This is a genomic window from Nostoc sp. (assembly GCF_036917135.1).
Taxonomy (GTDB): Bacteria; Cyanobacteriota; Cyanobacteriia; order Cyanobacteriales; family Nostocaceae; genus Nostoc.
The window spans coordinates 115,343-173,013 of the sequence record NZ_JBALEA010000071.1 but is presented as its reverse complement, the minus strand read 5'-3'; the positions used below and the strand labels follow the sequence as shown (position 1 = coordinate 173,013).

Sequence of the window (57,671 nt, the reverse complement as noted above, 5' to 3'; positions counted from 1 at the left end):
CAGCGTCCTCGAATTATCAAGTTGGTTGGCATAAATCTACATTGCTATGTGATATAAGCTGTTTGTAGTGGGGACTGAAGTCCCCAACGCTCCGAGCGTTGGGGGAGAATTCAAAGTCTCTCTCCTTTTAGGAGAGAGAAATAGAAGCGAGGTTTTCCAGATCAGAGTGAAAAGTCAGCCCCTTTTGAAGGGGGGTTAGGGCGGATCGAGGTTTCAGGTTTTGAGTGCGTAAGTCCTGTTAATTAAAATTCACAATCCGAGCGAAACTCTCAGGTTCCAAACTTGCCCCTCCCACTAAAACACCATCAATTTCCGGTTGAGCCATGATCTCATCAATATTATTCGGCTTAACTGAGCCGCCATATTGAATTGATACATTCGGATTACTCAACTGACTACGAATTAAGCCAATTATCCGATTCGCCTCCGTTACTTCACAACTATCACCAGTGCCAATTGCCCAAATTGGTTCGTAGGCAATTACCAAATTTTTCTGATCAATATCTACCAAGCCTTTGTCGAGTTGGAGAGCAATTACTGATTCAGTTTCTCCCGCATCTCGTTGTTGTTTAGTTTCGCCAACACAGAGAATTGGGGTCAAACCAAACCTTTGAGCAGTTCGGAGGCGTAGATTAACGGTGGCATCCGTTTCATTAAAGTATTGCCGTCGTTCGCTATGACCGACAATCACAAAGCGCACACCACTTTCTGTCAGCATTGGGGCAGAAATCTCACCCGTATAGGCTCCATATTCTTCCCAATGGACATTTTGTGCCCCCAGTTGGATGAGACTACCGTGCAAACTTTTGGACAAAAGGCTTAAATCAGTGAACGGAGGGCACAATATCACTTCTCGCCCTTGGGGGGTTTCCTCTAAGTGGGGCAGAAATCCTTGTAAAAACTCTTGGGTCTCTGCCTGAGTTTTGTACATTTTCCAGTTGCCGGCAATAACGATTTTCCGCACAGGTAATTTAGTCAAGATCCTAAGGCGTTATATATTAGATGCATTTTTCAGTTTATGACTTTTTGTTAGTCATTAGTCTATGAGTTGGGCATTGGTCATTGGGGACTTGTACTGAGCGTACCCCTTCGGGGAAGCAAGCTACGCGTAGCGTCTCGTAGAGAAGTCGAAGTATTGGGCATTGGTCATTGGGTAAAAATTATTCTTTCCCTGTTGTCTCTGCCCCCTCCGTCTTATCTCGCCAAACCCTTGCTAAAAATAACTAGGATAGTAGACGGGGCGTATTTAAAATTTCAAATCTAAAATCTAAAATCTAAAATCTAAAATTAATATGACTTCGACATTGCCTGTGCCTGAACCTCATCAAAGCGATTCCCCTAACACTGATGCAAATTCTACCAGTTGGGAGGAAGAACTAGATAGTGCGATTTTCAGTTTTGAAGACATTCAGACGGAACTGAATTATAAACAAGCACAAACGGCGCTGCGAAACTTGGTAGCCAATCTTGACCTCACCCCCCAAGAAAAAACCGGATTGGAGACAGAAATTGCTGAGTTGGAAACCATGCTGGGAAAGTTAGACCGGATGGTGGTACAGATTGCGGCTTTTGGTATGGTGGGACGTGGGAAGTCTTCTCTACTCAATTCTTTGGTTGGGCAAACAGTATTTGAAACTGGGCCGCTGCACGGTGTCACCCGTGCGGCACAAACAGTTAATTGGAGTATTAGTGAGGAGATGATTGGGGAAACTGAACTTGCTTTGCGAGTCACTCTCCCTGGTGTCGGTCAATCGCAGGTGGAATTAATTGATACTCCTGGGTTAGATGAAGTAGATGGTGCAACCCGTGCCGCATTAGCTGAACAGATTGCCAAACAAGCCGATCTGATTCTGTTTGTGATCTCTGGCGATATGACAAAGTTGGAATATATGGCGCTTTCTCAACTGCGGGAAGCTGGTAAACCGATGATTCTGGTATTTAACAAAGTAGACCAGTATCCAGAAGCAGACCGGATGGCAATTTATCACAAAATCCGGGATGAAAGGGTGCGGGAATTACTCACGCCTCTAGAAATTGTCATGACTGCGGCATCGCCATTGGTGAAGACGGCGATTCGTCGCCCTGATGGTACTAGGGGCATACAGTTGCGTGTAGGGAATGCCCAAGTGGAAGAACTAAAGCTGAAAATCTTGGAGATTCTACACCGTGAGGGTAAAGCTTTGGTTGCTCTTAATACCATGCTTTATGCTGACATTGTAAATGAGCAGTTGGTTGAGCGAAAACTGATGATTCGGGAACAGAATGCCAATCAGTTGATTTGGAAGGCTGTGATGACTAAGGCATTAGCGATCGCACTCAATCCCGTAACTGTGGTAGATATTCTCAGTAGTGTGGTTATTGATATTGCTCTGATTTTGGGTTTATCTAAACTCTATGGCTTCTCAATGACCGAAGCCGGGGCTGTACAATTGCTACAAAAAATCGCCCTGAGTATGGGCGGTATCGGTGCTAGTGAATTGTTAGCAAATTTGGGCTTGAGTGGATTAAAAACCTTACTTGGGATCTCTGCAACGGCTACGGGTGGCATTGCCCTAGGCCCTTATATATCGGTGGCACTTACCCAAGGGGGAGTCGCAGGGGTTTCTTCTTACGGTATTGGACAAGTGACCAAAGTTTATTTAGCTAATGGCGCGACTTGGGGGCCTGATGGACCCAAAGCAGTAATCAATCGGATTTTGGCAAACCTGGATGAGACTTCGATTCTCAACCGTATTAAAGATGAATTACTCCACAAAGTAAAATTCAGAAAGTGATGTTATGCGTGCGAAGAAAACATCAGGCTGACATCAATTGCTGGATGCGCTGTGGCTCCTCTCCCAGCCAATCTGGATTTTGGGCAGTGCTATCGAAAATTGATGAGGTTTTGAAAGGCTCAAACTCGCCGCGTGATGCCGCTTCTGTCGTTTTTGCTAAGAGCGATCGCACTTGCTCGTCGTTCATGGGCTGGAATGTCCGCACTGCTTCAAAAGCTTGCTCTAAAATCTCCATACTATCAATTCCGGTAATCACAACCGATGTGGGCAGATTCAAAGCATAGTGTAAACACTCAATTGGCGTTACAGTTTTTGACCGTAAAAGAATACCATTTGCCAAGCTTTTCATCCCCAGAACGCCGATGTTTTGTTTCACAAGTTCTGGCACAACCAGCTTTGCAAAACTCCGGTAGTGGGCATCCATCACATTGAGCGGCATTTGCACTGTATCAAATTTAAACCCGTGAGTGGCTGCAACTTCCAGCGTATGTAAATGAATATGGGGATCTTTGTGCCCAGTAAAACCAATGTATCGAATTTTGCCGGCTTCTTGCGCCTCAATTAAAGCAGCATTCGCCCCTTCTTGGTCAAAAATTCGATGGGGATCTTCGTAGCGAATGACTTCATGGTGCTGCACAAGATCGATGCAATCAACTTGTAGACGTTGAAGTGATTCGTCAAGCTGTTTTGCTGCTTCCTTCTTAGAGCGACCATCGATTTTCGTCATCAGGAACACTTGATCTCGGTAGCGATCGCGCAGTGCTTTTCCCATCCGAATCTCGCTGACTCCACCGTTGTAATCCCAACTGTTATCCATAAAGGTGATGCCACGATCAATGGCTGTTCTAACAATGCGGATAGCCATCTGCTCATCAACGTGTTTCAAGGCGATGTGCCAACCACCCAATCCAATGGCGGAAACTTTCTCTCCTGTACTACCAATAACTCGGTATTGCATTTCTGAATTTGACGTACTTCCTGACATCTGTTCTCCTTGTCTTTCAGCTACTACTTAAGTACATATAGCTGTGCGCCAATTCAAAAACAAGGGAAAATTGACAATATCTTGCTGAAGATACACTTTTCAAGCCGATTAGCCAAAGACTGAAGAAGCCAAAATACCGATGGCAATTTAGGATGTGTGAGGTAAAGAATTGAGTTGATGGGTTATAACTAATCGAATCAGTTTATGGTGAACATATTTAGTACATATCTATCCGGCGAAAGATTTAACATTAAAACCGTAGGAGTTGGGGGAGTTTTTAATTATAGGTAATTAAGCGAACTTGATATTACCCAATGAAATTTCGGCGGTTATTTAGTCTACTTTCTCTAGACAAATTCTGAACGTAAAAATCAGAAATTATGTTTTCGTTGTCAAACATTAGTTTTAAATACTTTTATCAAATATCCAAAAGTATCTAACTGCACAAATTAGCTATGATAAATAACTTCACTAACTAATAACTTGTGAGCGCGTAACTTATGACTATTAAAGATCCTAAGGATAATGTTCTATTGAGTAGATAAATAATTTTAGATTTGGTAAATAAATTAGTGAGATGTATGTTATGGTTTTTATAGGAATCAAAACAGTGAAAACACAGAAAGACTTCAAGACAAGTTTGAGGCAAGCTCAAGAAAGTTTTTTTGCTCTGGTAAGTCCACTTCAATTCGCTACATCTTTTTGTAACAAAAATCTAAAACTAGATTGAGTAGGATAGTAGCCTTTGTAACAACTTGAAGTCAATGGAAATTTATCTGGGTATAAGCCAATAAGAGTTGGCTAACCTAGCTAGAGCATTAACCACCAAAGGCAATTACTCTTGGAGTCTGGGAATAAAGACTCTTAGTACAGCCTGACAAATCCATAGAAATCGAGAATATTTACTAACTGAGTCTTGCGGAAGAATTCATTTTTAACCGCGAACTAAGTTGAAGCAGTTGTTGACTTTCGGAACGAAAACTTCAAGCAGAATGGTGTAATTCCCCAATTTTCAGGAATTTAACCATACTGTCGAAAGTTACAAAGATATTGTCTAAGCCAGAGGATTAGGGGTTGCCTTTGCAGGCATTATAGTACTGCATCTGTCGCTACCACTTTTAGGCTGGAATTTATCTTGCTGCATCAATCACGAAACGAGAAGCGCTATAGAAATTCTTGGCGACTTGACATCAGCAAAATCAAAGAAGTTGTAGCGACCATTTAAGAGTGGATTGCAATTTGGTTGGTTGTGTGGTTCAAGGAATAAATCTGCGTTCATTTGAATTCCTGCTGCAACCACTCTTGAGGCTTGAGCAACCATTTGGGATTCTGTTATAACAACTGACAATGCTGAAGTCATGGTTTCAAAAGCTTCGTTATTAGGAGATAGAGATTTTTTTATCCCTTAAGCGATGTCTGATGACAAGTGTCTCTGCGTCTACGCTTCGTGGGTAAATATATTCTGATAATAACCAGTTTTGTCAGGGTACGATGTCTAGCGATCGCTCGCTACCCATCTATGCCAACAGACTCTACTTCCCTACAGCCCCAAGGGTGAATATCTCACATCAAGCTTCCGACTCATCAATTAAATCATTGTAGGAAACACAACCATGACTGACCCAAAGATTAGACAAATAGCTTTCTATGGTAAAGGCGGTATTGGTAAATCTACCACCTCTCAAAACACCCTAGCAGCAATGGCTGAAATGGGTCAACGCATTCTGATTGTCGGTTGCGACCCGAAAGCTGACTCTACCCGTTTGATGCTACACAGTAAAGCTCAAACAAGTGTTTTGCAATTGGCTGCTGAACGCGGCGCTGTAGAAGATATTGAACTCGAAGAAGTAATGCTGACCGGTTTCCGCGATGTACGTTGTGTGGAGTCTGGCGGTCCTGAACCTGGTGTGGGTTGCGCTGGTCGTGGTATTATCACCGCTATCAACTTTTTAGAAGAAAACGGTGCTTACAAAGATGTTGATTTTGTAAGTTACGACGTTTTGGGTGACGTTGTATGCGGTGGTTTCGCTATGCCTATCCGTGAAGGTAAAGCCCAAGAAATCTACATCGTTACCTCTGGTGAAATGATGGCGATGTATGCTGCTAACAACATTGCTCGTGGTGTTCTCAAATATGCTCACACAGGCGGTGTGCGCTTGGGTGGTTTGATTTGTAACAGCCGTAACGTTGACCGGGAAATCGACTTAATCGAAACCCTGGCAAAACGTTTGAATACCCAAATGATTCACTACGTACCTCGTGACAACATTGTACAACACGCAGAATTGCGCCGGATGACTGTTAACGAGTACGCTCCTGACAGCAATCAAAGTAACGAATATCGGACATTGGCTCAAAAAATCATTGACAACAAGAATCTGACTATCCCCACCCCAATTGAGATGGAAGAGTTAGAAGATTTGTTGATTGAATTCGGTATCCTCGAAAGCGAGGAAAATGCTGCAATGCTGGTTGGTAAAACTGCTAGTGAAGCACCTGTCTAAAGTATTGCTAAGTAAATAATGGTCTAGGGTGGGCAACAGTCCACCCTTTCCCTTTTTAATAGGGCTTTTAGGGATTTCCAATAAATCAATTATCCATCTTGTGGGGTGGGCAACATGAGCGCTCTAAATATGGGACGGGTGGGGACACCCATCCCACAAGAAAATTTGGGATGTTTTTTATTTGTCAGTCCCTTAAACCAGTATTCAGCAACGCCAAACTTCTTTATTTTTAATTGGAGTGCAGCGACGATTACCTGTTGAAAGTCCCATTCGCACAAACCCCTCATTTTGGAAGACTTACCAAGATAGTTTGTAGTGGTGAAAGACGAATCTCGCAAGTCTCATTCCCAAATAACAGCAAGGACTTCGGAAACTTCTTTTCGTCTACCTCAACTTTCACAGACTCATTGATCCCCAAAGATGGACTTACCCCAGACTCCTGTAGGTTGGGGTAACGGCTTATTTTTGCCGCCTCATTCCCAGAGGAGAATCCCAGATCGCCGACATTTTCTTCTTTCTCTGGAACAGCTAATAGCGAGATATCAATCAAAGGTAAGGTAATTTTCAGTGTCGTACCTTGATGAAGTCCCGCACTCTCAAGAGTAATGCTGCCTCCCATGAGTTCGATTAAGTTTCGTGAAATCGCTAGTCCCAGTCCAGTACCTTCAAACTGGCGCGTGGTTGTGCCATTCACCATTACAAAGGGGCGAAATAGCTTGTGCTGCTGAGTGGGATCAATGCCAATACCTGTATCTTTGACAGCGACTACCACCTGAGATTTAGCACTACTAGATTGAATTTCTGTAGTAATGGTGATGCTTCCTGTGTCGGTGAACTTAGTGGCGTTGCCGATCACATTAATTAATACCTGCTTCAGTTTTCCCGCGTCTGCCTTAATTGGTATCAGTTCAGAATCTAACTCACATTTCAACTGCAAGCCCTTTTGTTGAACATTAACTGATTGCAAATTGATTACTTCTAACAATATTTGTCGGAGGTCAATAGGTGTGGAGACAACAGAAAGTTTACCTGCTTCGATTTTAGAAATGTCGAGTAAATCATTAATAATACCTAGCAAGTGAATCGTTGTTTCATCGGCACGTTTGAGAAACTCCATTTCTTCTTCCCGGTCATCACATAAGCCATCTTCGACCAGGCGAATACAGTTAATAATAATATTTAATGGGTTTCTCAATTCATGAGAAGTTGTAGCCAAAAATTGGCTTTTAATCTGGTTAGCGCTTTTTGATTCTTTCCAAGCGATTTCCAGTTCTTCTGCGCCAGCTTTCAGCCGTTCTACCATTTGGTCTAATGCTTGGGCTAGTTGATTGAATTCCCGGATTTGAAAATTGTGCGGAACTGGTTGTGCGGCGTGATGAGAGTGAATATTTAGAGCGTAGTCTCGCAATTCTTCAACAGGACGTGCCAAGTAAGGAGCTAGATATAGGGATACTACCAAACTTGCACCAATCAAACCAACTGTCAAAACGATGAGAATTAGTTTGATTTCCTCTAAACCAAAAAGCGCATTATCGACACTAGTAACAGCTAAGACTATCCATTTTTCCTGCTGCTGCTGGGTGAGTGGATTTGCAATATATGTATAGCCCGCTACTAGTTCTTTACCCTCAATAAAAGACAAATTTGTTGAATCATTTCGTCCCGCGATGGCATTTTTAATTATGCTCTTGAATTGGGAAGCATAAGGGTGCTGATTGATATTAGTTCCCACCCAGGCGGGGAATGGGTGCGCCAAAATTGTGCCATCTTCAGCAATCACTACCATAGCGCCCGTGAGCGATCCCGGCGGATTTCTGGTTTCTTGGTAAAATGCAGACTGAATACTTAAGCTGTAAACTAAATTTCTTCGCTTATTATAAACTGGTGCAGATAACACTAATTGCAGTTGATTTTGGCTGTTTCTTTTTCCAGTCATTCCTACCTTTGGCGGAAAGATTGCTTTAACATCAATTCCGTCACTAGGCAAAGGTGATCTCAATTCTCCAATTGCTTGATCCCCGCAACTACTAGCAATTATTTTTTGGTTCAGGAGATTTGTTAATTGGATACACTCAATAGTGGCTGGAAGTTGTTGCCTTAACTGCGTGAGAATTTCTTGCTCTTGTATCGGCGAACCCGACGGAATCACCGTTGTTTTACTTACAGTCAGCAAATTTGCTTTTAAGATGGCGATCGCATCTCCAATTCTCTCACCTTTACTGATGGCACTTTCTGTTAAATTTTGACGTGCAGTTCTCAATATGCTAGAACGTGCCTTATTCAAGGCAACAAGCTCGCATATCAGTAAAACTGGAACGAACAGCAACAATATTCTCGTTACTAAAATTCGACGAAAGGAAGATTGACGGGAATTAGTCATCGAGTGTCTCACTTTGCATCGGCAAACCACAACAGCAAAGATATGTAATTAGAACAGCTAGATGAGACATTTTATTAAATTATCAGAATTTTATTTTCAATGTTTAAAAATAACAAATTGCTATCATTTAAAAAGAAACTTCCTATACAAAAAGTGATGTATGCTGGATGTAAAAGCGATTTTTGTGGCATCTGAATACAGTGGTGAAATTGTAAAACAGTAGCTTGCAGGCACGGATTCTTTTGAGAATCTACAAAAATATTAAAACTATCAAATCAATTTAATGTTGCAAGATCGTCCTCATACTACAGTTGTTTTAGCAATGAGTGCAGATGGCAAGATTGCAGATTTTATGCGATCGCCCGCTCGGTTTGGCTCAAGGGTTGATAAAGCACACTTAGAAAAACAAATCGCTGCGTCTGATGCCGTTTTATTCGGTGCTGGTACTTTGAGTGCCTACGGAACAACACTTATCGTAACAGAGCCAACTCTAGTGACACATCGGGCAGAAGAATGTAAGCCTCTGCAACCACTTCATATAGTGATTACACGCTCTGCAAACCTCAATCCGGAAATTCACTTTTTTAAGCAACCAGTTAGACGCTGGCTACTCACGACAACAGAGGGGGCACTTTCATGGAAAAAACGCTTACAGACGCTTTCCTGTACTCTGGAAACCAGAGTACAGGAGCAACCTCCAGAATTTGAGCAGATTCTGGTTTTTGAAACACCAACACGAGAAATTGATATTTCCGCAGCTTTCAAACATCTAGCCACTCTACATATAACACGCTTGGTGGTCTTGGGTGGAGGTGAATTAGTCGCTTCCTTGCTGGAATTAGATTTAATTGATGAATTATGGCTAACTGTCTGCCCGCTTATTTTAGGTGGTAATACCGCACCCACACTGGTAGATGGGAAAGGATTTTTACCCGATTTGGCTCCCAAATTGCAACTCATAGAAGTTCATACAGTTGAACAAGAAGTGTTTTTACACTATCGCCTGCAACGACCAGCAGATTAGATTACGCTAAATAAGGGATTGGGGACTGGGTATTAGGTATTGGGCATGGGGCATGGGTTGTTCTCCTTATCCCCGTTGTCCCTCACTCTCTACTCCCCAGTCCCCAGTCCCCAGTCCCCAGTCCCCAATACTTCGGCTTCGCTCAGTACAAGTCCCCAGTCCCCAATACTTCGGCTTCGCTCAGTACAAGTCCCCAGTCCCCAATACTTCGGCTTCGCTCAGTACAAGTCCCCAGTCCCCAGTCCCCAATCCCCAGTCCCCCTAATAGTGGAACAACTAAAGCCTCGCTATTCTGTCGTTTGGACGAACAAAATCGCTGAAGTACCCCAAAATGCCTGGAATGCTTTGGCAATGCCACTCAAAACGCCATTTCTAGAATGGGAGTGGCTGAACAATATCGAAACCTCTCAGAGTGCTACGGCTAAAACCGGTTGGTTGCCAAATCACTTGACATTGTGGCGAGATCGAACGCTAATTGCGGCTGCGCCACTTTATCTGAAAGGACATAGTTCTGGTGAGTTTGTTTTCGATCACGAATGGGCAGAGTTAGCCGATCGCATCGGAGTTCAATATTACCCAAAATTGCTGGGAATGACACCATTTACTCCTGCCGAAGGTTATCGGTTCTTAATCGCCCCAGGGGAAGATGAGGACGAAATCACAGCGATGATGGTTCATGAAATTGACACTTTTTGCTCCAAAAATGGAATTTCTGGGTGTCATTTTCTTTATGTCGATCCCCAATGGCGGCCTACCCTGGAACGGCATGGTTTTACAACTTGGCTGCACCATAGCTATATCTGGGAAAATGCTGGCTTTAAAACTTTTGATGATTACTTGAAGGTGTTTAACGCCAATCAGCGCCGCAATATTAAGCGGGAACGCAAAGCTGTAGAAAAAGCAGGTTTGCGATTGCAACCTCTGACTGGGGATGAAATTCCTCAGTCTTTGTTTCCCTTGATGCACCAGTTCTATGCTGACACCTGTGATAAATTTGGTTGGTGGGGTAGCAAGTATCTCACACAAAGGTTTTTTGAGCAGCTACACACCGATTATCGCCATCGAGTCTTGTTTATTGCTGCATATAGCGAGGAAGATAACTCTTATCCTTTAGGAATGTCCTTTTGTTTGTTTAAAGATGACAAACTCTATGGACGCTATTGGGGGAGTTTTCAAGAAATAGATTGCTTACATTTTGATGCTTGTTATTATACGCCGATTGAGTGGGCGATCGCTAACGGCATCCAAAATTTTGACCCTGGCGCGGGCGGGCGTCACAAAAAACGCCGTGGTTTCCCTGCTATGCCCAATCACAGTTTGCACCGCTTTTACAATAATCGTTTAGGACAAATTATTCGTCCCTATATTAAGGAAGTAAATCAACTCGAACAGCAGGAGATTGAAGCGATTAATGCAGAGTTGCCATTTAGTGAGAAAAATGCTTGAGGAAAAGGAACTACTTTCGTAACAGAGTTTGCCGAATAAAGCTGAATTATTCGGCAAACAGATGCAAATTTTCCTTATTTTCAAAATTGTGAAATTAAACTGTTGGCGATCGAGACGGTATTTCTGCTATGATTCGTCAAAATTTACCGTCTTGAATGCCTCGCCGAATAATTTCTTCGTGTTGAAGTAAGTCTTTAGCAGGGCTTTTTAATTTCATTCCAAGGCGAGTATATAGTTTTTTTTATAACAATTGATGCAGCAAAAATACGCAATCTGAATATTACGTATATACTAACCTTTAAGTGTAATTTATTACAAGCTTTTAAATAAAAGTATTCACAAAAATACTAAAGATATGAATAATACTAAAGAATATAGGAATTACACTTGATATATAGTGTAAAAACCCTGATAAAAGAAATTTTCTTTTTATAATGCTTATGGATTTAATAGTTGAAAATTTAGCCGCAATTGATGATAAACTTTCCCAACGTCATATTGACCTTGATCCCGGTGGATATTTCATTATTTACTTAGATCGAGATGCTAGGTTAATTTATGCCAAGCATTTTACAAATGTGATTGACGATCGCGGTTTAGCTGTCGATCCAGAAACAGGAAAGGTAATTCCGGCGCGAGAAAAGGTAGAACGAACTCAAACGACGGCTTTTAGCGCGAGGACAGCGAAAGAACTTTGCGTCAAGATTTTTGAAGAAATTCAGCCCTCTCCTGTAACTCAATTAAATCATGCAGCTTATCTGGGTCGAGAATTTGTTCGGGCTGAGGTAGCTTTAGTCACAGAGCAAGAGTATATTCAAGATTAAAGTTAGGAGTGAGATTAAAGTTAGGAGTGAGGAGTTAAAAGTTAAGAGTTAAAAGCTAAGAGTTAGAAATTCCAAACTCCCAACTCCAAACTCCTTAACTCCTAACTCTTAACTCTGGCATTACCCATTAGATGATGGCTGATTTATCTGATAAATATAGTAAGTCGCCATTGGGATAACGGTGGCGGCAATTAACAATCCTACTACCCAAGCAGTAGCATTACCTTGGTTGGTTTCTTCTGCTTTCTTGAAGGTGCCTTCTACCTGTACATTGTCAGTTATTTTGGGTGGGCCTGGATCGGCTTGACCAGAGAGGACAGCGACAAGGCGATCGCTAGCATCTAAAAATGCCTGATTGTATTTGTTACCATTGCGTAAGGGCACACTTACTGTTTCAGTAGCGACACTCTCGGCAATAGAGTCCGTGAGCAAGGGCTTAACTTGATCCCCAGTAATAATGGCAGTACCATTGGTAACGGTATCAAGAACCAATAAAGTTTGATTAGCTTGGGCTTCTTTTGTGGGAAACCATTTTTTAAACAGTTTATTGGTGAAGCTTTCCGGTGTTTCCCCGTAGTCGAGGCGGCGAACAGTGACAATTCTGACTTCCTTATCAGTTTGCTTGGCCAAATCCTTGAAAGCGCTGCTAATTTTGCCTTCATTCAGACGGCTGATTACTTCACCTTGATCCAAAACCCAGGTGTCATTTGCTGCTGTGAGGTTGGGTATTTGATACACACCTGTAGCTAAAGCAGGTGCGGCAAACAGCGAGGCTGCTAAAATAACCGTCACCAAAGGTAGAATTAGCCGGATGAGGTGTTTTTGACTTCTAAATACTCGTTTGAGGAGCTGTTTCATCGTGTGATCCCTAAGACAGACTTGCACCAAAAATACTACATAACCACTGCAAAAATCACCTTGTTCCCGGTTTTCTACAGGATGAAATTTCTGATATTGCCAGCAGATATATATTTTACGGGATTTTTTGATTGCACAAACTTGTTTTGAGGGCGGTTACAAGGATTAACTTGTTGCTAACACTCTTACTACTTACAAGAAATACCGCCCATTTTGGGAATTAACCCAAATACTTAGGGCGGAATTTGCAAACCATCTCAAAATGATATCGTATGATCAATATTTTTGGCAGAATCTAGTAGACATAAGAATTGTTTTGACGTAGCACTGCTACCTCTGTACAAGGGTTCTGGGTAACGCATATTTAATTTCTGGAGATGTCTAGTATATTTTTTCATATCTGCAAGTAACTTTTTTTACTCTACCGATTCATGGCTGATATCTGCATTTTTCTGATATTTTGGCTAAAACTACATCAATAATATATACATGACTATAATTTTAACTAACGACGACGGCATTGATGCCCCCGGTATCCGAGCGCTGCTCAAAGCTGTAAACGGCAAAAATATTATTATCGCTGCCCCTGCTGATCATCAGTCTGGCTGTGGACATCAAGTTACTACTACTCGTGCTATCAAGCTTCAGCGACGTTCTGAAACTGAATATGCGATCGCAGGTACTCCCGCCGATTGTGTAAGAATTGCCATAACACAAATCACCACGGATGTCAAGTTTATACTTTCAGGTATCAACGCTGGAGGCAATTTAGGAGTAGATGCCTACATTTCTGGCACAGTGGCCGCCGTGCGGGAAGCCGCAATGCACGGTATTCCTGGAGTTGCCATTTCCCAGTATCGCAAAGCCAAGCAGAATTTTGATTGGGATTTAGCCGCTAAATTGACAGATGAAGTTTTAGCGGACTTACTCAAACGTCCCCTAGAACCGGGAAGCTTCTGGAATGTGAATTTGCCGCATCTGCAACCAGGAGAACCAGATCCGAATGTGGTGTTTTGCCAACCCTGTACCAAACCTTTGCCCGTGAACTATCGAATTGAAGGCGATGATTTTTATTATGTAGGCGAATATGGCAAACGCGATCGCACTCCTGGTAGCGATGTCGATGTATGTTTTTCCGGCAATATCGCGGTAACTCAGTTAAGGGTTTGACATTTAGTTAGCAGTTATCAGCAATTACGAATTACGAATTATTTGAGTCATCTAATTCTTGAATTAAGCAAATAAACCGATCTACAGTTTGTGTTAGTTGATTGAGTTTTTGTAGTGAATTATGGTGAGATTCTGTAAGAGTCTGTACCGCATCACACAACGCGACAATTTGATAGCCTTGCTGTTGCACCTGCTGTCCCTGTGCCTCAACTTGGATGCTGAGAGTCTCCAATCTTTCTGCAAGACGTTCAATTGTCTCAGTTGTAGAGAGTACTGCTTCCCCAATTTGCTCCACAATAGATTCTAGGCGATTTATTTTTACTTCGACTCCTGCTGAAATCATTTCTTTACACCCTAATTTTGAGATATTTAGTAAAATTCCTAATACCAATTGAAATAATTAATCTCAGTATAAACATTAGATAACACTGGCATGATCATAATATGTGTGATTTGTTTTTTTGATGCTTCTACCCAATGTTGTATTTAGCTACTTATAGTTGACATCCTCATCGGACTGAAGCCACGGTGATTCTGGAGTAATAAGTAATAAGTAATGAGTAATGAGTAATGAGTAAGAATATTCACTACTCATTACTTTAAAGCATTGCGTGAAGCACGTAGCTCTAAACCCATTTTTTCGGTAATTAATTGATTAAAAATTTTAATCAAAATTCTTGAATACATATCTAAAATAATTAGTCACCCCTCCTAAGATATAGTTAATAAAAATTAGCTTCAGTTTATCCAAAGTTGTGCTTCCCAAAAACTTAACCAATATTAAGTTAAATCTAGTTAAAATTGATACTTTTAATCGAGCTAAGTTTTTAGTCTAATTAAGTCCCAGTAATTATATCCTTGTTACTTGCATTTGGCTCGACAATTGACTAAACATTACTAACAAATATCTACCTAAGTGTAATTTTCGCAAACCTAGATTTAAAATTTACTTCCTTGGATTCAGTACCACCTAATTAAGACATTGGGGAGAGCTTGTAGGACTATTAATCTTATGGCTCTTGTTGGTGCGATCGCGATCAAAATTTTCAATGATTTGAAATCTGGTAAAGTTTCAGTGGTACTGAATACTAATTTCAAAAAAAAGGAGAAAAATATGCAGTTTCTCAAAATTGTTCTTGTCACTCTCGTATTGATGGTGAACCTGATAATTGCTCAACCCTCTTGGGCAGGTAAGGATTTTACCAAGGGGGCTGACTATGCTGAGGTAACTCAGGCGCTCAATCAACTTCTAACTGTTAAGGATACACCAGAGCAAGCTGGCTATACACCTGAACAGTTCCAGCAACGACTAGCACAATTGCAGTCTCAGAAAAATACCATAGAAACAGCTACAAAGCGGGCACAGTGCCGCAATGAAACTGGAAAGACGTTAGCTGTCTATGCCAATAAACCCAAAAAATCTCCAACCCAACTCTACTTCCTAGGCGCAGGAACAATCACAGATGATGATTGGGATTGCGATGGCATTTACTTACCCGCAGGTTCTCAAGTGGTTCTCAGCCCGAACGCTCAACCAGAAGAACTGACTGAAGCGATCGCCGTCAAGTTTGTTGATGGTACACAGTCTATTGCTACAACCAATCCAGCCACAGGCGCAATTGAATTGAATATTGAACCTGCCAAAGTATTCAAGGCAGGTGAGAGTAGCTGGTTGCTTCCCACTTATTCCCAAGCAGATATCGATACGCAAATTCCCACCCCACAACTCATTGACTAATCTCATCTAGATAATTCAACTTTTATGCATTTACCACATAAAAGTTGAATTAAAGTAATAGGATATGTAAAAGAAAATCTTCAACCATTGAACAATCAACTTTTAATTAAGGAAAAATTACAAGCCAAGCTTGAGAACATTCAAATCAAGAGCGATGGCTCTCCCGTTACTGATTTGGAGCTAGACAAAACATTAGCTGAAGAAATTGAACAATTGACAACGGAACTAGAGAGCGTTAATCCCAATCTCAATCCGCTTCTCTACACTACTTCTTTACTAGAGGGAGCTTGGCAGCTGCAATACTCCACAGCCAGAGAAATTCGCTCTTTAGCTTCCCTCCCATTGGGGTTAAAACTGGGTAAAGTTTATCAAGTGATTGATGTTGCAAATAAATTGTTTTTCAATTTAGCTAAAGTTAAACATTCTCTTGGAATAGTATCGGGATATGTCAAAGTTACAGCTAGCTTTGAGCCAGCTAAAGAAGATTTAGAACCTCTACAGAACAAACGCATTAACGTTTATTTTGACAAACGCTACCTATCGATTGAGAAGATTGTTGGCATTAATACCCCCCAATTAAACCCATTTAAGGTTATTCCAGCTAATAATCCTACCAGCAGAACTGCCACACTTGACATTACTTACTTAGATGAAACCTTAAGAATTGGACGTGGTGGAGATGGAAGTTTATTCATTCTTACTAAATCCCATGATTTACCTGATTTCACCGAATTTTAAATTTTGGATTTTGGCTTGAAAATAAAGATTATTTCTGGGAAGATACAAGTATATATCTAGAATATAGGAATAATATTTGATTTCTAAAAAAATCTAAGTAGTCTTGTAGGGTGTGTTAGCAGAGCGTAACGCACCATCCAAGCTTGTAGTGCTGTTAGAGGATGTTTGAAAAGTCCTCTTGTCGGTATCAAAAGTTTTAGATCCCCCTAAATCCATGCCACTTGATGCCAGTCCGCTCAAGTCGGGAAACCCGCCCACGCGGCTGGCTCCTCTACCTGGGGAGACACGCCAGATCCTCCACTTGGGGAAACCCCAAGACCGGACTGGCTCCCCTTAAAAAAGGGGGACTTTGATTCTGGTTCCCCCCTTTTTAAGGGGGGTTAGGGGGGATCTCAAGGTGCTTAAAGCCACAGGGAAACACTTTTCAAACAACCTCTTAGATGTATTTCAAAAATCAAATACTAGTCCTATAGATATTACTAATGTGAGTTTCAAATTTTCTGTTAAGCTAAAAATCTTTTAATTTGCATCCTCCAAAAAATAAATCTCTTGTGGGGTGGGCAACATGAGCGCCCTATTTGTGCAATCTTATTTGCGCGACAGCTTAATACTTCTTCCCTTTTGCCTTCTTTTATAATCACTGATTTTTTATTTGTTTAGATGTAGCTTCCATAAAGTCAGGAAAAACTTTTATTATCTGATGGATTCCCTGGCTGCCGCCTGCAATTAAACCTCCTGTCAGCAATGCATCTAAACAACGGAAAATAACTACTTGAATTCGATTATCTAAATCAATAACTACAAGCGGCTCGATTGAGCGAACACCTATTGCGCTAATTAAAAGACCGAATAAAAGGGATGTCCATAGAGCAATTATTCGCGTCTCAGATTTATAGGCTGTTCTTTGGCGCTCTTTTTCATTTATATCATCAATTTGGGGCTTGAACATTTTTAATGAGTCTTGTTGATTTTGTGTATAGTTTTGAATTATTTGCTGTTCTAAACTCATTCCTTCAGGTGGTAGTCCACTAACTTGATTGGATTCTAAAGAAGTAAATTGTTTCTGTTGGGTTTCCAGAAGTTTTATCTGTTCAGATATTCGAGCCTTTTGTTGCTGAATACTAATATCTAATTGCTCGATAAATGGGCCACGCCAAGTAGTTATAAAAACTTCTAAAGAACGCTCTAATAACAAAGAAATAAATAACTGTAATGTAAGTAACTGAATAATATCATTAACCCCAAATGGTTTTAAAACGAATGGTTTAGATGATAACCAAGTTGACAAAGTTACTACTAGAAAACTAATAATGATTAACACAATAAATAGAGGAGACTCTGGAGAAAGCTTTAGCAACGTATCTAGACTCCTGTTTAACGTCACAATATTTAACACAGCCTGGAGGTGAGAACTACACCTGCTGAGTAACTTAACAACGTTAATTTGATAGAACAGTAAGTAATACCAATTATTTGTGAAACTGCACAAAATCAAGCTTGGTGAGACAAGGGGCTTAAGCTCTTTGTTCTAAGTAGCTAGTCACAGTAATATAAATGTACTAATATAATTCCAAGCAGGGAGAGTCACACCCTGTCAAAAAAAAACAGGAGGACGGTTATTGCTTAGAGACTGATGCTACCTTAAAGCCACAATTTGATTCACCATCACCACCAATGCCAGCATACCCAAAATCGTCATCAATCCCGCAGGCATAAATTTACGTGTTTTTGCCAGCCTAAATGCAAAGAAGACGACTAAAACACCAGTAACTAACAGCGCTAAAATTGAACCCCAGCTTTGCCCTTGGAGTTGAAAATAAGCGGCAAGTATTAGTAATAGACCGCTAATGCTACCACTTAGGAGTGAAACTCTACTTGTAGCCTGAATGTAGCCAATAATGCCACCAACAATCGCTAAGATGCCGTAGGCAAAAGCAGCAATTATACTTAAATTCATTGTTAAAACCTATGTAGACTTTGACTTTACTGCCAGGGTCAGCAGACAATTTACCATAGCTATTTAGCTATATCACACACTTGATTGATGGATAATCAAACGATGTCAATGGCAAGTACTTCCTCATATACAAAGGTTCAACATCTCCAGCGCCAAGCAGCCTCACTTTTACTGTACCAATCTGTTCTGCAAGGCGAAGTGGGAATGGCATTTCTGGAACTGTTGCAAGCTATACGTTACATTAACGCCGATGCACGCGGTTGTCTCCAAGCCTACGGTATTTACTTCCACGCTTTGGCTGCTATAAATCAAAACTGGGAAGACTACTTAATTACTCAACTTCTCTTCTCTGAGAATCCTTTCACAAGACTGGCCCAACAGCGAGAATTTGAAGATTTACCCCCGGCTTTAGTAGCAGCAGTTCAGCACGATTTACAAATATTGCAAAGTCTCTATGAATGTAGCAGTGCTTCTTTAAGCGAGTGGGTACAAGGCGTTGCTAATATGCCGATTTCGCCAGTAGTGTGGTATAAAGGGCAAGAATTGGTAGGAGTAGAGACAAAGTTCGCTATATATCTACAAGAGTTAGACAATTGGGGTGATGCTGTAGAAGAGTTAGCAACTTATTATCGGCAATGTGGCTCTGGTTTATTTGCAGAATATCGCGCTTTACGCTGGCAAGGTGGCCAGTTTATCGGTATCCGGTATTCTGACCCAATTAAGCTGAGTGCGCTTGTAGGTTACGAGTCTCAAAGAGATGCTTTGCTAAAAAATACAGAGTTTTTGTTATCAGGAGAGATGGCACTGCACGTATTACTTTACGGTAGTCGCGGTTCTGGCAAATCTTCTTTGGTGAAATCTTTGTTGAATGAATATAGTAATCGCAGTCTCCGTTTGTTGGAAGTGGCAAAATCTGATTTAAAAGACTTACCAAAAATTGTGGAACATTTACGGGGTGCGTCACAAAAATTTATTATCTTTGTCGATGACCTTTCTTTTGAAGAAGATGATGATGCTTTTAAATCCCTGAAGGTAGTTTTAGAAGGTAATTTAACTGCGCGGCCTCAAAATGTAGTTGTGTACGCTACCTCTAATCGCCGTCACCTGATTCGGGAGTTTTTTGTGGATAGACCTACGCCCAAGGATAATGAGGAAGTCCATGCCTGGGATACGATGCAGGAGAAGCTTTCGTTTAGCGATCGCTTTGGTTTAACCTTAACCTTTGAACCAGCCAATCAGAAAACGTATTTAAAAATTGTACAACATCTCGCTGCCCAAGCTGAAATTAATATTACCGAAGAAGATTTGGAATTTCAAGCATTACAATGGGCAACTCGCCATAATGGTCGTTCTGGACGTACAGCACGGCAGTTTGTTGATTTTTTAAAAGCAGATTTAACACTTTTTCATGCAAATAACAATACAGACAACACTTAACATTAAAAAAATTAATCTATTTGTTATTTACAGAACAATGTTATGCACTAGTAACTCAAACTAGAGATTTCAGAACGACTATGAGAGGGGTAATGACCTTAAAAACTACTTATTCTGATAATTTAAATACCCTAAAAAGCAGCAATATGCAATCAGTAATGATCAGCAATCGATTTATACTAGTGATAGTTGCCTTTAGTGTGAGTTTTGGTCTTAGTCTTGTCCCAAGCTGGGATTTGAATAAAGCCTTTCTCACAGGTGTAATTACTGCCGCTACTATCTATACAGCAGCAGTATTCGTAGATAAGCGACGCCGAAATTATGAAATGTTTGTTTTAGGTTCTCTCCGCAAGCGAATTAAAGAGATGGAGGGATTAAAAGCTCGTGTTGTCAGAGAAATCAATCAAATCGAAGAACATCATAATTTATTATATGCTGAATCACAACAACTGCAAAATCAAGTCACAGAAAGCCGTAACCAAAGAGATAGTCTACATCGAGAATTAAGAACATTTGCCGGACAGAAGAAGCAGTTAGAAAGCGAAATCAATAGTCTGCAAACTGAAATTAATAACTTACATAAAAATCAAACAGAATTGAACAATGCTTTTTCTGTTCTCACAGCAGAAAAGCGCCGTATAGAATCGAATTGTAATGTATCTCGTGCTGAAATCACCCAGTTGCAAAGTCAAATTTCTGAACTGCAAGATGAGAAACAAGAAGTTGAAAGTAATTTAACTCTTCTAGGCAGACTCAAACCCCAATTAGAAGAAAAACTATACGAATTGCGAATTGCAATTCAAGAGCTAGAAGCTGAGACAACCCAAAAAAATCAATTGCTTGTAGAAACAAAAACTGAAAGAGAAAATATCCAAGCTATCCTGAATTATTCACAAAGCCAAATAGCAGAACAAAAAGCCGAATTACAGCAGTTACAAGGGCAAATTTCATTACTGCAAGAAGAACGAGACTCATTACAAAATCAAGTATGGGAATTACTCCAACAAGTAGAAACATTTAATCCAGAGCCTTTATCTGAAAATTCCCAAGAAGATGACATTGAATTGTTTCCTTTTTCGGAAATAATTGAAACTTCAGCCATTATTGACACTTCGGAAGTTGATACATCGGAGAATATACCCGAAGAATGGACTAATTTCCTAGAAAATCTCCCAGGATATGAGTTACAAGTATTAAAAGCGATAGTTGAACAAGATAATCCCAATGGTGCTATTAAAAAAATTGCCGAAGCAAATATCACTATGCCAAATCTATTAATCGATTCTATAAATGAACGGGCAAATGATACTATTGGAGAATTAATAATTAATACAGATTCGGAAATTCCAGAAGTTTATCAGGAGCATCTGGCGGATGTCAAAAAAATAATTGCAATATATAAACACCTCATGGCTAAAAATGCTTCGTCAAATTAAATTATTATTGCCGTCGTCACATTAGTAGTAAGGTGAATATGAACCTTATCTACGCGAACATCTCACCTTTGCAAATATACCTGGCGATTAGGAATCGCAGCTACACAAACGAAGTCCACTTGCGCGGACTTTTAGGGACTTCCAATCTATTTCTATTCTCTCTGTGTTCTCTGCGCGGCAGTCGCTCATGGGGGAAACCACGCCAGATGCTCCACTTGGGGAGACCCCAAGACCGCACTGGCTCCCCAAGACCGCGCTGCCTTGTCTCTGTGGTTCCTTTCCTTGAATAATTTATTTCTTGGAAGTCCCTAAGAATTTGAAACCCACGGAGGTGGGTTTTGTCTGTATAGCCGCTAATTATATTCGCCAAGGCTAAGGCGTATTTTACTGCGTGCTTCTGCGTTTAGAATAAAGTGAAGTGTAATACATGGCAAAGCTCAAAATCTCGAAAAAAATCTCCACTGCTTTAATCAATTCCCTTGGTGCGGGGGTAGTACCAAGAGTGGGAGTTGAATATATAGCAGTAGGGCGAGAAAAAGAACTAAAAAGCCTATTACAAAATCTCGATGATATTGCAGAGGGTGTAGCAGCATTTCGCTTCATCATTGGTAACTACGGTTCAGGTAAAAGTTTTTTATTGCAACTGCTTCGTAACCGCGCGATGGAGCAAGGTTTTGTAGTAGCTGATGCTGATTTATCCCCGGAACGCCGATTAGCAGGAAGCAACAATGAAGGTGTAGCTACCTATCGAGAATTAATGAGTCACCTAGCTACAAAAACTCGTCCTGATGGTGGTGCTTTAGTCTCAATTTTAGAAGGATGGATTAATAAAATTCAACAAGAAGTGGTTAAAGAAACTGAAATGCGTCCGAATGACGATGGTTTTGATGACCAAGTTGAATCGAAAATTAGGGAAGTAGTTCAGTATATTGAAAACTTAGTTCACGGTTTTGATTTTGGTAGCGTGATTATCGCTTATTGGCGTGGCTACCGAATGGATGATGATAATTTAAAAAATGCGGCGATGCGCTGGTTGCGGGGAGAATTTACTACTAAAGTTGAGGCAAAAGCAGCTTTAGGAGTGCGGGTAATTATTGATGATGATAGTTGGTATGATTATATAAAACTGTTTGCGAAATTTGTCGCTGAAATTGGTTATAAAGGACTGTTAATTTTAGTTGATGAAGCTGTACATTTATATCAAATATCTACCACAGTTACACGAGAAAAGAATTATAATCGACTCCTCGCAATGTTTAATGACACCATGCAGTGCAAAGCAGAACATCTTGGCATTGTTGTTGGTGGGACAACTAAATTTTTAGAAGACCCGAAACGGGGACTTTTTGCAGACCAAGCTTGGCAAAGACGCACAAAAGAAAGTCGTTTTGTTGCCCAAGCTAATGTTCAGGAACATTTAGGGCCAGTGATTCGGTTGAACCCGTTGAGTGAAGCAGAAATTTTGACGCTTTTGCAACGTTTAGCTGAGATTCATGCACTCAATTTTGGGTATGAACAGACTTTGACAAATCATGAGTTGAAGGAGTTTGTGCAAGAAATTATTAATCGCTTGGGTGCAGAAGCATTACTGACACCAGGGGAAATTGTGCGAGATTTTATGAGTGTGCTGAATATTCTTCACCAAAATCCAAGAATTGCGTTTGGTGAATTAATTCATGGTTCTAAATTTAAAGCTCCTGCTATGGATAAGGATGCAGATATGGATGAGGATGGCGCAGCAGAATTTAGTTTGTGATTAATAATGAAGACACTGAGCCAGAAGAACAAGCAGATTTAAAAATTCATCTGTTTTCAGGATTGGTTAAAATAGCTTTGGGTTGATTAGCATTAAATAAAGAAGCAGACAACAGAATAATCTGCTTGTTTGTTTGGTTTTCTCCATAATGAACCATTCCGGCAGATTCAACTAAAGAATCTCCAACTGTAAGCTGTATAGTTTTCCCTTTTTGAAGAATCAATTCTGTGCCGTTAGCTTTCGTTACTTTAGCTTCCCCTTCCACAACAGTATAAGTTAAAGTTCCCGCCTCTACTCGTTCAATCTGCATTCCCGGATGAGTATGAGTAGGGAGTTTTGTTCTTGGTGCGATGGTATAGCGTACAAGCTCAAGAATCTGCTTTTTATCTTGAGTAGGATAACCACTCGCTAAAACTTCACGGGTAACAGATTGAGTGTATGTATTGGGTGAGGAGATTTCTTGGCTCTTAACAACTACACTGCCAAAAGCTAGGATAGCTAAGGGGAGAATCAGAGACAGTTTTCTCATATTAAAAGCTTTTTGTTTGGGCAATACCTTTAATTATAGGACTAGCCTGTATATGATCCAGTGGATGAGGTGATAGTTAAACTGAAGGATTCATAAGTAACCTTAAAGCTGTTGTTACTAAAACTGAAGCTGTAGTTATCAATGTTGAAGCCGTTGTTACTACAACTGAAGGATTCATAAGTAACTTTAAGGCTGTTGTTACTAAAACTGAAGCTGTGGTAACGACAGCTTCAGTTGTGGTCATGAATATGAATTTTTGTAATCAATCTATTGCAAAGGAGTAGCGATCGCTTCAAATTGCTGCCAACAAAGGTACAATGCCCGTGGTACGTGAAAACATCCTTTCCATTTGCCACCTTTAAGGTTCAACAATACTTCTCCACGCCGATTCAGATAGCCAAACCACTCACCGTATTCTGAATCAGCAAAGTGTGACCAGGCATAATCGTGCATCTTTTGATACCATTCCCAACACACCTCACGCCCGGTTAGGCGATAACCCATTGCTAATGCAACCAAAGACTCTAGGTGAACCCACCACAGTTTTTGATCCCATTCCAATTGTTGTGGGGGATGTCCGTCTGCATCCATATAGTAATACAATCCGCCGTACTCGCTATCCCAAGCAAAATTCAGGATATTTAGCACCACATCAACGGCTTGGTTAATCGTTTTGGTGTCGTTTTTCCGACGCGCAATGTCCATTATAAACCACATAGCTTCGATACCGTGACCTGGATTAATCAGCCGTCCCTCAAAAGAATCTATGTGTGAACCTTCAGGGGTAACGTTTTCGTACATTAGTCCCCGTTCTGGGTCGAGAAAATCGGTCATCACTTCGCGGACGGTTTCAGCTAGGACATTTTCTAAGGTTTCCTTTGGCAGCAACCATTCCATTTCTAGAGTCAGGTTGGCTAAAATCATTGGTACAGCCAATGATTTCATCGGGCGTGTATGGGGATAGGTTTTATTATATTTGCCCTTGGGATTATCCTTGCGGCGTAATACGTTGTTGTAAGCCTGTATTGCCACATCCTTTGCCCATTCTTCGCCGCCAGCGAGTGCATATTGACTAAATGCCATCGCCGCAAAGCAATCAGAAAAGATGTTGTAAGGTTGAATTAGTGGTTTTCCTTCACTGGTGAGGGCAAAGTACCAATTACCATCGCTATCTCTACCATGTTGGGCGAGAAAATTAGCGCCATTGCTAGCAATTTTTAGCCAGTTTTCGCGCTTTTCTAGCTGGTTGTAAAGCATCGAAAAAGTCCACACTTGGCGGTTTTGCAGCCAGATGAATTTGTCTGTATCATAAATTTTGCCTTGGCGATCGAGGCAGGTAAAATAGCCGCCTTGCTGCCAATCGAGAGAATATTTTTCCCAAAAGGGGAGTACATCGTTGAGGAGGGCGTTTTTGTAAAGTTCCGCGTAGGCGTAGCCCGCCTTCGGCATCGCTTGAAAATTATACTCCATAAATTTCCTTCCCTTTTGTACCAAAAGCAACAGCTTAACAGTTATCATATTTTGGCTCGAACATGGAGCGTAGGCGTCAGTCTTTTACAAGATTTAGTCAGCAGCAGCTATACTTCTATCTTGTATCTTGCACCATTCTCAATAACCGTAGGGGAGCCAGTGAGGTTGTTATGAGTCAAATTAAACGAGTTGCGATCGTTGGAGGAAACCACGGTAATGAGTTAACAGGAGTACATCTAGTTAAAAGGTTTCAGCAATATCCTAATTTAATCAACAGAGCAAGTTTTGAAACTCTGGCATTACTTGGCAATCTCAAAGCTATTGAAGAAGGCAAACGATACATTGAAAAAGATTTAAATCGTTGCTTCACTAATCAAGGCTTACAAAATCCCCAACTCTCAAGTTATGAAGATACACGGGCAAAAGCAATTCACCAAATATTGCAACCGCAAAATCAGCCCTTTGTCGATGTAATTGTTGATTTGCACAGCACAACTGCCAACATGGGGTTAACTCTGATTTTTTGTGATATGCATCCTTTATTACTTCGCTTAGGTGCTTATTTAAGTTCTATTAATCCTTTGGTGAAAGTCTGTATTAATCAGGAATCTAAAGAAAATGGTTTTCTCCGTTCTTTGTGCGAATTGGGTTTTGTGATAGAAGTTGGTGCTGTGGCTCAGAATGTTTTAAACGCCGAATTATTTCAGGAAACAGAGCAGCTTATTTATGCAGTTTTAGATTATTTTGAAGGGTGCAACCAGGGGAAAATTCCGCAGACAAGCAGCCAGCTTACACTTTATAAATACATTGGAACTGTCGATTATCCTAGAAGCGATGCCGACGGCGGGCTGAGTCTAGGAGGGGAGATTCAAGCCATGATTCATCCCCAGCTTCAGTTTCGGGATTATGAACCTTTGAATCCCGGCGATCCAATGTTTGTGACTTTTGAAGGAAAAGATATTTTCTATGAGGGAGCTTCTACTGTTTATCCTATTTTTATTAATGAGGCAGCTTACTACGAGAAAGGAATTGCCATGTATTTAAGTCAAAAGCAGGAAGAAGTAGTTTAATTTATTCGCCCTTGTAACCAAGATTGCAAATCAGCTAAGGTAGTAAAATCAAGCAGTGCATCGCTCAAATCTGCGAGAACAGACAAAGATAAACCAGAAACAGAGGAGCGCATTTCCTCAGACAGTTCTCCAAGGCGCTTAGTCAATTGTCGGGAAATAGCATTAGCCATTACTTCTCGTCCTTCTTCTCGTCCTTCTGCCTTGATTTCTCGATAAACTCTAGTTTGCTGTAGTGTTATTCCTAGCATAGACTCTACCTCCGCTTGGCTCAATTGTTCAAACCTATACATCATTATCGTCGTCAGTATCTCTATTATGACGCGACTTTCTGCTGACGGTACTTCTTGGACAGTTCTTGTTAACAAATACCTTGCTTCTTCAGGTGCTTGTTCTTCCTCTAAGGTAGTTAGTACCATCAGTGCCACCCATAAAGGTAATTGGCGAATATTCCCCAATTCATCCAAATACACTCGATGGACTTGGTTACTATTGAGCAATCCCCGATGAGGGTAAATGTTACTTTGTTGGGTATTGCGAGATGGATAAATTACAACTGCTTGCCAATCGTTAAATCTGGCGCGGTTGCGGTAAAAGTATAGCGCAGATTCAGCAAATACTCTTTCATAAAGCTGTTCATCCTTTTGAAACTGTACCTCACAAAAATATACAACCCCAGGAGTCTCGCTTTCTGGTAAGAGAAATACCCCATCTATCTCAAATTTGGGTTCCTTGACAGCTACCGAATCAAATCGATAAGCATCTGCATTTGTTGGCGGATTTGTCAATAGTTCAAATAAAAGAGTGGGGGATTGTTGAAACAGTTTGTAAAAAATTGAGTCTCGACGCATGAAGCATTTTATTAAATCTGCAATACATTTAATCACATATTCTTTTACATAATCAAACGCGCAGAAACAAGATCCCCGACAACTTTTACGAAGTCGGGGATCTGCGGCTTAGTTAAGCTTAGAGTCAAGGCTGTGTTATATCGTAATTGCTGTAAAGACTCACCCCGCCAGCCGATACATAATCACTTTTCCTTTCCAATTTTCTTCTACAAATACCAAATACTCACCATTGGAACGCCGAAAAGCCCGGATACCATAGGGTATATCAATCCAGCCACTTTCGCTGCCAACTTCTGGGCCTGGTTTTAACTGTTGTACTTGTATTCCCGTCGTGGCATTGTAGACATATACCTCTGCGGTTTTAACTGTCACGGCAAATACATAATCTTTTGCCACACTGATTGCGGCTGTAGATACTTCACGTTTGCCGGTGCTGTCGTAAGGAATCACAACCCGCCATGCAGCAGTACGATTTCCTTGACTCCAATTGTCAAAACGGGCAATCTCAGATCCAGCAACTCCTGTATCGTCGCCGAAGGCGGGGTGATCTGCTGTGAAACCTGACAAATACATGGTATCTGTTTGCGGGAAATATTCCAGCCGCCGCAAGTCGTTAAATATTTTGGGAGTAGTTTGCTTTTCCATCGAACTATAGCTGTAAATGGGATTACCTTTGGCATCTATTCCCTGTAAAGGATAGCGTCGGATACTATTGCCATCTTGGGTTCGCAAAGCTTTCCAAACATCTCCTTTGCTGTCTACCCACCAACCGCCAAGATAAGGATAATCTTTGCTGCGATCGTATTCGTTCTTTTCAAAGGCACCGTTTCCATTACTATCCCGCCAAATCCATTCGCCTTGTTCTGGTTGATGGGGTGGCCAATTTCCCGCGATTGATTTTTTATCGCCATTGGTACCGACAAACATTCCGGCAGGGATGGCAATTTGGCCATCTGTGGCTGGATTGAAACGGTATATTTGCAGAAAGCTGCTATACATATCTGTGAGGAACAAAAACGGCTTCCCTTGGATGCGGCGAACAAAGGTTCCATCTGGAGATGTATGCAGTCGTGCATCTTGAGGATATTTGAAAGGATTTAAAGTGTAGCCTTTGTAAGTCCATTGCTTACCAGGAGACTTACTGTAATCCATGAGATAGTGTTCTTGTTTGGTGAATAAATCTACACCATCAGTTTTAGGATCGGCATCTGCATTATCCACGAATATCAATCCTAGCGATCGCCACAGCAGTTTACCCGATGGCGAAAATTTCCGCAAATCTGTTCCCGATTTGTTGAAACCATTGCTATTTATATAGATATTACCTGAAGCATCTGTACCAACTCCAGTAAGTCCGTAGAGTTTCAAATCTTGAACTTCACCAGAAACTCCTGCATAGATACCGCCTTTAGAACCAAAACTACCGACTTGCACCGGCTGATCTTTGATGTCATAAATCAAGATTTGCTGACGTGAACCATTTTCTGCCACTAACAGCTTACCTTGATAATTAATTGCGATCGCACTTGGTTCAACGATATCTGCAATCTGTTGGGGCAATTGCTTTCCACTTTGGGAATAATGTACAATTTTCGCAGGATTACTACCATTTTTAGTTTGAATAATCCACAGATTTTTTTGTTGATCAACTGCGATCGCTCCCGGATTAGCAAGGGTAAAGCTGCGGAGTTCTTTCATCGTATCAGTATCATAGACACGAATGCGGTTAGCAGCAAAATCACTCACATACAACTCGCTTTCCACAGTTGCTAATCCAGTGACTTCACTTTTAGTACTGGTAATCAACATACTTTTATCCCAGCCACGCCCATTCGGAAACGGCGCAGGTTTTCCCGACAAGTCATAGCGTCTAACGCTATGCCAAGTTGTTCCTTCTGGTGGGTAATCTTCATTTATCTTACCCCTCGAACCTTGAGTCATAGCAAGGTAAATATATTTACTATTTGCTGTTACAGCTATGCCACCTCCACGACTCCAGCCGTGAGTATCCCCAATAGCACCAATAACCTTACCATCTTTATATATGGCTGCTTCCATTCCCGCTTCATCCCAATGACTGTTGGTATAAACTGTGCCATCAGGGGCAACATACATTGCCTCAATATTGTTTTGTATTCGCAGATTCCCACTGCCAATAGTATTACCTATCCACGATGTTTTGTATGTAAGTTTGGGTGTTTTAGTATTGTTTTGTACTTGCAGATTTTCACTGCTAATAGTATTACTTATCGACGATGTTTTGTATGTAAGGGTGGATGCTTCAGTATTATTTTCTACTCGCAGATTTTCACTGCTAATAGTATTACTTATCGACGATGTTTTGTATGTAAGGGTGCGTGTTCCAGTTTTCGCCCAGTCTGTTGTAATTCCAAGGGTGGTAACAATGACTGCAACTGTGAGACTGAGTAAAAAGTTGAAAATTTTACTTCTTTGTAAATATCTAGTCTGAGATAATTTTTTGATGTGCTGATTGAGATTTTGACGGAGTTGTACCAACTGCGTCAGTAATTTATTTATCATATAATTTTTCAGCTTTTAATTATTTATATACAATTAGGATTTATGAAATCCGCACAAAATATAACTATTTTTAAAGTGAATAAGATACAAGCTATGTAGGGGCGCGACATCTGATGATATATGAACAAACCACAAAAGTTATTATTTACATAAACTTTATAAAAATCACATGATTATTTCAAACTCTAGCAAATATATTAAACAAGATTTTCAAGGTATTAATATTTACTTAAATCTAAATATAAATTGTAAACATTAATACAATATTCTTTATTTATCAGTGATTTTTTCCTTTCCCTGTCTACCACTTAGCTTCTTGACTGTCAGGTATAGTATATATCGTAGTCAGTGTTATTTAGTTAAGAAAAATACAGGTTTGAATTCATTATTGACGTTGACATATAAATAGTTTATAAATTGGTGTTCTATCATAAAAATCTTAGTAATGTGTATTGCAAAATTATAGTTAAAAGGGCGGTTAGAAACCGCGTCTACTCGGGCAAAACCCACCTAAGTGGGTTGACAAACCTTAATTTTCTCTTAGTTAGGACTTACGCAAAGGTAACGGAAAACGAACCACAGAGGACGCAAATATCACGGAGAAATGAGAGCTTGAGAGGGTTTTTGCGTAAGTCCTATTAGTGGCAGACTTTGTTTGTGTAGCCGCGTTCGCCCTACAGCCCTTTGGGCATCCTACGGCAGGCGTGCCGGAGGCATCATTCTATTCGTCAAGGCTTAAGTTAAGTAACTGTTTTCATACATTTATATAATATACATTGATGGAAAATAAACAAGAAAGTTTTGATTCAGAATCAGCATCTATCCTCACCCTTGGATTAGGCTGGTTTCCCAAAAGTCCTGGAGGATTAGAAAGATATATTTATGAATTAACTCATAAATTAGCAGCAAATAAAGACGAGGTTGAATTATGCGGAGTCGGTTTACCGGAGGCTGAAATCAATTCGCCGATTAAGCTGACTAATTTGGCTTCTCCCGATAGTGCTATTTGGCAAAGATTATGGTCGATTCGCACTAATTTTCAGAAAACAAGAACCAGCAAACCAGATGCTATTAATTTGCACTTTGCATTATATAGCTTTCCTATTTTAGATATTTTACCCAAGGGAGTACCAGTTACTTTTAACTTTCATGGCCCTTGGGCTTCTGAGAGTCAGCAGGAAGTTGTTAATAAAAACCTCAGTCTTTTAATTAAACACTGGCTAATAGAACAAAACACTTATAATCGGTGCGATCGCTTCATTGTTTTAAGCAAAGCATTTGGTAAAATTCTACATCAAAAATATCAAGTACCGTGGAGTAAAATTAATGTTATTCCTGGTGGAGTTGATATTAATTGGTTTCAACCAAATTTATCACCCCAAGAGGCTTGTGCAAAACTAGGCTGGCCTAGTAATCGCCGGATTATATTTACATCACGTCGTTTAGTACATCGAACGGGAGTTGACAAATTATTGCAAGCTCTGGCTATAATTAAGCCTAGAATACCAGATGTTTGGCTAGCGATCGCAGGTCGTGGTCACATCCAAGCTGCACTACAACAACAGGCTACAGAGTTAGGACTAGACGACAACGTTAAATTTTTAGGTTTTCTACCTGATGAGCAATTACCTATAGCTTACCAAGCTGCTGAATTAACTGTTATGCCTAGTCAATCTTTTGAAGGGTTTGGATTAGTAATAGTTGAATCTCTAGCCTGTGGCACTCCTGTTTTATGTACGCCAGTTGGGGGAATGCCAGAAATTTTATCAGAATTTTCACCCGATTTAATTACTACTTCCACAGAAGCCTCAGCGATTGCTGAAAAATTAGAGCAAGCGCTTTTAGGAAATATCCCCATACCTTCACGTTCAGCCTGTCGCCATTACGCCACCACACACTACGACTGGAATCAAATTGCCCAGCAAGTACGGAACGTTCTATTAAATTAAAAAAGGTAGAAACGCCAAAAATTGTGTATCTAATGAACCGTATTATAAGGATATTTGATGAAAATTCTTTTTTTAGACCAAAGCGGTAAACCAGGCGGTGCCGAATTATGTTTAATAGATATTGCTAAACCTTATGGCGATGGCGCTTTGGTAGGTTTATTTGCCGATGGCGCATTTAAAGATTTACTACAGCAAAATCAGATCCCAGTAGAAGTTTTGGCAACTCAAGCAATCGAAGTTCGCAAAGAAAGCAGCTTGGTACAAGGATTAAAGAGTTTGGGACAACTTGCACCTCTAATTATTAAGGTAGTTAAAATAGCGCGTGAATACGATTTAATCTATGCCAATACTCAAAAAGCATTAGTTGTCGGAGCCTTAGCAAGTTTTTTTAGTCGTCGCCCTCTAGTTTATCATTTACATGATATTCTTTCCAAAGAACATTTTAGCCAAACTAATCTTCGTATTGCTGTTAACTTAGCTAATGGTTTTGCATCATTAGTAATTGCTAATTCCCAAGCTAGTCAAACAGCCTTTATACAAGCGGGAGGACGCGCAGATATCATCGAAGTTGTGTATAACGGCTTTGATCCCAAAATTTATCAAACTGATGAGACTGACATTAAGCAATTACAGCAAAACTTAGAATTAGAAGGAAAATTTGTTGTCGGACACTTTAGCCGCCTTGCACCTTGGAAAGGACAGCATATTTTAATTGATGCCCTTGCCAAATGTCCGCCAGAGGTGACAGCGATTTTAGTGGGTGATGCACTGTTTGGCGAACAAGATTATGTCCAAAAGTTGCATCAACAAGTTGCCCAACTGGGACTAGAAAACCGCGTCAAATTTTTAGGATTTCGTTCAGATATTCCCCAGTTAATGGCAGCTTGTGACTTGGTAGCACATACCTCTACTTCCCCAGAACCTTTTGGTAGAGTGATTGTTGAGGCAATGCTATGTGGAAAGCCTGTAGTTGCAGCAAAAGCTGGGGGTGTAATGGAATTAGTAGAACATGGACTTAATGGTTTTCTAGTGACACCAGGAGAATCCCAGGAACTTACACAAGTGATTACCACCTGTCTTCAGGAGACAGAAATAACTGCAACTATAGCCAATAATGCCCGAACTATGGCTAGTCGGCGTTTTGATGTTGCAACTATTAATCAGCAAATTGCCCAACTGCTTTCCCAAAGATTCTAGTAGTCTCATTAATTTTGATGAGTTCGTAGTAAGCACTTCAGTGCTTAAAAATCTAGGACTAAAGTCCTTACTACGAACCATTTTTAGCTACAGTGAACTGATTATGCAGATATTTTAGGCGATCGCATCGCATCAAGCCGCTTCTCGCAGTTGTGGTTGTGACGGCACACTCACCTCTGGAAATGAAAGGGAGAGTTGTTCGGCTTGAGGTACTGCGGCTTGCTGCAAAACTTGAACTTCGATATTCACGCTCACTAAATAACTGCCTGTATCAGCACCAACCGCTTCAGCAATTAATTTGGCAATGTCTGGGCGTTTGGCAGTCAGAGGATCGCGTAAAATACACCGATCCCATTCATGCTTGGCAGTCGGATTGAGGTTGAGAATGTAATGCTTCATCATCGAACTAACCCTTGAATCCATCTTCCAGAAGGTTTTCACACAGCCGTTATCCATTTGGCTAGGCTTTGTGGACGCTATATCCATTATAGTATATTTGTACTAAAATACGCAATGGTCTGAGTAAGAAAGTAGGAAGTATAGACCATTACCAGAAAATCTGCCCATAGGTAATTCCTAATAAAAAGCTATTGCAACTAAGCTGACAAAGCAACACCTAAATTTTATACAAATAGCTATATGGTAGATATGTATATTATTGACCTATTAGTGATTGGTCTACTTTTGCTGATGGTCACATTAGGGTCAGGTTGGATTGCTCGCTTACCTCTTTCTTTTGCAATTATCTACCTACTGGTTGGCATTTTTCTAGGCCCTTATGCCTTAGGACTGATTCAATTACGTCGAGATCAAGTTTTCAACGCCGAACTACTAGAGAAAATAACAGAATTAGTAGTAATTATTTCTGTATTTGGCTGCGGCTTAAAAATTATTCGTCCTCTAAATTTGAGGGTTTGGGATATTACGGTACGATTGATTATCTTTCTGATGCCAATTTCAATTTTTGCTCTGGCTGCTGTGGGTAAATTGTTTTTAGGGATGAATTGGGGAGAAGCAATTTTATTAGGAGCAATTATCGCACCAACAGATCCAGTATTAGCATCAGAAGTACAACTTAACGATATAAACGACCAAGATGAGTTGAGATTTGGTTTAACTTCTGAAGGTGGGTTAAATGATGCTTTAGCTTTCCCCTTCGTTGTTTTTGGCCTTCATGCATTAGAAAACGATAACTGGGGTAGCTGGTTTAAACAGTGGATTGCAGTTGATTTAATATGGGCGATCGCATCTGCTATTCTTATGGGAATTGTTGTTGCTAAATCAATAGTTTGGGTTGACGACAAAATTCAAAAGAGTCTACCTTCTAATGAGTTGATGCAAGATTTTATCGCCCTGAGTATAATTCTGCTAACTTATTCATTAACAGAATTAGTTAATGGTTATGGATTTTTAGCAGTATTTGTGGCTGGGTTAGTTGTCCAACGCAGTTACAAAAATCATGAAAAACCGCTAGCACAGTTAGAATTTATTGAGCAAGCTGAAAAGCTACTAGAAGTTGGGACAATTTTACTATTGGGTTCAATATTATTATTTAAACCAATGCTCAATTATGCTGGGCAATCTTTGTTAGTGATAATTTTGTTATTCCTGATTATCAGACCTGTAGGAGTTTGGATTAGCACAATAGGTAAACACCCTCTAGAATCACGCCGCCGAACCTTCCACCCCGGAACTCGTTGGTTATTTGGATGGTTTGGTATTCGCGGTGTTGGTTCTTTATATTATCTCGCCTATGCCTTTGGTCATGGCTTAAAAGGTGAAGTTGCCGAACAAATTGCTTGGATAACTTACACTACTATTGTGGTTTCGGTGATTGTGCATGGAATTAGTGCAACTCCATTAATGAAGTGGTATGAGCGGAATCTTGCTAATTAGAGAAAGGCTAATACTCCCGCCACAATAGATGAATTTGAGTAAAAGCAATTTAATTTTCTAAACCTGTGACAGGCTTTGAATCTTCCTCCCCTTCCCTTGCAGGGAAGGGGTTGGGGGTTAGGTCTATATTTCCTATTTACCTGTCACCTTTTCAATAACTTCTTTAGCTTTTTCACCAAAACTTTCTGGGGGATTTTGTTCTTTCTCGGCTTTCAAATTTCTTTCGTAAGTCTTCTCTATAGTATTAAGGTTTGTTGAATCTTTTTTTGCTTGTTCATAAGCTTCTTGTCGTTCTTCTTCTTGAGCGCCAACACCTGGATCATATTCGTTAGCTCGATTAATCTTTTCTTCAGAATTTGGTTTGTAGTCTGGAGGTATTAGCTTCAATTCTTCAAGAGTAGTTGCATAACTAGCTTGCTGAACGAAAATAAACGAACCTGACAAGCCGATGGAAATCATCAAGCCAACAACTAAAATACTTGAAAATACTTGCTTTAAAGTTAATACAATTTTTTGCATGGAAAAACCCTCTTAATTTTCTGTGATGAGTCTCTATCGTGTATAAATAGATTCGAGATTCAAGACTCACAGGCATCCTAAATGTTTAGGTACAGTTATTACTTCTACCCCAGGGTATATTTATTTTTAACTATAGTTCAGTTCCTTGGTTTATACCGTTTCACAAAAACCTTGATACAAATACAAACCTGTAGAGACGCGAAATTTCGCGTCTCTACAAGGTTTTGGGTTTTATATATGTACTTCATTTACCTGAAATCTACTGTAAACCAAGGGTCTTAAGCTATAACCAACTGTGATTAACTTTAATTCCTCGGCTTTGCATTGCCTCTTCAAATAAATTTGTCGGTAGTGCTTCTTCTACAGCAAAAACTCCTGGTTTATTGAGTTTACCTTCTAGCATTAATTGGGCAATACTACCCGTACCACAACCAGAAGCCACGGCTGTATTTTCATGCACTATAGTTGAACAATAAACGGCGGTTTCACCATTTTTTTGCCCTGTCACTTCAGAACGAACCGCTACCCCAATTCCACTAAAATTATTAGTTACATCTGTCATCGAATGGCTGACATGAGACAGAAATTCAATCATGTAACGACGCTGCATTAACCACTTAGGAAAAATGTGTGCGGCAATCCAAGTTAGGTGATTGTAAAAATCTGGAACAGAGCCAAACTTAGTAATTACAGTTTTCACTGATGGGAAGGCGTGAGGAAGTGTAAAGGTTTCTGGCATATCAAACCAGTAAACTCCGTTGCGTCCATAAGTAGATGGAAACTCAACTATTTCCCTTTCACTATAAGGTTTGACTATCTCCCATTTTCCATCTATCCAAGCTTCAAAAGGATACTGTAATCCCAGAAAAGTTGTCCGCATCACTGTAATACCAGCACCGCCAGAACCAGAAACTAAATAACTTAAATGAATCTTTTCTGGTTGATCAAATTGCTCAACTCCCTGGCGTACCATGCTGTTAGAAATACCAGGAAAAATGCCAGTATTAATAATTGCGGTCACACCAGCAGCAACCGCTTGTTCATGATATTTTAGAGCTTTGCTGGTATAAGAACGATGATCGCTGACATCTACATAGTTAACGCCTTGAGCAATACAGGTTTCAAGAACATTAGTATCTCGATAGTGAAATGGCCCAGCACAGTGGATGACTAAGTTAGAGTTTGCGATCGCATCTCGCAACTTGTCAACTTCTGCCAAGTCTAATATCAAAAACTGCACTTGTCCCCCCGAAGACAAGCTAACAGCCTTGCCAAACTCCGCAGAACGTCCAGTAATCGTAATTTGTGCTTGCGTATGGGTAGCTAGATCCTGAGCAACACTGCTACCAATCCGCCCTCGTCCACCAAGAATTAAAACTCTGTCTGTCATTACTCCGGGTCAGCAACACTAACCTTATTTCATCAGTTTTGCGTCCTGTTTGCCATCGGTTATAAGTATGATTTATAGCATTTCATAAAATTTCTGCTCTAATAGTTGTTTGTAGTAAGGACTGAAGTCCTTATTTTCTAAGCACTTTAGTGCTTACTACAAACTCTTCATTACTAACTTGACAAAATACTATATTTGGGCTTCAATTTGCCTGACAACTGTTAGCGCCGAGTAACTCACTCCAGCAGTGCCTTCCCCTGGATGGGTGGAATCACCAACTAACCATAAATGCTCAATGGGTGTACGATTGGCAAAGCCAAAAGGGCCAAAGGTGGGGATTCTTTGACCTATGCCGCCAACTATACCGCGATCGCGCCCTGTGAAATGGGCAAAGGTGCGGGGTGTTGCGGCTTCTTGATAAATAATCATTTCTGGTTTGAGATAAAAGTATTGAGCAAGCCGGGCGATCGCTTCTTCGGTAAACTTTTCTTTTAGTCCTTCATAATCATCAGTCTCCCACCACGGCGCAGGATCGACAAATGAAGAAGCGATAATTGTTGCTTTCCCCTCCGGGGCGCGACCGTCTCCAGGATGACTGACGGAAACAAATAGGGAATTATTCTCGCCAACTGGGCCATCAGCATCATACATAAATTGCAGGTGAGGAGGACAACCAAGCGGAATCACGCTGGCATCTACACCCAAATACACCACAAATGCACCCGATGCTTGGGGTAGTTTTTCCACGCGGTTTTTATAACCAGATGGCGCTTGTTCTCCCAATAACTGCACCAAATTTTGCACGGTGACATTGCTAACTATATGGTCGGCTACTTCTGTCCAGACTTCGCCAGTTTTCTGATTTCTAATGACTACAGCAGTAGCTTTACCGTTTTCTACTTTGATTTGTTCTACAGTGTGGCGCATTAATAGTTTGCCGCCATCTCTTTCTAAGGATTGTACCAGGCGATCGCTTAACACTTGCATACTTCCCTGGAGGTGAAACAATCCTTGGGGCAATTGCGATACACTCAATGCTGTGGCTGCATAAAGTAATGCTGTTTCGTCTGCATCCACCTGAGAGTATAGCTTCAGTTGCAAATCTAAAAAAGTCCTAAGTCGTCGGTCATTTTCTAATCCACATAACCGCAAAGCATCTCCTACCGTAAACAAAGTGAAGGGTACGGTAATTAATGTACTGGGACGCACTGCTTGTATTAGCTGCCACAAATCCCATAAATTACGTGGTGGTAGCACCGGATCGCGTCCTTGAAATTCCCAACTGGCATCAAATAAAGTTGCCATCAACTGCCAAAACGGTTCGCTACCGGGAAATTGTGTTTGTCGTTCCGCTTGCCATTTCTCTTGGTCGCGCCAAACGTTGATGGGTGTACTTTCCCCAGGTAAATACACTGCACAAGCAGGATCACAAGGTGTTGCTTCTGGCAAATCTATTGACAATTCTGAGAAAATGCGGTGGTGAATTCCCCCTGGTTCCAACCCCGCCACCTGAGTTGCTCCCACATCAAAGGTAAATCCTTGGCGTTTAAATGTCGAAGCACAGCCTCCTGGTACCAGGGCTTGATCTAAAATTAAGACGCTGTAACCTCGATGAGCTAATAATGCCCCAACTGTCAGACCACCGATTCCCGCACCGATGACGACAACACGAGTTTTACTTTTGTCAACAAAAATGCTGGACATTGATATTTATCTTTACAATCTTCAATATTACTACTCATAAGTAGGGAGTTCCAAGGAATTAATTATCCAAAATCTCAAACTAGCTAGTTGACACTTTACCGTCTGGACGGTAATATATATTTAGTAGACCGTCCAGACGGTATTTGAATGATACTTGAATCCAATCTCTATCAATACTTGGATTGAGAATATTATGTTTACCATTGCAAATCCCTTTGCTAATCAAACTACTTTCAGTTGTTATAGCAATTCGTTGCTGTCTCAAAATTTGCAGGTTCGACCTGCTATAGATTTGTTGGATCAAACTTTACACTGGATGATTACGTCCTACTGATTTTCAAACAGAGCAAGCAGTCCCAATAAATCTAATCCTAGCCTTGCTGCCCCACAGATGAAGCAATGAGAGAAGATATTGACAATCTCGTTGCCAGATAAACTGTGTTCACCGGACAATTTATCTAGTTCCATCATTCAAGCTCTATGACTGCTACCAAAAAAACAAAATCTACGTCTGTCACCCGTAATGCATTGCTAGAAGCTGCGGGGCGAGTGATGGTAGCACATGGTTCAAAGGCATTGACGTTGGAGGCAGTTGCCCGCGAAGCAGGTGTCAGTAAAGGTGGATTACTTTACCACTTTCCCAATAAAGAAGCCTTGATTGCTGGGATGTTGCAACAGCTAATTGATCAAAAGGCAGTATTACTAAAGCATGAATTGGAGCAAGATGATGCACCGAATACACCAGGACATTGGCTAAGAGCTTATATCCGGTCACATGGAAAGTTTGATGGTCACTCTAGTGCAATTCAATTCAGTTTGCTAGCAGCAGTTGCTGAAAATCCAGAATTACTTAAGCCGGCTCAAGAAAACTTTGCTGATTGGCAACGGCAAATTGAAGCAAGTGGACTTGATCCAGCGATCGCAACTGTGATTTATCTAGCGATCAATGGTCTATCCTTTGTCCACCTCTTTGGTCTTGGAGTCCCGGAGGAGTCTTTGCAAAAGCAGGTAATTGAAACTCTGCTGAAACTGGCGCGAGAGTAATTCGTAATTAAGACAGTCTTAAAAAGGCTTGATTTGGGCGCTTTCCTAATTTGGTGTTTGCGTCTAGAGATTTTTGTCATAGCTGTGTTGATTACATCTAGAATCAGCCTATCTATATATAGATGCTTCTCCTGTCGGAGACGCTACGCGAACGTCTTGTCGCAGACATCGCTCTAGGGCGTGTTTTCAAAGTCTTAGATCCCCCCAACCCACGCCACTTGCTCCACTTGGGGAAACCCCAAGACCGCAGTGGCTCCCCTTAAAAAGGGGGGCAAAGAGTCTCTTAAAGTCCCCCTTTTTAAGGGGGATTTAGGGGGATCTAAAAAGTTAGGAGGCTAAACGAGCAGTTTTAAAACACGCCCTACCCTTGACTCCGTAATTTCACAAAAGTTTTCTCACAGTCAATGATTTACCAGATAGTACCACTATCTGGCTCAGTTCAACTTGCAATTTTTTACACAATGAAGGAGATTTTTATGACTGCCGTTTTACAATTCTTACCGACCGATTCACAATTCCTACTCAGTCCTTTTTCTTGGTTCGCTAAAATGCGTCGGGAAACACCTGTTTTCTACGACACAGAGCATCAATGTTGGATGGTGTTTCGCTATGATGACGTGGCACGGGTATTAAGCGAATGGAAAACCTTTTCATCTAAAGTGCCGCAACCCCCCGAACAAAAAGATTTCACTCAGTCTTTGGTCTCCACCGATCCGCCTAAACATAAATCACTGCGCTCAATAGTACAGAAGGTATTTACTGAAAATCGAGTTGAAGCATTGGCTCCTCGAATTACCGAACTTACTCACGAGTTGTTGGAGCAAATGAAGCAACACAAACAGGTCGATTTAGTACATACTTTCGCAATTCCGTTGCCGATAATCGTGATTGCAGAAATTCTCGGTATACCCTTTCAAGACCGGGAAGATTTTAAGCGCTGGTCAGACGGGATCATAGCTAGAGATCAAACTGCTATTAAAGATATGGCTGACTATTTCCGCCAATTATTGATTGACCGGCGCGATCATCAGGGCAACGACCTGATCAGCGATTTAATTACGGCTTATGAAGGGGGAGAAAAGTTGACCGCACAGGAACTCGTTGATTTTTGCATGGTTCTTTTGGTAGCTGGTAATGAAACTACAACTAATTTAATTACAAATAGCATTTGGTGTCTGCATGAGTATCCCGATGAAAACCAACGATTATGGAATGACTTGTCTCTATTACCGACTACAATTGAAGAAGTACTGCGTTATCGCTCCCCGATTACTTACTTACAACGATACACCCAAGTAGAAACCCAAATTGGAGACCAGATAATTCCTCAAGGGCAACTTGTGTGGGCATGGATAAATTCTGCCAATCACGATGAACTTAAGTTTGAGAATGGCGATCGCTTCATCATTGATCGAGAACCTAATAAACATCTTGCCTTTGGTAATGGAATTCATTTCTGTTTGGGCGCACCTTTAGCTCGACTAGAAGCCAAGATTGCGCTGAAAGCTTTGCTGGAGGAGTTTCCTAACCTTCGCGTTGACTCAACCCAGACTCTTAAACCAATTCCAACACTGTTGGTACATGGACTGGAAAGCTTGAGTGTTCTGTTATAGGAATAGTTGAAATGGGCGTAGGGACTATTTTCAAACTCGAAGATCCCCCCTAACCCCCCTTACAAAAGGGGGAAAAGAAACTCTAAAAGCCCTTATTTTTAAGGGGGGTTGGGGTGATATCCAATAAAATTGCATGGGATACAGTAATGAATTAATTAATTCTTTTTTTGAGAATTAATTAAACAAATATTCGATTAATTAAGTAGGACTAAATAAAATGAAAAATCAAAAATGGAACGCGGAAAATATTCCGAGTCAAAAAGGAAGAGTAGCAATTGTAACGGGTTCGAGTAGCGGCATCGGTTATGAAACAGCGCGGGTTTTAGCTAATAAACAAGCGTCTGTAATCATTGCGGTTCGCAATTTGGACAAAGGAAACAAAGCATTGGCGAAAATTCTTCAACAGAATCAAGATGCTGACGTAAAGGTGATGGAACTTGATTTGGCGAATTTAGCATCAGTTAAAAATTTCGCTGAAAACTTTCAGAAAAATTATTTGCGTCTGGATTTACTGATTAATAATGCGGGTGTGATGATTCCGCCGTATTCAAAAACGACGGATGGTTTTGAATTGCAGTTCGGCACTAATCATCTCGGACATTTTGCTTTGACGGGACAGCTTTTGCAACTTTTGATCGGCACTGAAGGCTCACGAATTGTCAATCTTTCGAGCAGCGCACACATTATGGGCAAGATAGATTTCGATGATTTGAATTGGGAAAAGAGAAGTTATGACAAATGGAAAGCCTACGGCGACAGCAAACTTGCCAGCCTTTATTTTACCTACGAACTCGACCGAAAACTAAAAGATAATGGTATCGACATACTTGTAACCGCCTCGCATCCGGGGTGGACGGCAACCGAATTGCAGAGAACTTGGGGCATTATGGAATATCTCAGCAGCATCTTTGCTCAAGATATCACGATGGGCGCATTACCAACCTTGCGGGCGGCAATCGAAGCAGACTTGAAAGGCGGGGAATTTTTCGGCCCCAATGGGTTTATGACGATGCGCGGCTATCCAATACAAGCCGAAACGAACGAATTATCCAAAGACAAAGCGATCGCCAAAAAACTATGGGTTCTATCGGAAAAACTAACCGGTGTGAAATTTGAATTTAAGAAAAAGATTTCCTCATCTTCGGGTTGACTCAACCCAGACTCTTAAAGCAATTTCAACACTGTTGGTAAGCTGTCGCGCAAATAAGATTGCACAACTAGGGCGCTCATGTTGCCCACCCCACAAGAGATTCATTTTTTTGAGGATGCAAATTAAAAGATTTTTAGCTTACATGGACGGACTGGAAAGCTTGAGTGTTCTGTTATAGGAATAGTTGAAAAAGAGGCAGGGGAGCAGGGAGCAGGGAGCAAGGGGGATAGAACAGAAAAGGGATTCAACCCCACCTGAACGAGAACCACTTGTAAGAAGTGGGGGACTCAGACCCATGTTCCGTTCCGCAAACTAGGCAGGAGTCAGAGGTCATTTCCCCCTGCTCCCTGCCCCCTGCTCCCTGCTCCCTGCCCCCTGCCCCCTGCCCCCTGCCCCCTGCCCCCTGCCCCCTGCCTCTTCGTTGAAATGGGCGATCGCTTCTCATCATCATTGGATAGAGAGGCGATCGCTATGTAATTAGGATACTTATTTTCAGTCGCAGATAAGATAAAGGAGTAACATCGCTCCTCACGCACAAGTAGCAATGACCTCAACCCTGCGGAAACTTCCCCGTCTCAATGCCCCAACACTACACCAGTTGCCCAATGGTTTGACAATCATTGCCGAGCAAATGCCAGTTGAAGCCGTAAACCTCAATTTATGGATTAAAGTTGGCTCCGCCGTAGAACCTGATGCCATTAACGGTATGGCTCACTTTTTAGAACACATGATTTTTAAAGGAACAGAACGACTGGCTAGCGGCGAATTTGAACGTCGAATTGAAGAGCGCGGTGCCGTCACCAATGCCGCTACTAGCCAAGACTATACTCATTACTATATAACGACTGCGCCCAAAGATTTTGCCGACCTTGCGCCATTACAAATAGATGTAGTATCCAATGCGAGTATTCCTGATGATGACTTTGAACGTGAGCGATTAGTAGTTTTAGAAGAAATTAGGCGTTCAGAGGATAATCCCCAACGGCGTATATTTCGGCGGGCGATGGAGACGGCCTTTGATCAGCTACCCTATCGCCGTCCGGTATTGGGGCCAGAATCGGTGATTGCCGGACTTAAACCCCAACAGATGCGAGATTTTCATGCTAATTGGTATCAACCCCACTCAATTACTGCTGTGGCTGTGGGCAATTTACCCGTAGAAGAATTAATTGCAACTGTTGCGGAAGGATTTACAAAAGCCCCAGTACAGACGGGATTAATCGCGTCTCTCCCCAGTACAGACGGGATTAATCGCATCTCTGCCCACTCCCCACTGAATCCTGAATCACCATTTACAGAAATTGTTCGTCGAGAATTTATCGATAAAAGTCTGCAACAAGCAAGGCTAGTGATGGTTTGGCGGGTTCCAGGAATGACCCAGTTAGATCGCACCTATGGACTGGATGTTTTAGCCGGAATTTTAGGACACGGGCGGACATCAAGACTGGTAAGGGATTTACGAGAAGAACGGGGATTAGTTTCTTCAATTTCTGTGAGCAACATGAGCAATAATTTGCAAGGGATATTTCATATTTCAGCTAAATGTGCAGTGGAAAATTTATCAACTGTAGAAGATGCGATCGCTCAACACATTGGCAAACTACAAACAGAGTTGGTAACAGAATCAGAAATTGCCCGTATCCGGCGGCGAGTAGCTAACACATATGTTTTTGGTAACGAAACACCAAGCGATCGCTCTGGGTTGTATGGTTATTATCATTCTTTAGTAGGAGATTTGGAACCCGCCTTTAACTACCCAGCGATCATTCAGAGCCAAGATGCAACAGACTTGATGCAAGCAGCCAAAGAGTATCTTTCCCCAGATGCTTATGGTGTAGTTTTTGTCAAGCCATGAACTACTCACACTAGTACAGAACTAATATAAATATCAAGTCCAAGGTGCAGAATTTACCGGAGGTAGTAATGGTGCGTAAACGGTTGATTATTGAGATGGGGATGGGAATAGATCAGCATGGACAAGAACCAACAGTAGCAGCATCTAGAGCAGTACGGAATGCGATCGCTCACAATGCTTTACCTGGGGTTTGGGAAGTTGCTGGCTTAAGTCACCCCAATGAAATGATTATAGAGGTTCAGGTAGCAGTTCCATACCCAGAGCTAGTTAGAGAAGAAGAAGTATTAGCTGTATTACCATTTGGTCGAAAAACCCTCACTGTAGAATCTGGGGGGATGATCGTTCAAGGGCGGGCGATTCCTGAACTCAACGATAAAAATGACGAAATGTTGATTGCGATCGCAGCCGTCACAGTTCTGATCGAAAATGAGTAATTAAAGTCAGTACCTAAAATCGTGACTTTAACAAAAAAAGAGTTCCCTGTTCCCTTTCATTTAAGAAAATGACCAATCTCCAAGAGCAACACTGGGAAAAATTATTTGCATTCCTGACCACAGAAGGCCAGTCTATGTATGGTATATGGACTGTTTACTCACCAGCCAAAGAAATCATTAAGTCTTCTCAAGGTATCAGGAACTTGCGCCCCAATGCCGATAAAACGGTAATTACTCACACAAATCACTTCCCTTTACCAGACGGGACTACGCTAGAAAAACAATGGGAAATTCACAAGGAAACTTGTAATCAGCCTGATGGATTATTGCATCCAGCAGACCCATCTAAAAGGGCATTAGCTCTTGTTGATTATGGTTCCAGTACTTGGCTTCCCACAAAAGTGGAATCGGGACGTACTTTCTCAGTTGAGTTATTTTTAAAGCATCAAGATTGGAATACTAGCATAGGTAGTATCTATACAGAAAATGGTGATTTAGAGAAAATTCTCCATCTGCGCGAACATTTAAATAGTTTTCCTGACAGCAGAACAAGCGAGGAAATAACCAGTATCTCAGGAACTTGGATTGGCACAAAAGAATCTATCACCTCTGATTTAAAAGTTTCGGAGCGAGAAGAAATTAGCGAGATTATTTTAGACCCGACCAATGGCAAAAATGAAACTTTTTACTTACCCAATAGTGTCGTTTTAAATATTCCTAAAAAGTTGCCTATAGGAGAAGAATTTGAGATAGTAGCCGGGAAGTTTTTTGCAGAAAATGAGTATAAACGCCTCACAGCTAAATACGATGATTCAGGTGCATTTACATTGTTGATTTCTGAAGTATTTCGCTTGCAAGATTAGCAGATGAAACAGTTGGCTGAATAATTACCAAGTTTTACATCTGTGAAAATTTGAGAAACATTCTGTCTCTGGGATTAAGCATTTGCTAATACAAAGGTCTAAAATAATAGGAAAATTGAGAAACCTATGTCATTAGAAACAGAGATTTTACAAGCTACGCCAACAACTTCTACCTTTGAGACACCTGAGAATAAGCAAGAATTTAACTGGAGACAATCTTGGTATCCTGTCTGTTTTCTCAAAGATTTTCCCACAAATCATCCTTATACTTTTTCGTTGTATGATGAACCTTTCGTTTTGTTTAAAGACCAAAATGGAGAGCTTATCTGTTTAACAGATCGTTGTCCTCACCGTGCAGCGAGACTTTCTGATGGACAAATTATTGACGGTAAAATAGAATGCTCATACCACGGTTGGCAGTTTGGCAATAATGGTCAATGTCTGCATATTCCCCAGTTACCAACCGATGCCAAAATTCCGGTAAATGCTTGCGTATCATCCTTTAAAGTCTTGGAACATAAAGGGATCATTTGGATGTGGGCAGGGGAAGCTGAAACGGCTATTGATGCACTAATTCCATCTCTACCAGATTGGGATAAGCCGGAATGCTTCAACTTAGATTATGTACGTGACCTACCTTACGACCAAAGTTATTTTATTGAAAACATTATTGACCCAGCTCATGTTCCAATCAGCCATGATGGAATCATGGGAAGTCGAAAAGATGCCCAAGCACTGGAATTAGAAGTCATTGACAGCAACATTCAGGGAATTAAAGGAAGGTGGCGGCGAACACGGACACCCAATCAACCTTGGATTTCATTAGATTTTATTGCTCCTAATTTGATTCTCTACAAATTTGGTAATGAACAGCAAGGTAAGTTTGGGGGCACAGCATTGTATTCAATTCCACTAGGTAAGAATAGATGTCGGATTCTGATCAGAAATTATGGTAACTTGTTTACCAAAAAAATTAAGCTGATGCCTCCCTGGTTAGATCACATATTACTAAGAAACAAAATATTAGAAGGTGATTTGCAATTAGTCGTTGAACAAAAGGCACAAATTGAGCGTTTGGGACAAAATCTCAAAGAGGTGTATTTACCGCTCAAAACATCTGATACTTTAGTAGTTGAGTATCGCAAGTGGCTAGATAAATTTGGGACATCTTTGCCGTTTTATCAAGGTTATTCTACCTCAAAAAATGTCGGTAGTAGCGATGACGAGCAAAAGTTGATCACCTTAGACCGATTCTCGCAACATACACTTATTTGTCATTCCTGTAATCAAGCTTATCAAGTGACAAATAGGGTCAAACAAAGTTGTATAGGGGTAGCGATCGCTCTAGCTGCTGTAGGGATACTTGCAGATGATTCTAGAATCAAAATAGCAGCAATATCGCTTTCTGTAGCAGCAGTTGCAATATCCGCTATCGCCCAGAGATTCAAAACTTTCTTTGAGCGTTCTTACACTCGTCACTAAAAGAGGGAGTGGATATTGGGTATTGGGGGTTGGGGGTTTTAATTCTTTCCAACACCTGATTGCTAATTTATAATCCTGACTTTTCACGGGATCTGGAAAACCTCACTTCTATTTCTCTCTCCTTTTAGGAGAGAGACTTTGAATTCTCCCCCTTCCTTTGTAGGGAAGGGGGCTGGGGGGTTAGGTTTCGCGTTAGCTTTTCCAGATAACGTGAAAAGTCAGATTTATAATCTTAGTCATGATGAACTTAGCTACTCTGCGCTAAAGTAAAAATATTGGGATAAAAATCTCTGGCAGTAAATTCAATACACCACTAATCTTTACCACTGCGGCGATCATGTCTCAAGAGTATAACGAATCACTTCAAATTCAGGAAATTACCAAACTAAAACCGAAACACTTTGCTGATTTAGTCAGATCAGCACAATTGGTTTTCGACCCCACAGCCGGAGTTTCGGGAAGACACATCACAGTTGACTGGGAACAATTCGGAATTCCCCATGATGTAGCGGACAATCTCAAATCACTTGGTCAACAGTACCAATATGCATCTCCTCACATCCCAGTTGAAGACATTTGGAGTAAATTAACTCCAAAAACTCGTATTTGGTTCGTTGAAAATAAAGATCGGTTGTGGCAGCTTGAAGAAGCTTTCCCAGCCCTTGACGAAGATTAAACGGCTAAAGCATTGCCAGGAATACTAATTATTTGTAGGGGCACAATAATCATTGTGCCCCTGTCTTCTCTCTATAGGCAATAAGTTCTTAGTCAGGACTTTAGTCGTTGATTTGAGAGCTAAAGCGCTCACTACGAACCCAGTAAACTTGACTTAATAGACTCTAGGGACTGACAAATAAAAAAATACTCAACTATTTCTTGTGGGGTGGGTGTCTCACCCGCCCACAGCCAAAGCCGCTCATGTTGCCCACCCCACAAGATTGAATAATTATTTGTTGTCAGTCCCCTAGTTATATTGTGCGATCGCGCTAGCTTGAATACATCAGTTAAATTAATAAAAAAGCTTATATCGATGAATCAAAGTGTAAGTGCTACTCCCACGCTGGAAGAACACACTCATGACAATCCTGTTGTTACCAAACAACAGCTATTTAGAAAGCAACTAATTGTCCTTGTCTTGGAAATGCTTCTGGCATTACCTCTGGGTTTACTCCTCGCCAACTTCCACATTGGCAGAATTGCTTGGATCTTTGGCGGGATTGCTGCTGGGACAGTAATTCTTCAAGGATGTCGAATTTTTTATCAATATTCCCCCCAACCTAACCGGACTGCGAGAAAAGTGGGAATGGCACTTGTCGGCTTAACTGTCGGCGCTTCCAATGCTCACGCTAATCTAGCTAGTGTTGCTTCTGGTATTCCTATATTTATTTTTCTTACCTTGTTTCTGCTGCTAAGTGGCAGCTGTATTGGTTATATTTACTCCCGCATCAGCAAAACTAACCTATTGACAGCAATGCTGGCTACAGTTCCCGGTGGTGTCGGAATTATGGCAGCGATCGCCGCCGATTACAATCAAAATGTCAGCTTGGTTGCCCTAGTTCAAGCGATTCGCGTCACCTCTGTAGTTGTTTTGATTCCCTTCATCGCTAGGGCATCAGCTGGTAATTACTATCCTCAAACACTCCCAATCAACCCTGCTTGGCTCAATCTCGATCTTTCTCAACTACCATTACTCTTGTTACTACTGCTACTTACTGGATTAGTAGTTTATCCAGCTATATTATTTAAAATTCCCGCCGGCGATTTTTTTGGTGCATTGTTGATTGGTATTGGGTTTAATCCTTTGTTACATTGGTTGCCTTTTGGGGGTGATATTAGCTTTAGTCCGCCGCCTTTGATTAACTTATTGGGTCAAATGCTTCTGGGAATTACCATTGGTGAATATTGGGGAGACAAACCCAACTTTCAGAAGCGGACTGTTGGCTATGCCTTAATGTCTGTGGCCATGACCCTCATCGCTGGTGCGATCGCTGCTATACTTGCCATGCAATTAACTTCTTGGGACTGGTTAACCTGTCTCTTAGTTACAGCACCAGGAGGATCAGCAGAAATGATTCTGGTTTCCCTAGCATTGAATCATAATGTTGAAATTGTCACAACTGGTCATTTAGTGCGACTAATTGCAATTAACAGTTCTTTGCCACTTTGGGTGTTTTTGTTTCGCCGTCTAGATCAGCAACTTTCACAAGTTTAACTGATTTGGGGATTGGGGATTGGGTGAAAGAGTGGAGTTTTTATGCTTGTTCACGAGTATCAAAGACTCATTAACGGAGTTCAAATGGACTTCCAAATAAAAAAATGTTCCAAAACTGACGCAAAAACTCTCTCTATTCCTCCTCTCTCTGTGTTCTCCCGAAGTTTGCTCAACGCGGGGAACCCGCGCACGCAACTTCTCTCTGTGTCTCTGTGGTTCGTTTATTGGGATAATTTATTTCTTGGAAGTCCCAAAGACTCATTAACGGAGTTCAAAGACTCATTTTTACATTCCAAAATATATCTTTTCTGCCCTTCTACCTCCCTGCTTTTCTGCCCCCTTTCCTTCAAACTATCAGCTTCACGCCTTATTCTAGATTTAGATGTTGCCGTACTCCCAATTCCCAACTCCCAATTCCCAACTCCCAACTCCCAATTCCCAACTCCCAACTCCCAATTCCCAATTCCCAACTCCTAACTCCTAACTCCTAACTCCTAACTTTTAACTCCCAACTCCCTTTCAAATACAAAGGATGCTTTAGATGGTTGCTCAAATCCAAGAACTAGAAGCGCAGCACTGGGTTAAAACTCGTTCTTCCCTCGACCCTACCGAATCAACTTTCCTAATTTGGAAAGGTAAAATTTACGCCTTTATCCCCGGCGAGAAAAGACAACTCCTGTTTAAAATCTTGGGATTGAGCGTTAGCCGATGTATTCCCACAGCAGAAGGTAGTTGGGATTTTACTTCTAGGGAACTAACTTACTACCTCAACCCAAAAACAGATGAAATCTTACCCAAATGGGAGAATCCTTGGACAGGCGAGACAGTTCCGGTGATTCACGTTGCTAATAATCCAGTGCAGGGAACCTTTGAGGGAAATTTCCCCGCCCAAGTAGATGGTGATAGCACAACCTTCGTTTTTGATATATTTCCCTATTATCCCAATCCCTTAGCAGAGCCAAAATTTGCCGAATATAGCCCAAATCCAATTTATCAGGCGGCAGAATTGTTTAAATTAACAGTGCCAACCGCAGATTTATTCAACCCAGCCCTTTCCTCAGTTTCTGAACTCAAACTGAGTTGGGATCGGATTGGTCAATGGCTTCCCTGGATGAAAATGGGCGATCGCCCCGGTCAACTGATCTACAGTGCAGTTGGTAGCAAAGTTAATGGTTTAACAGAACTGCCCCCACTGCTGCAAGACGAAATTAATAATCGGATTCCTCTATATAAACAAGCCCCAAAAGCATTAATAGATGGGGAAGATATGACTTCCTGGTTATACTTCCAAAAGCATTTTCAAGCTTACTTAGCTGCTGAAATCTTCCCGCTTCCCCAAGCAGAAGAATTGTAAACTAGCTCGAAAGAACTATCGAACTATTGCCAGGAGATAGCTGATGGTGATCCGCGAAGCAAACTGCCACCAGGCTAATGCAGTCTGATATTAGTTCAATGTTAGTGTGGGTTTTAGCTGATAACCCCGCAGCCCATTTCTATCAAAGCCTTGGTGGTCAACAGGTGTATCAGAAGCAAATCAAGATTGCCACAGTAAAGCTAGTTGAGGTTGCATACGGTTGGATAGATACGCGAAGAGGGATAATTTAAAATTTGGCGATCGCTAAATTTGGGATTGAATAATGCTTACTGGGGACAAGCGGATAAGTCAACTAGGGGAATAAGGGAACTCCAAGAAATAAATTATCCAATCTTGTGGGGTGGGCGTCTCGCCCGCCCAAGTCATAGGGCGCTCATGTTGCCCACCCCACAAGAGTTAGTTGGATATTTTTTTATTTGTCAGTCCCTAACCGCTCGAAGGAATCTGGACAAAGCTACCCAAGAGCAACCAACCCAATCCCCAATCCCCAATTCACTCTTGACCTGAACAATCAAATAAATGTAAACCTAAGCGTTGGGAAAGTTCTTCACACACTTTTACCCCCCGTACACTATTACCACGCATATCCAGCAGGGGCGAAAAAACCCCAATGCCCATCTTATTGGGTACAACGGCCATAATCCCACCACAAATTCCGCTTTTCGCCGGAATCCCAATTTTGTAAGCCCACTCACCTGCAAAGTTGTACATCCCGCAGGTATACATCACACTCAAAATATCTTTGATATAACGCTTATCCACCGCTCGTTCTTTGGTAATGGGGTTAATACCTCTGTTAGCAAGGGTAGCCGCCATCACCGCTAAGTCTTGGCAATTCACCATCACAGCACACTGCTGGAAATAAAGATCCAGTGACTCTTCAATATTCCGGTCAATCATGCCAAAGTTGAGCATCAGATGAGCCATTGCGCGGTTACGATGCCCTGTACTCCGTTCTGAGGTAAAAACTGAAATGTCAACGAATACATCCCGGCCAATATATCGCCGAAACATATCTAGCATTCGGTTGAGGCGTTCCGTTGGCCCGGAACCTTTGATTAAGCTAGTGGTTGCGATGTCTACGACGGGCTACGCCTACGCACCTGCATTTACCATTGGATTATAAGGTCGCTTCGATTGCTCATCCAAAATAATCGCGTTGAATGCATCCCCCGTCGGTTCTACGCCAACTCTAGTTAAAACGTAATCCAGTCCATGATCTTCTAAGGCAAGTCCATAAGCAAATACCTTAGAAATTGACTGAATAGTAAACATCTGCTTGTAATCCCCAACTTTGTAAACCTGACCATCTACTGTCACAATGCAAATGCTGAACAAGTCCGGGTTTACCTTTGCCAGTTCGGGAATGTATTTTGCTACTGCACCCTCCCCCAATGATTTGTACTGGGAATGCAACTCGTTGAGAACAGCTTTTAATGGCGATGGTTGTATTTCTAAATCTCCTTGATCTGCTTGGTCTGTCATCAGGCTGATAGCATTTCCCAAAATATCTACTATATATAGATATAGTAAGAGCGCACATCCCTACAATTGCAAAGATTTTTGAAAATACAGCTTGCTCTAAAAAATCATACTTGAGCAATTACTGAGGGTCAAGAAGATATGCCGTTACTTTTGTTACACATATAATCTGTTATACAAGCGATCGCCAAGATTTCCTAGTTTTTTCATCATTAATCATAAAAAATATTAAGTTGAGTATAATCCTTTATTTGATACTCAGTAATACTGTTATTACAAGTTATATTTGTCACCAATTTCAGTCTAATTATATGGAATAAAAGTTATTATTGATCTAAGTAGAAAAAACTTTGAAAAAGATATTAAGCTCAAACTAATTTGCATAGTTATCTCAGATGTAACTCATGTCACGACTTATTCATAGAGAAATCTGAATATTTAATTAAATAAATGATTTTAAGTATTTATGCCGATGCTATTTAATTAAAGTTATATTACCTTCTTATAGGAAATAGCCAAAACAGATGTTACCTAGAATACACGGGTAGTTGCGAGCCTTTAGAACCGATGTGAATAGGGTATCGTGATTTTCGCGTACAATCAGCGTAAAGTTTTTTTAAGAAAATTTCGACTTGACAAAAAAAGCGTTACATAGCCGAAGCCCTCATTTGAGAAAGGTTTCACCCTTAAAACTGGAATTGGAATTTGACAAAGCTGCCAATAATTACGCTAAAACCCTGATCCCCAAGCCAAAAGGTTCATGCTAGTCTGTTGCAGTTATAAATAAAAAATGAAAAAAACGAGTTCGAGTTTTTCCAAAGAGGAGTCACTTTTAGAAAGTTACAAATCCGACGAATTACAAGACTTAAGTTCTACAGTCGCTTTAAAAATGGACGCATGAATCAAAGACATTTGTGGACTATTGTTGCCCTGTTTATGACTGTTTTGGGTATACCCTCAGTCGGTTGCACTCAAACCACCAAGGGAAATGCACTAGCATCCCAAAAATCACCTGCCCCTAATGTGACGAAGGTGGGAGAGTATCAATCAACAGCAGGAAAACAAACCTTGGATGCTGTGATTACAGAAATTCATCCTCACAACGTTAAGGGACGTAAGGCGGCAACCCTTTTTATCCGAAATATACCCGTTCTCACCTTTTTGAGTTCTGTATCAAATACAAATCTTGAAAGTAAAAAAGTTGGTGAAGTTGGAGATGCTGGGGGCGTACAATCGTACGCCCTTATTGCTAGCAAGTCACCAGAGATAGTGAGTACTGGTAACGTAATCGGAGTGAGTAACCAGATTAACTCTGTTGACAATGATCCGGTTCAGATAGCTGGTGTAATAGCAGCCAAGATCAACCAGTTGAACCGGCAAAATGTGGACGGGAGTAAGATTACCGTAAGTTGGCAAGCAGGGGACGAATCTACAGTTGCGAATCAAGCGCAAAACAAAAGCGCCCCCCTCAAGCAAAATGGCGATCGCTATGTAATCAAAGTTAATGGCGAAGAATTAGTCGAAATCAACGAAGGTACGCGATTAGCAGGTACCACCAACAATCTAGCGCAAGATGCATTGCAAGCAACCAATCGCCTGCGGAGACTACTAGGCAATGCGTCTCCCTTAAAAGAAATTGGTAATTTACCAGTGCGTCTGCCACTATCAATACCCAAATTGCCCCAAGAGATTTCCGTCGGCCCAGTGAAAATCTCTTTCAGAGGTATGGCTTCCTATTACGGCTATGATGGTTCTGGTAATCGTACTGCTAGCGGTCAGAGGTTCAATCCAGAAGGCATGACTGCCGCCCACCGCAGCTTACCCTTTGGTACGCAAGTCCGTGTCACCAACACCCGCAATGGTCGTTCTGTGGTCGTGCGGATCAATGACCGAGGTCCATTCGTTCGGGGTCGAGTCATAGACCTCTCAGCTGGTGCGGCTCGGATTTTGGGAATGATGGGCAGTGGCGTGGCACCAGTGCATATTGAAGTTTTGGGGAAATAAATTATTAGGGACTGGGGACTGGGGACTGGGGAATAGGGGTTTTTGCAATGCCCAATACTTCGGCTTCTCTACGAGACGCTACGCGAACGCGGTAGTTGAGCGTAGTCGAAACTCAGTACAAGTGCCCAATACAACTCTTGGAGAGGCTGCGCCAACGACTTCTCTACGAGACGCTACGCGAACGCGGTAGTTGAGCATAGTCGAAACTCAGTACAAGTGCCCAATTCCCAATTCCCAATTCCCAATTCCCAATTCCCAATTCCCAATTCCCAATTCCCAATTCCCAATTCCCAATTCCCAATTCCCAATTCCCAATACATAACAATTCCCCTAGTTCAATCATCTCTTCCCTCTATTCAGATATAAACTAACGGGGGAGGGATCGATAAGAATTAGGGGTATTTTTGTGCGCCTGCTGACAACAGTCGCAGCTTTACGCTGCTATTTAACTAAACGCTGCTCAGAAAACAAGCTGATTGGGGTTACTGAGGATCTGAGACTAGATGAGATGACTGGCTGGCACCAGACGGCTGTCGGTTTGGTGCCGACAATGGGGAATTTGCATCAAGGCCATTTAAACTTGATCCAACGGGCGCGGCAAGAAAATTCTACGGTGATTGTGAGTATTTTCATCAATCCTCTGCAATTTGCTCCCAATGAGGATTATCAACGTTATCCCCGCACTTTAGAGCCAGACCAACAACTTTGCGAACAAGCTGGGGTAGATGCCATTTTTGCACCGACTCCAGAAGAAATGGCAGTTCCCCAGAAGAGTATACAAGAATCAACGGTTACACAAGTTATCCCCCCATCTGCTATGATAACAGGCTTGTGTGGTCGTTCTCGGCTAGGTCACTTTCAGGGTGTCGCTACGATTGTGACCAAACTTTTCAACTTGGTACAGCCTGACCGTGCCTATTTTGGTCAAAAGGATGGTCAGCAACTGGCAATTATTAAACGCTTAGTCGCTGACTTAAATTTGCCAGTAGAAATTGTTGCTTGTCCAATAGTGCGGGAAGCGTCGGGTCTGGCCTTCAGTTCTCGGAATCAATATTTGTCTGCAACGGCAAAAGAGCAAGCAGCCGTGTTATGTCGCGGCTTGCGACGAGCTGAAACTGCATTCATTGCAGGCGATCGCGATCGCGACAAGTTGATAGCAATGGTACAGCAAGAAGTGGCAATGGTCAGCACGATTTTACTGGAATATATTGAATTAGTTGAACCGACTACGTTAATGTCTTTAGAAAAAGTTGAGGAGGAAGGAATGTTGGCGATCGCAGCTCGTCTTGGTGCTACACGTTTGATTGACAATATCATATTGCGCGATCGCCAACCCATTATCGCCATTGATGGTCCAGCCGGGGCTGGAAAATCCACAGTGGCGCGTCAAGTGGCAGCAAATCTGAATTTAGTCTACCTAGATTCTGGAGCCATGTACCGTGCTGTCACTTGGTTAGTATTGCAAAAGGGAATTGCCATTGATGATGAATGTGCGATCGCTGAATTAGTTAACCAGTGTAAAATTGAACTTACTCCCCATCAGGATTTGCAATCGACCGGGCGGGTTTTGATTGACGATACCGATGTTACCCAGGCAATTCGCACCATTGAGGTCACATCTCAGGTATCAGCGATCGCAGCCCAAAAATCTGTACGTCAAGCACTGGTTAAACAACAGCAAAGCTGGGGTAAAAAAGGTGGGTTAGTTGCTGAAGGACGGGACATCGGTACTCATGTATTTCCCGATGCCGAAGTGAAAATCTTCTTAACCGCTTCTGTAATTGAACGCGCCCGTCGTCGCCAGCAAGACTTTAGCAACCAAGGTCTACCTGAAGTGAGTTTAGAGCAGCTGGAACACGACATTGCCGAACGTGACTGGAAAGATAGCACTCGCAAAATTTCCCCTTTGCAAAAAGCAACGGATGCGATTGAAGTTAAAACTGATGGTCTAAAAGTGTCTGAAGTCACGGCACAAATTGTTAACTATTACCAGCAACGTTTATCCCAGTGGTAGTTACCGTGATTTGCTATTAGTTCTTTTAGTCTCAAAGGGTGGTGGGTGAGTGATTATTCACTTACCATCCTCAAACCTGCATTGATAAACAAAATAGATAATTTGACTAGGGGCTATCAACTCTTTCTAGTAAACAAGATTGTAAATTTATTTAAACATTAAAACATCTCGCTTTAGACTGACTTCTTACATTGCAACTAATCCTACTAAAGATAGAAGTATGAAAGCTTTAATTGTTAAATGCTAATTACTTATTGGCCTTTCGCTATGAAATATTAGCTATTTTTATTTATAGTCATGAATTCCTAGCGATTTGACTTATCACCGAAGTACTTTGTTTTCGTCTTCACTTTGGTAGTAGAATGACGATGTTAAGTTTTATGTTTCATCATGAAATACATAAAACTGTCAAAAACAGAGCTGCTAATTTCCGAAGCTTCTGCAATAGCTTTCAACTGGAAACCGGTAAAGAGAGGATTTCACAAATGGCATTTGTACAAGAACCCCTACCCTACGACTTTAATGCTCTAGAGCCTTATGGCATGAAAGCTGAGACTTTTGAGTATCACTATGGTAAACATCACAAGGCTTATGTAGATAACCTAAACAAGCTCACTGAAGGTACAGAACTTGCTGATAAGTCTTTGGAAGAGGTAATTAAAATTTCCTTTAAAGATTCCTCGAAAGCGGGAATCTTTAATAACGCGGCTCAAGTTTGGAACCACACCTTTTTCTGGAACTCTTTGAAGCCCGCAGGTGGTGGCGCACCCACTGGTGAACTTGCAGCCAAGATTGATCAAGCTTTTGGCAGCTTCGATAAACTCAAGGAAGAGTTCTCTAATGCAGCTACAACTCAGTTTGGCAGTGGTTGGGCTTGGTTGATTGATGATGGTGGTACGCTGAAGGTGATCAAGACACCCAATGCAGAGAACCCTCTAGCTCATGGTCAGAAAGCACTCCTAACCTTAGATGTTTGGGAACACGCCTATTACATCGATTTTAGAAATGCCCGTCCTGCATACATTAAAAACTTCCTTGACCAAGTAATCAACTGGGATTTCGCTGCTGAAAACTTGGCTCATGGGTAATCATATATCAGTTTTGAACTGATTACAGCAGATTGCGCTCTAATCAAATACACGTAGAGACGTAGCAGTGCTACATCTCTACAAGGTTTTGGGTTTTATATATGTACTTCATTTACCTGAAATCTGCTGTATGAGAGGGGTTTTTGCTAGCTAGGCTAATCGCCATTCATTTTTCCAGACTGATTCGCTTTTAGGAAGCGTCTTGGTTCCCTGGTTTTATGCAACTTAAATGCTTATTAGCTTATTCCCCGCTCTCTCCCGAGGCGGGGAATAAGCATCTAGAGAGTGCTTCTAATGCCGACAATATCCAACTTTACCATCAGGCATTGACAATTAAGCCAGATAATGATCATACTCTCTAAGAATTATAAAGCTATGCCTTATAGTAAATTCACTCTCAGTAAAGCTGTAGAGGATTTCCAACTGACAATCGTTGAAGGATCGCGTTTCCTGCCAGAAATTCCCTCAGTTACCCCTACCCCTTTGCTAGTGGATATTCTTAAAGAAACTATTCCCTGGGCGATCGCAGTGAGTACCGAGAAAGCCCGTTCTGAGGGTATAATTAATCCTGTGTTACTGGAGGTAAAACGCCAACTCAAAGGACAAATTAGCGTTTTCTCTGGCGAGGAATTTAATGTCGAACCGGAAGCTGAACTGACTGGCTATGTTGACTTTCTCATTAGTCGTTCCCCAGAGCAGCTATTTATCAAAGCCCCTGCGGTTATCCTGGTGGAAGCCAAAAAAGAAGACCTGAAACCAGCGCTAGGGCAATGCCTCGCCGAAATGGTTGCAGCTCAACGCTTTAACGAACAAAAGCAACAGCCGATTTCGACGATTTACGGAACGGTGAGTAGTGGCACGGTTTGGCGGTTTCTGAAGCTCGAAGAGCAATGCGTTACCATTGACCTTACAGAT

The 57,671-nt window shown here is 41.3% G+C and carries 49 protein-coding genes and 2 pseudogenes (2 of these 51 running past the window's edge); 30 read left to right on the top strand and 21 right to left on the bottom strand.

Features of this window, described 5'->3' with window-relative positions:
- Both folP and tpiA read right to left on the bottom strand, forming a co-directional pair.
- Positions 1 to 32, bottom strand: partial view of a dihydropteroate synthase gene (folP, locus tag V7K50_RS22250; RefSeq protein ID WP_334963800.1) — the 5' end (the start) only. It extends 829 nt beyond the left edge of the window; 32 of the gene's 861 nt are visible here — the first part of the coding sequence; its start codon is at positions 30 to 32; its stop codon lies off the left edge, out of view.
- A 206-nt stretch (positions 33 to 238) separates the two neighbouring features.
- Entirely contained in the window at positions 239 to 964 is a 726-nt protein-coding gene (tpiA, locus tag V7K50_RS22245; protein ID WP_334963799.1) for a triose-phosphate isomerase, read from the bottom strand.
- 328 nt (positions 965 to 1,292) lie between these two features.
- Here tpiA and V7K50_RS22240 point away from each other — a divergent pair, with 328 nt between their 5' ends.
- Positions 1,293 to 2,774 (top strand): GTP-binding protein, encoded by a 1,482-nt coding sequence (locus V7K50_RS22240; RefSeq protein ID WP_334963797.1) that lies wholly within the window; start codon positions 1,293 to 1,295, stop codon positions 2,772 to 2,774.
- Positions 2,775 to 2,796: 22 nt separating this feature from the next.
- Here the strand turns inward: V7K50_RS22240 and V7K50_RS22235 are convergent, their stop codons facing one another.
- Complete coding sequence (locus tag V7K50_RS22235; RefSeq protein ID WP_334963795.1) at positions 2,797 to 3,759, bottom strand: aldo/keto reductase; 963 nt, start codon at positions 3,757 to 3,759, stop codon at positions 2,797 to 2,799.
- Between the two features lie 1,147 nt (positions 3,760 to 4,906).
- A complete protein-coding gene (locus V7K50_RS22230) occupies positions 4,907 to 5,119 on the bottom strand; it encodes a hypothetical protein (protein WP_334963793.1) in 213 nt (70 codons plus the stop codon).
- A 253-nt stretch (positions 5,120 to 5,372) separates the two neighbouring features.
- Here V7K50_RS22230 and nifH point away from each other — a divergent pair, with 253 nt between their 5' ends.
- Positions 5,373 to 6,263: a nitrogenase iron protein gene (gene nifH, locus V7K50_RS22225; RefSeq protein WP_334798932.1), complete on the top strand. Its 891-nt coding sequence runs from the start codon at positions 5,373 to 5,375 to the stop codon at positions 6,261 to 6,263.
- 283 nt (positions 6,264 to 6,546) lie between these two features.
- Here the strand turns inward: nifH and V7K50_RS22220 are convergent, their stop codons facing one another.
- Positions 6,547 to 8,643, bottom strand: coding sequence for a sensor histidine kinase (locus V7K50_RS22220; protein WP_334963791.1), 2,097 nt, complete (start codon positions 8,641 to 8,643; stop codon positions 6,547 to 6,549).
- 283 nt (positions 8,644 to 8,926) lie between these two features.
- Here V7K50_RS22220 and V7K50_RS22215 point away from each other — a divergent pair, with 283 nt between their 5' ends.
- The 3 genes from V7K50_RS22215 (at position 8,927) to V7K50_RS22205 (ending at position 11,937) form a co-directional block, all read left to right on the top strand.
- Positions 8,927 to 9,667: a RibD family protein gene (locus tag V7K50_RS22215; RefSeq protein WP_334963789.1), complete on the top strand. Its 741-nt coding sequence runs from the start codon at positions 8,927 to 8,929 to the stop codon at positions 9,665 to 9,667.
- A 264-nt stretch (positions 9,668 to 9,931) separates the two neighbouring features.
- Positions 9,932 to 11,113, top strand: coding sequence for a GNAT family N-acetyltransferase (locus V7K50_RS22210; RefSeq protein ID WP_334963827.1), 1,182 nt, complete (start codon positions 9,932 to 9,934; stop codon positions 11,111 to 11,113).
- A 440-nt stretch (positions 11,114 to 11,553) separates the two neighbouring features.
- Positions 11,554 to 11,937 carry a DUF4346 domain-containing protein gene (locus tag V7K50_RS22205; RefSeq protein ID WP_334963787.1) on the top strand — a complete coding sequence of 128 codons (384 nt, stop codon included), beginning with the start codon at positions 11,554 to 11,556 and terminating at the stop codon, positions 11,935 to 11,937.
- Positions 11,938 to 12,057: 120 nt separating this feature from the next.
- Here the strand turns inward: V7K50_RS22205 and psb32 are convergent, their stop codons facing one another.
- Entirely contained in the window at positions 12,058 to 12,795 is a 738-nt protein-coding gene (gene psb32, locus V7K50_RS22200) for a photosystem II repair protein Psb32 (protein WP_334963785.1), read from the bottom strand.
- Between the two features lie 489 nt (positions 12,796 to 13,284).
- On the opposite strand from psb32, the gene surE reads away from it, so the two are divergent.
- Positions 13,285 to 13,965 carry a 5'/3'-nucleotidase SurE gene (gene surE / locus V7K50_RS22195; RefSeq protein ID WP_334963783.1) on the top strand — a complete coding sequence of 227 codons (681 nt, stop codon included), beginning with the start codon at positions 13,285 to 13,287 and terminating at the stop codon, positions 13,963 to 13,965.
- A gap of 31 nt (positions 13,966 to 13,996) precedes the next feature.
- Here surE and V7K50_RS22190 read toward each other — a convergent pair whose 3' ends face one another.
- Complete coding sequence (locus V7K50_RS22190) at positions 13,997 to 14,308, bottom strand: hypothetical protein (protein ID WP_334963781.1); 312 nt, start codon at positions 14,306 to 14,308, stop codon at positions 13,997 to 13,999.
- Positions 14,309 to 15,079: 771 nt separating this feature from the next.
- Between V7K50_RS22190 and V7K50_RS22185 the strand changes: the two genes are divergently transcribed.
- Together V7K50_RS22185 and V7K50_RS22180 are read left to right on the top strand one after the other, a co-directional pair.
- Positions 15,080 to 15,703: a hypothetical protein gene (locus V7K50_RS22185; RefSeq protein WP_334963825.1), complete on the top strand. Its 624-nt coding sequence runs from the start codon at positions 15,080 to 15,082 to the stop codon at positions 15,701 to 15,703.
- Between the two features lie 87 nt (positions 15,704 to 15,790).
- Entirely contained in the window at positions 15,791 to 16,441 is a 651-nt protein-coding gene (locus V7K50_RS22180; RefSeq protein ID WP_334963779.1) for a PAP/fibrillin family protein, read from the top strand.
- A 637-nt stretch (positions 16,442 to 17,078) separates the two neighbouring features.
- Here the strand turns inward: V7K50_RS22180 and V7K50_RS22175 are convergent.
- Both V7K50_RS22175 and V7K50_RS22170 read right to left on the bottom strand, forming a co-directional pair.
- Positions 17,079 to 17,729 carry a hypothetical protein gene (locus tag V7K50_RS22175; RefSeq protein WP_334963777.1) on the bottom strand — a complete coding sequence of 217 codons (651 nt, stop codon included), beginning with the start codon at positions 17,727 to 17,729 and terminating at the stop codon, positions 17,079 to 17,081.
- A gap of 348 nt (positions 17,730 to 18,077) precedes the next feature.
- A complete protein-coding gene (locus V7K50_RS22170) occupies positions 18,078 to 18,398 on the bottom strand; it encodes a TMEM14 family protein (protein WP_334963775.1) in 321 nt (106 codons plus the stop codon).
- An 87-nt stretch (positions 18,399 to 18,485) separates the two neighbouring features.
- On the opposite strand from V7K50_RS22170, the gene V7K50_RS22165 reads away from it, so the two are divergent.
- The 3 genes from V7K50_RS22165 (at position 18,486) to V7K50_RS22155 (ending at position 23,027) form a co-directional block, all read left to right on the top strand.
- Complete coding sequence (locus V7K50_RS22165; RefSeq protein ID WP_334963773.1) at positions 18,486 to 19,835, top strand: ATP-binding protein; 1,350 nt, start codon at positions 18,486 to 18,488, stop codon at positions 19,833 to 19,835.
- A gap of 92 nt (positions 19,836 to 19,927) precedes the next feature.
- Positions 19,928 to 21,271, top strand: coding sequence for a tellurite resistance TerB C-terminal domain-containing protein (locus V7K50_RS22160; protein WP_334963770.1), 1,344 nt, complete (start codon positions 19,928 to 19,930; stop codon positions 21,269 to 21,271).
- 427 nt (positions 21,272 to 21,698) lie between these two features.
- Positions 21,699 to 23,027 carry an ATP-binding protein gene (locus V7K50_RS22155; protein ID WP_334963768.1) on the top strand — a complete coding sequence of 443 codons (1,329 nt, stop codon included), beginning with the start codon at positions 21,699 to 21,701 and terminating at the stop codon, positions 23,025 to 23,027.
- Positions 23,028 to 23,073: 46 nt separating this feature from the next.
- Here V7K50_RS22155 and V7K50_RS22150 read toward each other — a convergent pair whose 3' ends face one another.
- The 3 genes from V7K50_RS22150 to V7K50_RS22140 all read right to left on the bottom strand — a co-directional run bounded on the left by V7K50_RS22150 (position 23,074) and on the right by V7K50_RS22140 (position 25,026).
- Positions 23,074 to 23,556 carry a cupin domain-containing protein gene (locus V7K50_RS22150; protein WP_334963766.1) on the bottom strand — a complete coding sequence of 161 codons (483 nt, stop codon included), beginning with the start codon at positions 23,554 to 23,556 and terminating at the stop codon, positions 23,074 to 23,076.
- A 76-nt stretch (positions 23,557 to 23,632) separates the two neighbouring features.
- Positions 23,633 to 23,800 (bottom strand): hypothetical protein, encoded by a 168-nt coding sequence (locus V7K50_RS22145; protein WP_334963764.1) that lies wholly within the window; start codon positions 23,798 to 23,800, stop codon positions 23,633 to 23,635.
- A 23-nt stretch (positions 23,801 to 23,823) separates the two neighbouring features.
- Positions 23,824 to 25,026, bottom strand: coding sequence for an AGE family epimerase/isomerase (locus tag V7K50_RS22140; protein WP_334963763.1), 1,203 nt, complete (start codon positions 25,024 to 25,026; stop codon positions 23,824 to 23,826).
- A gap of 170 nt (positions 25,027 to 25,196) precedes the next feature.
- Between V7K50_RS22140 and V7K50_RS22135 the strand changes: the two genes are divergently transcribed.
- Positions 25,197 to 26,096, top strand: coding sequence for an aspartoacylase (locus V7K50_RS22135; RefSeq protein WP_334963761.1), 900 nt, complete (start codon positions 25,197 to 25,199; stop codon positions 26,094 to 26,096).
- Here V7K50_RS22135 and V7K50_RS22130 read toward each other — a convergent pair.
- Complete coding sequence (locus V7K50_RS22130; protein WP_334963759.1) at positions 26,093 to 26,944, bottom strand: Rpn family recombination-promoting nuclease/putative transposase; 852 nt, start codon at positions 26,942 to 26,944, stop codon at positions 26,093 to 26,095. The genes V7K50_RS22135 and V7K50_RS22130 overlap by 4 nt on opposite strands.
- 159 nt (positions 26,945 to 27,103) lie before the next feature.
- Entirely contained in the window at positions 27,104 to 29,485 is a 2,382-nt protein-coding gene (locus tag V7K50_RS22125; protein WP_334963757.1) for a hypothetical protein, read from the bottom strand.
- A gap of 779 nt (positions 29,486 to 30,264) precedes the next feature.
- On the opposite strand from V7K50_RS22125, the gene V7K50_RS22120 reads away from it, so the two are divergent.
- Complete coding sequence (locus tag V7K50_RS22120; protein WP_334963755.1) at positions 30,265 to 31,434, top strand: glycosyltransferase family 4 protein; 1,170 nt, start codon at positions 30,265 to 30,267, stop codon at positions 31,432 to 31,434.
- Between the two features lie 57 nt (positions 31,435 to 31,491).
- The gene (locus tag V7K50_RS22115; RefSeq protein WP_334963752.1) at positions 31,492 to 32,631 is read left to right on the top strand and encodes a glycosyltransferase family 4 protein; all 1,140 of its coding nucleotides are present in this window, start codon (positions 31,492 to 31,494) and stop codon (positions 32,629 to 32,631) included.
- Between the two features lie 132 nt (positions 32,632 to 32,763).
- Here the strand turns inward: V7K50_RS22115 and V7K50_RS22110 are convergent, their stop codons facing one another.
- Positions 32,764 to 33,033, bottom strand: a complete 270-nt coding sequence (locus V7K50_RS22110; RefSeq protein WP_069069307.1) for a hypothetical protein — start codon at positions 33,031 to 33,033, stop codon at positions 32,764 to 32,766.
- Positions 33,034 to 33,270: 237 nt separating this feature from the next.
- Between V7K50_RS22110 and V7K50_RS22105 the strand changes: the two genes are divergently transcribed.
- Positions 33,271 to 34,527, top strand: coding sequence for a cation:proton antiporter (locus tag V7K50_RS22105; protein WP_334963750.1), 1,257 nt, complete (start codon positions 33,271 to 33,273; stop codon positions 34,525 to 34,527).
- Between the two features lie 132 nt (positions 34,528 to 34,659).
- Here V7K50_RS22105 and V7K50_RS22100 read toward each other — a convergent pair whose 3' ends face one another.
- The 4 genes from V7K50_RS22100 to V7K50_RS22085 all read right to left on the bottom strand — a co-directional run bounded on the left by V7K50_RS22100 (position 34,660) and on the right by V7K50_RS22085 (position 38,611).
- Entirely contained in the window at positions 34,660 to 35,046 is a 387-nt protein-coding gene (locus V7K50_RS22100) for a hypothetical protein (RefSeq protein WP_334963748.1), read from the bottom strand.
- A gap of 283 nt (positions 35,047 to 35,329) precedes the next feature.
- On the bottom strand, positions 35,330 to 36,436 hold the full coding sequence (locus tag V7K50_RS22095) for a saccharopine dehydrogenase family protein (RefSeq protein WP_334963746.1): 1,107 nt from the start codon (positions 36,434 to 36,436) through the stop codon (positions 35,330 to 35,332).
- A gap of 189 nt (positions 36,437 to 36,625) precedes the next feature.
- On the bottom strand, positions 36,626 to 38,140 hold the full coding sequence (gene crtD / locus V7K50_RS22090; RefSeq protein ID WP_334963744.1) for a C-3',4' desaturase CrtD: 1,515 nt from the start codon (positions 38,138 to 38,140) through the stop codon (positions 36,626 to 36,628).
- Between the two features lie 327 nt (positions 38,141 to 38,467).
- Complete coding sequence (locus V7K50_RS22085) at positions 38,468 to 38,611, bottom strand: hypothetical protein (RefSeq protein WP_334963743.1); 144 nt, start codon at positions 38,609 to 38,611, stop codon at positions 38,468 to 38,470.
- 9 nt (positions 38,612 to 38,620) lie between these two features.
- Between V7K50_RS22085 and V7K50_RS22080 the strand changes: the two genes are divergently transcribed.
- From V7K50_RS22080 to V7K50_RS22030, 11 genes and pseudogenes are all read left to right on the top strand, one after another.
- Positions 38,621 to 39,184, top strand: coding sequence for a TetR/AcrR family transcriptional regulator (locus V7K50_RS22080; RefSeq protein ID WP_334803670.1), 564 nt, complete (start codon positions 38,621 to 38,623; stop codon positions 39,182 to 39,184).
- 476 nt (positions 39,185 to 39,660) lie between these two features.
- Positions 39,661 to 40,797: a cytochrome P450 gene (locus V7K50_RS22075; RefSeq protein WP_334963742.1), complete on the top strand. Its 1,137-nt coding sequence runs from the start codon at positions 39,661 to 39,663 to the stop codon at positions 40,795 to 40,797.
- Positions 40,798 to 41,014: 217 nt separating this feature from the next.
- Entirely contained in the window at positions 41,015 to 41,947 is a 933-nt protein-coding gene (locus V7K50_RS22070) for an SDR family NAD(P)-dependent oxidoreductase (RefSeq protein ID WP_334963740.1), read from the top strand.
- 544 nt (positions 41,948 to 42,491) lie between these two features.
- Positions 42,492 to 43,802, top strand: coding sequence for a M16 family metallopeptidase (locus V7K50_RS22065; protein ID WP_334963738.1), 1,311 nt, complete (start codon positions 42,492 to 42,494; stop codon positions 43,800 to 43,802).
- Between the two features lie 68 nt (positions 43,803 to 43,870).
- Positions 43,871 to 44,236 (top strand): Lin0512 family protein, encoded by a 366-nt coding sequence (locus V7K50_RS22060; protein WP_334803696.1) that lies wholly within the window; start codon positions 43,871 to 43,873, stop codon positions 44,234 to 44,236.
- A 68-nt stretch (positions 44,237 to 44,304) separates the two neighbouring features.
- Positions 44,305 to 45,099 carry a DUF3598 family protein gene (locus V7K50_RS22055; RefSeq protein ID WP_334963736.1) on the top strand — a complete coding sequence of 265 codons (795 nt, stop codon included), beginning with the start codon at positions 44,305 to 44,307 and terminating at the stop codon, positions 45,097 to 45,099.
- Positions 45,100 to 45,225: 126 nt separating this feature from the next.
- Positions 45,226 to 46,581 carry an aromatic ring-hydroxylating dioxygenase subunit alpha gene (locus V7K50_RS22050; protein ID WP_334963734.1) on the top strand — a complete coding sequence of 452 codons (1,356 nt, stop codon included), beginning with the start codon at positions 45,226 to 45,228 and terminating at the stop codon, positions 46,579 to 46,581.
- A gap of 337 nt (positions 46,582 to 46,918) precedes the next feature.
- The gene (locus V7K50_RS22045) at positions 46,919 to 47,257 is read left to right on the top strand and encodes a hypothetical protein (protein WP_334963732.1); all 339 of its coding nucleotides are present in this window, start codon (positions 46,919 to 46,921) and stop codon (positions 47,255 to 47,257) included.
- 354 nt (positions 47,258 to 47,611) lie between these two features.
- Complete coding sequence (locus V7K50_RS22040; RefSeq protein ID WP_334963730.1) at positions 47,612 to 48,793, top strand: AbrB family transcriptional regulator; 1,182 nt, start codon at positions 47,612 to 47,614, stop codon at positions 48,791 to 48,793.
- 541 nt (positions 48,794 to 49,334) lie between these two features.
- A complete protein-coding gene (locus V7K50_RS22035; RefSeq protein ID WP_334963728.1) occupies positions 49,335 to 50,147 on the top strand; it encodes a DUF1838 domain-containing protein in 813 nt (270 codons plus the stop codon).
- A gap of 65 nt (positions 50,148 to 50,212) precedes the next feature.
- A pseudogene (locus V7K50_RS22030) lies at positions 50,213 to 50,398 on the top strand (GNAT family N-acetyltransferase); the annotation flags it as partial.
- Between the two features lie 262 nt (positions 50,399 to 50,660).
- Here the strand turns inward: V7K50_RS22030 and glsA are convergent.
- Positions 50,661 to 51,653, bottom strand: a pseudogene (gene glsA / locus V7K50_RS22025) (glutaminase A).
- Positions 51,654 to 52,547: 894 nt separating this feature from the next.
- On the opposite strand from glsA, the gene V7K50_RS22020 reads away from it, so the two are divergent.
- Positions 52,548 to 53,654: a septal ring lytic transglycosylase RlpA family protein gene (locus V7K50_RS22020; protein WP_334963726.1), complete on the top strand. Its 1,107-nt coding sequence runs from the start codon at positions 52,548 to 52,550 to the stop codon at positions 53,652 to 53,654.
- A gap of 163 nt (positions 53,655 to 53,817) precedes the next feature.
- Here the strand turns inward: V7K50_RS22020 and V7K50_RS22015 are convergent, their stop codons facing one another.
- Positions 53,818 to 53,997, bottom strand: coding sequence for a hypothetical protein (locus tag V7K50_RS22015; RefSeq protein WP_334963724.1), 180 nt, complete (start codon positions 53,995 to 53,997; stop codon positions 53,818 to 53,820).
- Positions 53,998 to 54,060: 63 nt separating this feature from the next.
- Here V7K50_RS22015 and V7K50_RS22010 point away from each other — a divergent pair, with 63 nt between their 5' ends.
- From V7K50_RS22010 to V7K50_RS22000, 3 genes are all read left to right on the top strand, one after another.
- Positions 54,061 to 55,668 (top strand): bifunctional pantoate--beta-alanine ligase/(d)CMP kinase, encoded by a 1,608-nt coding sequence (locus V7K50_RS22010; protein ID WP_334963722.1) that lies wholly within the window; start codon positions 54,061 to 54,063, stop codon positions 55,666 to 55,668.
- A 485-nt stretch (positions 55,669 to 56,153) separates the two neighbouring features.
- Positions 56,154 to 56,756 carry a superoxide dismutase gene (locus tag V7K50_RS22005; protein ID WP_334963720.1) on the top strand — a complete coding sequence of 201 codons (603 nt, stop codon included), beginning with the start codon at positions 56,154 to 56,156 and terminating at the stop codon, positions 56,754 to 56,756.
- Positions 56,757 to 57,131: 375 nt separating this feature from the next.
- Positions 57,132 to 57,671, top strand: partial view of a hypothetical protein gene (locus tag V7K50_RS22000; RefSeq protein WP_334963718.1) — the 5' portion only. 63 nt of this gene lie beyond the right edge of the window; only the first 540 of its 603 coding nucleotides appear in the window; the start codon lies at positions 57,132 to 57,134; its stop codon lies beyond the right edge, outside the window.

What these genes read in the sequence shown, in the direction of transcription:
- V7K50_RS22150 (WP_334963766.1), bottom strand. Translation starts at nt 23,556, where the DNA reads ATGAGAAAACTGTCTCTGATTCTCCCCTTAGCTATCCTAGCTTTTGGC.
- V7K50_RS22190 (WP_334963781.1), bottom strand. Translation starts at nt 14,308, where the DNA reads ATGATTTCAGCAGGAGTCGAAGTAAAAATAAATCGCCTAGAATCTATT.
- V7K50_RS22125 (WP_334963757.1), bottom strand. Translation starts at nt 29,485, where the DNA reads ATGATAAATAAATTACTGACGCAGTTGGTACAACTCCGTCAAAATCTC.
- V7K50_RS22215 (WP_334963789.1), top strand. Translation starts at nt 8,927, where the DNA reads ATGTTGCAAGATCGTCCTCATACTACAGTTGTTTTAGCAATGAGTGCA.
- V7K50_RS22230 (WP_334963793.1), bottom strand. Translation starts at nt 5,119, where the DNA reads ATGACTTCAGCATTGTCAGTTGTTATAACAGAATCCCAAATGGTTGCT.
- V7K50_RS22075 (WP_334963742.1), top strand. Translation starts at nt 39,661, where the DNA reads ATGACTGCCGTTTTACAATTCTTACCGACCGATTCACAATTCCTACTC.
- V7K50_RS22130 (WP_334963759.1), bottom strand. Translation starts at nt 26,944, where the DNA reads ATGCGTCGAGACTCAATTTTTTACAAACTGTTTCAACAATCCCCCACT.
- V7K50_RS22205 (WP_334963787.1), top strand. Translation starts at nt 11,554, where the DNA reads ATGGATTTAATAGTTGAAAATTTAGCCGCAATTGATGATAAACTTTCC.
- V7K50_RS22040 (WP_334963730.1), top strand. Translation starts at nt 47,612, where the DNA reads ATGAATCAAAGTGTAAGTGCTACTCCCACGCTGGAAGAACACACTCAT.
- V7K50_RS22080 (WP_334803670.1), top strand. Translation starts at nt 38,621, where the DNA reads ATGACTGCTACCAAAAAAACAAAATCTACGTCTGTCACCCGTAATGCA.
- V7K50_RS22095 (WP_334963746.1), bottom strand. Translation starts at nt 36,436, where the DNA reads ATGACAGACAGAGTTTTAATTCTTGGTGGACGAGGGCGGATTGGTAGC.
- V7K50_RS22005 (WP_334963720.1), top strand. Translation starts at nt 56,154, where the DNA reads ATGGCATTTGTACAAGAACCCCTACCCTACGACTTTAATGCTCTAGAG.
- V7K50_RS22035 (WP_334963728.1), top strand. Translation starts at nt 49,335, where the DNA reads ATGGTTGCTCAAATCCAAGAACTAGAAGCGCAGCACTGGGTTAAAACT.
- V7K50_RS22045 (WP_334963732.1), top strand. Translation starts at nt 46,919, where the DNA reads ATGTCTCAAGAGTATAACGAATCACTTCAAATTCAGGAAATTACCAAA.
- V7K50_RS22235 (WP_334963795.1), bottom strand. Translation starts at nt 3,759, where the DNA reads ATGTCAGGAAGTACGTCAAATTCAGAAATGCAATACCGAGTTATTGGT.
- V7K50_RS22240 (WP_334963797.1), top strand. Translation starts at nt 1,293, where the DNA reads ATGACTTCGACATTGCCTGTGCCTGAACCTCATCAAAGCGATTCCCCT.
- V7K50_RS22020 (WP_334963726.1), top strand. Translation starts at nt 52,548, where the DNA reads ATGAATCAAAGACATTTGTGGACTATTGTTGCCCTGTTTATGACTGTT.
- V7K50_RS22165 (WP_334963773.1), top strand. Translation starts at nt 18,486, where the DNA reads ATGGATAATCAAACGATGTCAATGGCAAGTACTTCCTCATATACAAAG.
- V7K50_RS22110 (WP_069069307.1), bottom strand. Translation starts at nt 33,033, where the DNA reads ATGATGAAGCATTACATTCTCAACCTCAATCCGACTGCCAAGCATGAA.
- V7K50_RS22050 (WP_334963734.1), top strand. Translation starts at nt 45,226, where the DNA reads ATGTCATTAGAAACAGAGATTTTACAAGCTACGCCAACAACTTCTACC.
- V7K50_RS22115 (WP_334963752.1), top strand. Translation starts at nt 31,492, where the DNA reads ATGAAAATTCTTTTTTTAGACCAAAGCGGTAAACCAGGCGGTGCCGAA.
- V7K50_RS22160 (WP_334963770.1), top strand. Translation starts at nt 19,928, where the DNA reads ATGACCTTAAAAACTACTTATTCTGATAATTTAAATACCCTAAAAAGC.
- V7K50_RS22100 (WP_334963748.1), bottom strand. Translation starts at nt 35,046, where the DNA reads ATGCAAAAAATTGTATTAACTTTAAAGCAAGTATTTTCAAGTATTTTA.
- V7K50_RS22145 (WP_334963764.1), bottom strand. Translation starts at nt 23,800, where the DNA reads ATGACCACAACTGAAGCTGTCGTTACCACAGCTTCAGTTTTAGTAACA.
- psb32 (WP_334963785.1), bottom strand. Translation starts at nt 12,795, where the DNA reads ATGAAACAGCTCCTCAAACGAGTATTTAGAAGTCAAAAACACCTCATC.
- V7K50_RS22085 (WP_334963743.1), bottom strand. Translation starts at nt 38,611, where the DNA reads ATGATGGAACTAGATAAATTGTCCGGTGAACACAGTTTATCTGGCAAC.
- V7K50_RS22135 (WP_334963761.1), top strand. Translation starts at nt 25,197, where the DNA reads ATGAGTCAAATTAAACGAGTTGCGATCGTTGGAGGAAACCACGGTAAT.
- V7K50_RS22220 (WP_334963791.1), bottom strand. Translation starts at nt 8,643, where the DNA reads ATGACTAATTCCCGTCAATCTTCCTTTCGTCGAATTTTAGTAACGAGA.
- V7K50_RS22015 (WP_334963724.1), bottom strand. Translation starts at nt 53,997, where the DNA reads ATGATTGAACTAGGGGAATTGTTATGTATTGGGAATTGGGAATTGGGA.
- V7K50_RS22055 (WP_334963736.1), top strand. Translation starts at nt 44,305, where the DNA reads ATGACCAATCTCCAAGAGCAACACTGGGAAAAATTATTTGCATTCCTG.
- V7K50_RS22105 (WP_334963750.1), top strand. Translation starts at nt 33,271, where the DNA reads ATGGTAGATATGTATATTATTGACCTATTAGTGATTGGTCTACTTTTG.
- V7K50_RS22060 (WP_334803696.1), top strand. Translation starts at nt 43,871, where the DNA reads ATGGTGCGTAAACGGTTGATTATTGAGATGGGGATGGGAATAGATCAG.
- surE (WP_334963783.1), top strand. Translation starts at nt 13,285, where the DNA reads ATGACTATAATTTTAACTAACGACGACGGCATTGATGCCCCCGGTATC.
- V7K50_RS22155 (WP_334963768.1), top strand. Translation starts at nt 21,699, where the DNA reads ATGGCAAAGCTCAAAATCTCGAAAAAAATCTCCACTGCTTTAATCAAT.
- V7K50_RS22185 (WP_334963825.1), top strand. Translation starts at nt 15,080, where the DNA reads ATGCAGTTTCTCAAAATTGTTCTTGTCACTCTCGTATTGATGGTGAAC.
- V7K50_RS22170 (WP_334963775.1), bottom strand. Translation starts at nt 18,398, where the DNA reads ATGAATTTAAGTATAATTGCTGCTTTTGCCTACGGCATCTTAGCGATT.
- V7K50_RS22070 (WP_334963740.1), top strand. Translation starts at nt 41,015, where the DNA reads ATGAAAAATCAAAAATGGAACGCGGAAAATATTCCGAGTCAAAAAGGA.
- V7K50_RS22120 (WP_334963755.1), top strand. Translation starts at nt 30,265, where the DNA reads ATGGAAAATAAACAAGAAAGTTTTGATTCAGAATCAGCATCTATCCTC.
- nifH (WP_334798932.1), top strand. Translation starts at nt 5,373, where the DNA reads ATGACTGACCCAAAGATTAGACAAATAGCTTTCTATGGTAAAGGCGGT.
- V7K50_RS22140 (WP_334963763.1), bottom strand. Translation starts at nt 25,026, where the DNA reads ATGGAGTATAATTTTCAAGCGATGCCGAAGGCGGGCTACGCCTACGCG.
- V7K50_RS22065 (WP_334963738.1), top strand. Translation starts at nt 42,492, where the DNA reads ATGACCTCAACCCTGCGGAAACTTCCCCGTCTCAATGCCCCAACACTA.
- crtD (WP_334963744.1), bottom strand. Translation starts at nt 38,140, where the DNA reads ATGTCCAGCATTTTTGTTGACAAAAGTAAAACTCGTGTTGTCGTCATC.